We start from the raw sequence: 41,925 nt of genomic DNA, 5'->3' as shown, positions 1-41,925 counted from the left end.
TGTAGCTCTGAAATGGTAATGGTTGATCATCACTACCATTCTTAACCTACGAAATGAAGCAAATACGGGGCTGTTTCACGTTCATTATAACTATATCGAGCACAAAATTCCGAGGTACCTCTCCATAGTCGGTTTTTTCGACTATGACGAGCTCAAACTTCCGAGCCGCCTCCCCATAGTCGGTTTTTTCGACTATGACGAGCTCAAACTTCCGAGCCGCCTCCCCATAGTCGATTTTTTCGACTATGACGAGCTCAAACTTCCGAGACACCCTGCCATAGTCGATCTTTCCGACTATATCGAGCTCAAACTTCGAGACACCTCTCCATAGTCGGTTTTTTCGACTATGACGAGCTCAAACTTCCGAGACACCCTGTCATAGTCGATCTTTTCGACTATGACGAGCTCAAACTTCCGAGACGCCTCCCCATAGTCGTTTTTTTCGACTATGACGAGCTCAAACTTCCGAGACACCCCGCCATAGTCGATCTTTCCGACTATATCGAGCTCAAACTTCGAGACACCTCTCCATAGTCGGTTTTTTCGACTATGACGAGCTCAAACTTCCGAGACACCCTGCCATAGTCGATCTTTTCGACTATGACGAGCTCAAACTTCCGAGACGCCTCCCCATAGTCGGTTTTTTCGACTATGACGAGCTCAAACTTCCGAGGCACCTCTCCATAGTCGGTTTTTTCGACTATGACGAGCTCAAACTTCCGAGGCACCTCTCCATAATCGATTTCTCCGACTATAACCATTTCAAACTTCCGAGATGACTCTCCATAGTCGGTTTTTTCGATTTAACCAGTCGAGATGCCTTATCTGGTGTTGGTGTTGGTGTTGGTGTTGGTGTTGGTGTCGGTGTTGGTGTTGGCGTGGAATTACCTGATCATATAGACGAAGAAGCGATTCAGCCGGAGATGACTCCTCCATGCCCGATCGCTTTTTTGATTATTTTCGCATTAGTAAGCTATAATTGCACTTAGCTATACTTTATATATTTTCTTTACCAATCGTACTTAGGAGGAATATCGATCATGACTTCACCTTCAGCGACATCATACACGATCCCGAAAGTTCCCGATATTATAGAATGCTCCATCGAGAAAACGTTGGATGTCATCGGAGGCAAATGGGCATTTCTCGTTCTCAGGGAATTATTCTGCGGAACTCGCAGGTTCGGCGAATTGCAACGCAGTATCGCTTCCGTAAGCCCGCGAGCTTTAACGAGCACCCTCAGGCATATGGAAGAGAAAGGCGTATTGATCCGAACCGTATTTCCAACCGTGCCCGTGACCGTTGAATACTCCTTGACGCCCAAGGGCGAGGACTTGCACCAAATCGTTAAAGAGATGAAGCTTTGGGCGGCTAGATGGACCTGATCTAATTGCCAGACAGAATTCTCTCCCCATTCGGAGCGATATATTCGAATACGATACTTGCCGAATTCCGACGAGGGGATCTTCGGGTTAGCGGTAGGCTTTGGCGGTGAAGCTCACTTGAGCCAAGCTTTTGGCCGCGATAATGCCGCACTACCGGGGAGCCCCCCGTGCAGGGTGGCTCCCCGGTAGTGCGGCTCCCTTGACCGATGATGCGATCTCGGAACGGGGACAGCCCCTCCGGCGATAGTCATTGAAAGGCAGCTACAATGGGATAAAGCAGTCTAAGAACTTGCTTCTTTCGACAACTCGTCCATGATCGTCAAATATTTCGATTCCACGTCGCTTGACGAAAGGGGCTTGCTGAAATAGTACCCTTGAATATCGTCGCAGCCGTTATTCATAAGAAAATCAAGCTGCTCTTTCGTTTCCACGCCTTCGGCGATTACATCCATCTTGAGATTATGCGCCATGGCAATAATCGTAGCCACGATAGCCCGGTCGTCCTCGTTGCGGGTAATGTCCTTAATGAAGGAGCGGTCGATTTTGAGCTTCTGAATCGGGAACATTTTCAAATAGCTTAACGAGCTATAACCCGTGCCGAAGTCATCCATGCTGATCCTTATGCCAAGCTCCGTCAATTCACGCAAAATCTGACTGGATCTTATCGCATCCATCATCATGCTCTCCGTAATTTCGATCTCCAAGTACTCTGGCTTAAGGCCGGTTTCTTCCAATATCCCTTTAATCGAGCCCACTAGATTCTCCTGATGGAATTGCTGCGTCGATAAATTCACCGAAACCGGGACGTTCCATCCGTACCTGGATTGCCATTGCTGCATTTGACGGCAAGCTTCCCGCAATACCCAAGCACCGATTTCCCCAATCATTCCCGTTTCTTCCGCGATGGGAATAAACGTGCCCGGCGGTATTAAGCCCTTCTCCGGATGTATCCACCTTAACAAAGCTTCCACTCCGATGACTTGTTCGTTTTGAATGCTGATCTGAGGCTGATAATGAACAAGCAGCTCGTTCCTTTCGACGGCTTTGCGGAGCGCCCCTTCCAATTCTATTTTCTCCATAACGTGTTCATCGAATTGGCTCGAATAAAATTGAAAGCCGTTTTTGCCGTTTCTTTTCACCTCGTACATCGCCGTATCGGCGTTCTTCAGCAGGTATTCCGCATTCTCGGCATGGTGAGGATAGATCGCGATCCCGATACTTGCCGTGACATAGAAGTCGTTGTCTTTCAACCGATAAGGGATTTGAATGTAATCTATCAATCGTTGCGCCAATATGACGGACGTATCCCGAATCGGGTCTCCGTGGCAAATGAGGGTGAATTCGTCTCCGCCCATTCGCGCCGTCATCACGTTCATCCCGGCTGCGGCTTGCGTGATCCGTTCGGTTACCATTCTTAGGAATTGATCCCCGACGGCATGACCGAGAGAGTCGTTGATCATCTTGAAGCGATCGATATCCATAACGAGCACACCGAATCCGGAGCTTCCTGCTTCTTCATTGCGGATCGCTTCCTCTAAGGTTCTCATCAATAGGCGCCGATTAGGCAATCCCGTTAACTCGTCATGGTAAGCCATTTGCTGAATCGTTTCTTTTGCGCGCTTCTCTTCGGTAATATCCCTAATGATCAGATAGGTGCCCTTAACGTCCTCCTCGATATTGACGGGAACGCTTAACGTGCTTAGATGAACAAGATGTCCTTCTCGGTGGATAACGACCGATTCCGTCGTCTGCGGTTGTCCCTTCCTTAGCGACGCGACGAACGTCTGCTTGGCCTGCTCCCGGTATTGCTCGACATGGAGTTCTAATAGCGCGGACGCAGGCTGGTTGATGTAATCCATGGAGCGAATTCCCAAAATTAGGGATACGGCCGGATTCATGTCCACGATTTGGTTATCGATGTCTATGGTGATGATTCCGTCCAAATGATTCTCGTAAAGCGACTTATACCATTTTCCGCGTTCCACGATTTCTTGATCCTTGCTCGATAGTCGTTTATCGAAGAAAATAACGAACAAAACGAACGAAAGAAGGATGACCGTGCCCAAAGCGACTACGTAAGCGAGAACCTCTTGATTCATTTTCATTCCTGGCAGCAATTCCGTTTGGTTACCCTTATGGAATCGAGCCGCCGCCATTCCGGTATAATGCATGCCGGCAATAGCCGCCCCCATAACCAATCCGCTGCCGAGCTTATACATTACGCCTTTCCAGGAGTGATCCCTGCGAAAATAATGAGAAAGCCACAAAGCCGCGACGGAAGCCGCAAGAGCGATGGCTACCGACAAGGAGAATAAAATCGGATCGTAGGTGATGCCTACTCTCATCGCCGTCATCCCGGTATAGTGCATCGCCGTTATGCCGATAGCCATTAAAGTTCCGCCTAGCAGTAGACGTCTTATTCCCAGATCGTCCCTGCCGACGACATGCAGCGCGATGAGCGAAGCGAGTACGGCAACGACAATCGATAGAACGACCCACGCGAAATCATAAGAGACGGGAATGGATAGCTTGTACGCAAGCATTCCGACAAAGTGCATTCCCCATATTCCGAATCCCATGAAGATAGCCCCGCCAAACAACCACATCGCCCTGTTTTTGCCGTTTCTCGCCGCGCTTACCCGCCCAGCCAAATCCAATGCCGCGTAAGAAGCAACGACGGCAACCAAATAAGATAATATAACGATCGATATATTGTAGCTTCCATGGATATGATTCATAAGTTTTCCTCGCTTAAAGTCTAATATTTAGAAGGTTCCGTTAGCATTCATATCGGATAGTTACAGCTTGAAGTGTAGTCGTCCCAACTCTTCGAGCGCTAACGCACTTTCCGTCATCACGAATGACAGGGTTTTTGCTTTCTTCCTGGGTATATGCGGATTGTTGATTGCTCTGTGCGAATAGCACTGACCATATGTTTGTCTCTACATACACTAACGAGGTGATGAACCATCACAATAATCGCTGGTGGTGATATACATGGGTTACCCTGGAGCAGTTGGCGGCGTTGGTTGTGGTGGCGGATATGGCGGTGGAATGGGCGCAGCTGCATTTGCACTCGTACTCTTTATCCTTCTGGTGATTATTCTTAAAGCCGGATACTAATGGTGCTACCCGCTATTCCCCGAGAATAGCGGGTCTTTTTCTACTTGTTACTACCAATAGGCGGTGAATAAGTGCGCATTTCAATTGTAGGTTTATTGGTACTCGTTATTTTCATTTTGATGGTTTTTTTACTTATTAGTAAAGTCTTCGTAGACAGATACCCCAGGATTAACAACTGGCAAGCAGAAAGAGTTTACACCCCTTATTAAAACTTAAGCCCGGGATCCGTTCCCAGGGCTTTATTATTTAGATTTGTAACCTTGAACCCTTAGCGAGACGGCCAGAGAACGCCAGAAATCAAGGGTGCCGGACGGGTCGCTCATTTTCTCGACGACTCCTTCGCCGAACTCCTTTACGAACCATCTAGGAGCCGGAATCCTTGATTCCAAGTCTTTCACCTTCAGCATGAGCACATCTAGCGACTGCGACTGCTCCTCGACCTTCTTCCGCAAAACCTCGAATTCTTGCTTCTCTTCTTTGGTCATCGGTTGATCCTCCTCGGTTATTGGAATTGGCGGTTTGGCACCTGCTCTCAGCTGCGCCGTTGTCAAACCGAATGTCATCTGTAAATGCGGCATGTCCATAATGGTCTTGAAGTCGCCGCCCCATTCGAACCCTAACGACTTGCCGATCATTACGACTTCCATCCAATCGCGTCGGCCGTCGTTATCCCCGTTCCTGTAAGTGTCCCACGATATACCTTTCCCGTTAGGCATAAGCAAAGCGAAGTCGATGGCTAAACCGAAGTTATGAAAGCTATAACCCCCTTTCGCGTTAGTTACGATCGCCCCGGGCGCCGTTCGGCCTTGCGCATACAATTCGTTTTGATATTCAATCGAACGAAGCCCTTGGACGATGACGATCGGGACGCCGGCAGCGAACGATCGGGAAATTAGCTCCTCCGTCGCTCTTCTCACGATGGGATGGAGTCCTTCTAAGCGTTTCGCCGATGCTGCGCGAATCTGTGCTAACGTTAACATTGAACCCTCTCCTTTCTTTCCAGGTGGATTCAATAGTTTATGTTATATTTATCCGTCCGCGGCGGCGATTAGGAAGCTTTAGCAAAGCTTAGCGCATAGATACGCCAATCTCAGGGGTAGATGGCATATGAAAAACGGAGCCTCCGAAGAGACCCCGCTTTCTTTGTTGTAAGGTTTGGGACTTGCCATTGCATTAACGGCTAATCCCTAAGACCTTGATGTATCGCCTCCAGCAACCGGTGCGTCTGATCGCAGCTGTATTCCCAGAACATCACCCCGGCCAGCCCGTTGTCTTTCACATAACCGCATTTATGCTGCAGCGATTGCTCGTCGTCGTAGGAAATAAAGCTGTCTCCATTGAAAAGGTACGGCGCCTTCGCTTCATCGTCCCAGTACCGGACATATCCATTCTTATCGATGTAATCCGCAGTAAGATTAGCGAAATCCGGGCCGTAGCCGCCCGTCGTTCCCGCCATCTGATAAAGGCCGTTGTTGCGGTTAGGAACCTGGCTCCACAACCGGGAATAGAAAGCAGCGCCGATCACGATTTTGTCCTTCGGAACGCCTGCTCGCATAAATAGGTTAACCGAAGCGTCGGTACTGATTCGGAACAAATCGCCGGACGGCGTATACAGATTGGTATGATGCCCCGTCAATACTTGAAAACCTCCGCGCATGTCATAGGTCATCAACTGCACATAATCCAGGTACCGCTGCGCCTGCCCCATCTCCGTACCGTCTACGTAATATTGGTCCGCACCTGCCGCGATCGTAAGCAGGTAATGCCTACTATCCAGCGCGCCCTTCCGATCTAACGCTTCGCGCATCCCCTTAAGAAGTAGCGTAAAGTTGGTTTTATCATCCGAACTCGAGCCGATTCCGGCCTCCCCGTAGCTGGGGTATTCCCAGTCGAGATCGATCCCGTCGAACGGCAAGTCGCTCAGGACGCGGACGGCAGATTCGGCCATCCGGCTCCTTCCTTCTCCTGTAGACGCCGCCTCGGAGAACCCGCCCGCGCTCCAGCCTCCGACGGACAAGAGAACCGTAAGCTCCGGATGCTCGAGCTTAATCCCCTTTAGCAAATCCATGTTCTTCAGATGAGCTGTCGTAATTTCGTCGTTGCTCACGTGGCCGAAGGCCACATTCAGATGGGTTATTTTCATCAGATCGGCGCGCGTAAGCTCCGATAGTTTATCGTCTACCACGTAACCTACTACCTTCATTCCTGACTCCTCCATTCGTTGCGTTGCTGCAAGGCAGTTACGATTTGCAGCACTTCCTTACCTGTTCCGATCCTGTATCCCGACGCGACAAACCGAATTTGATCTAGGCCGTCCAGCACGAAGAGATGCGGGAAGCCCGCTTCCCCTGCCGCCTGATTCGACGATAGATAGGTTGATAGGCCGTCGTATGTCGAGTCCCTGACAAAATGGACATTTGACGGCAGTCCCGGATATCCGTTCGGATCGAAGGAAGCCGACCACTCGGAATCGCCGACGGCAAGAAAGAGTGGAGCGCCCACCTCCGTGAACGGTTCGGCAAGCTCCCTAAGCTCACGAAGCAAATGCTTCGTCGGCTCCCGTTCCGGCTCGATCCAAGCGATGATCGCGCCGCTTGCTCCGGTTATATCGCCGATCGTACGGTCGGGACCATCCTGTACTCGGAAATTTTCATTCCTCTCCAATACGCCAAGCACGGGAACCTCGACGTCGGATTCGCGATAGGTCAGCGTTACTGCCGTCTGTTCCCCGGCGCGCACGGTGAAATAAGCCAATCGTGCCCGTACCGTGCCATCCTTTAGACGAATGCCCGTCGTTAACCGGTATGAACCGGGCTCGAGCTCGAACGGTTCATCGTAAACATCCGATTTTCCGTGGGGGTAAGCCAGCGTGTTGTAGACACCGTTCTCTAGCCTGGCGATCGTGAAGTTCCCGGAGTAGGAAGCCGCGGGAGTCCCTGCCGCCGTCTTGGCGTCCATAAGGAGAAGAAGGTTACCGTTCTCCTGGTTCTCTGGCTGTATTGCGCCGGAGTTGTCCGCTAATATAGCATTCCGCCATTGTCCGTTCTCCATATATTGCGGCTTCTGCTCGCTCGGGTGCAGCCGTGCCGGAATGCCCAAGCTGCGACAGACTGCCACAAACAATATATATAGCGACATCAGGTCAGCCTTCCTCAGCTTAAAGGTACCGACCGGGTTACCCCTGCCCTTCAAGTTAGGCATATTCTCCATTTGGCTAATTTCCGTCTTCAGCCTCCGCGCAAGCACGGCAGGTTCTGCTCTAAATAAGGCTGCCTCTTCGCTTGTGAACACCGATTGGAAAAATCGTTTATACGGAACGATCATTTCAAATGACACTCTTGGGCAGAGAACATAACGGACGAATGTATCTTCCGCAAGGTCGCCGAACAACGTCATAGAGCCAATCAGATGATCGTCCAAGGCGGGACGGAACGTATCCAGCAGATCCTTCCCGTTCAAGCTTTCCAGCAAGCGCAGCGGCCACTCTCCGAATTCGCCGCAGCGCTCCTGCAGGAAGGCCGCAATCTCGCGGTCATTCCCGCGCGCCTTACGCAGTACCTCCCATACGCGATTCGACGGAAGTCCGACAGCGCGTGCAAGCTCGGTTGCTCGTTGTTCATCGATGAACGTCATTTCGAAATCGGTACGGATCTTAGTACCTTCTTCAATCCGGGTGTTATGCCGCTGAATACGCTCCTCGTCAATCGGCTCGACTATGTCTCCGCCGCGTTCCGGAGGCGGCACTAAGTCCACATCCGCCGTTCCTTCCGGCTGCTTCGTCTGATCAAGAACGATCTCAATGCGCTCGATGTCCTCCGCTGTCGATATCGTCTCTCCCCATCGCCCAGCCTTCACTGCCCGGATAACCAAATCGCCGAAGCCCGTCTTAAACGAGGCTTCGCCCTGATCATTCGTAGTTATCTCCGCTAAAGGAAATAATTCAGCGTAATTATACAGCTCGAAATAAACGTCGGCCCCGATAACCGGCCGGTTCTGTTCGTCCTTTACAATAACGGAAACGGTCCGCGTCGGCGCATAACGATCTAAAAGATTGATTTCCGTGAACGAATCTTCTTCGTGCGTAATGGCCTCAGGCCCCGAATAATTCGCCATTATTCGCGTATGGATCAACATAGCCCGCCGAGCCGGCGGAGTGAACCAACCTTGATCGAGACGAGGCTCCGGCTCGCAAGCGCCGATGTAATGCCAGTCGCCGTCAGCCCACGCCTCCACCCATGCATGGTTATCGTCGCTGTGCGCCCAGCGCGGCGTATATACCTGACGAGCAGGAATGCCGATGCTGCGGAGCGCGGCAACGGCCAGCGTCGATTCCTCCCCGCAGCGTCCCCGCGCGCTCCGGAGCATCGTCAACGGCGAGATCGTCCGCATGTCGCTTCCTGTGTAAGTTGCTTTCTCATGGCACCAATAATTCGTCTCCATAATCGCCTCGGCCATTGACAAATGCGCTGTGCGGTCCGCCAATTCGTTGTACAATAGTCCGCGTGAATCCTCGATGTTCTCCGTGTTGACCCGATACGGCAGGACGAAATGAAGGAAGAGATGATCCGGCACCCGATGCCCCCAAGGAACCTTTCCCCGAATGTCCAGCGTTCTCCTCACATGGCTTAAAAATAACGCGCCGTCATAATCAGCCAAATCATTTAACGGCATATACGCAAACAAAAATTTGAGCGCCCAAGACTCCTCTTCGGTCAGTTCCTCCTGAAAAACGTCAAACAGCTCCCGAGCTCTTGCTTCTGCGATCTGCTGCTTCTCGCGGAACTTCCGCTCGATTCTCTCTAACTCGGCGATATCCAGCGAAAATACGGAGGTTTGAAGGTTCATGATGCTGGCTCCTTCCATAGCTTGCCGTCCTCGCGAATGCAGAAGACGGACTTCCCGTCCACGGACGGGGCTGAAATTTGAAATAAGGAGCGGGTCGTCTCTGCCACGGGAGTAATGCTCCACTGCTCGCCGGACCGCATTAACGATTTCAAATCGTTCGTGAAGCTTCCATGCTCGGCGAAGTAGTTGCGTTCGCGGTAATAGAGCTTGCGCAGCTCCCACTTCACCCGTTCATCGAGCGGCAATTCGAACGAAGAAGGACCGCTCTCGCCCGCGAACATGACATAACCCCACAGCTCGGGGTAATGCATATTTATAAGCCCCATCGGCGACCATACCCAGTTGTCCTCGGGGTAAGATTTTCCCGTATCGGGATTGATCACTTTGCGATATGCGCCGTCCTCCGTTTCCGCTCGCCACTCGACTCGGGAAAAATTGACGCGCCAGAACTCTCCCGATTCCGGAGGGCGTCCTTCCGTCGCGCATTCCCGCAAGCTGCTCCAAGGCATCGCGATCTCCACGCTCCACATCCGGTTTGCCGCGCCCGGCCGATTCAGCTCGCCGTCTATATATACGGCCGTACGAAGACCGTTAATGTCCCAGCCGTTCACCGGCGGACCGCCGTCCCGATAAGGCTTGACCAACAGCAAATCCCAAACCGTGTTCAAAGCATTGATTTCGAACTCGTAATACTGATGCGAATCTCCGTCCGGGTCGATAAAAATTTCAAAATCGTTGTCATAGAAGATGACCGATTCCCGCTCCGTTAATGTCGCCCATATTTGATCCTCTATCATTTCCGCAGCAAAATAAAAATAGTCGTCGTCCCACAACATTTTGACTCTAGTTCGCTTCGCGGGCAGCGGCCGACGATCGCCTTCGATATCGACGAATTCGTCGGTCCAATCCGCTTCGGCCCAGAACGGCTTATCGAACCGACCGTCGAGTACGAGCGGTTCTTTCGCGCGTCTGCATACATACGATTTCGGAGCATATTCGATATCCGGCTCCGGCACTCCGCTTCGATTCATACGATTGCCTCCGTATCAGATCTATTCTTTCCTGCTTTTATTCAGTGTCCAAACAATAGATTTGTTGGTATGATAGGAAACATCCCATCAGGTCGGTAGTATATAGGAGGCAAAGAAAATGAAGAGGAACTACTTCAAATCCAAACTATTCTTAAAATATATTTGGTCTTACCTATTCATTCTGCTTATTCCGTTAGTCCTGATGACTCTATTCATCTACCGGAATGCCATTACCAATCTCCGTTCGGAAATCGAGCAGTCCGGCCTTAATCAGTTAACGCAAGCCAAAATCATTATCGACGGCCGGATGAAGGAGCTAAGCGAAATCGCATCCCGCGTCTCCTACGACATGAGACTGACCCCTTATCGTGTTCATGACGCGTTTTACAGCGGAGAGGCTATTCAGGCGCTCGACCAATATAAAGCGACAAGCTCGATCATCGGCGAAATGTTCCTTTATTTTCATAAGGATAGCAAGATATACTCTGCCAACGGACTTTCGAGTCTAGAAGTGTTTTCAGGCAGCTTTAAATTCAACAATTGGGACAAAGAAACCATGTTCAGCGATTTAAATACCGTTAAATTTCCGACCATGCGCCCGGCCGACACCGTCATTCGCAACTCCCGTCTGGAGGTTAAAATGCTGGCCTTTCTGGTTCCGATTACGCCCTTTAATCCTAATCCGCATGGGACGGTCCTCTACTTTATTAAGGAATCCGAGCTTACCAGCCTGATTGATTCGATTCTTGGAAACTATCAAGGTTTCACTTATATTTTGGATGACCAGGGTCAGATTCTCGTAGACAACCGGCAAGGAGAAGCATTGACTCCAACCGAAGCGGAGTCTTTGTTCGGTCTCGCGAGCGGCGTTCACGAAAGAACGTTAAACGGGAAACCGCATTCTATCGTCTCCGTAACGTCGGAGAATAACGGTTGGTCTTACGTGTCCGTCATGCCAAGCTCTCAGTTTGCCAGCAGCGTTGTGCATGTCCGAAGCTTCATCATTATGTTATTCAGCATACTCGTGCTTGTCGGAGCCTCGATCGCCCTCTTGCTGGCCAGAATGCAATACCGGCCGATCTCGACGCTGGCCGAATTCGCCAACTCCCAGGCAAAGCCTAAGCATAAAGCCGACGGTGCGCGTTTAGCCGGCAACGAGCTTGACCGCATCCGCGGCGCCCTGCAGGAATACAGTTTGCGCGTGGATCTTCAAGAGCCTTATGCCCGCAATCATTTTCTGTCCATGCTACTCAAATACGGGAATGCCCAGAGCATTACGCCCGAGCTGCAAGAAGCCTTCGATCTTCGCTTTGACCGATCGTTTCACTTTGTCATGGTGATCGGATGGAACGAATCGAAAGAGTCTGCCGAAGAACGGCAGGAGCGACAAGAACGCCTTGAACAGTTGGCGCAAATTCAATTTCCCGAGCTAGATGCGCACTGTTACGGCGTCGAGCTTCCCCAGTTGGACCAGCTTGCGCTCATTATCAGCTTTGACGGGAATCACACCCTGCAGGAATTTACCCATATCCGTTCCATCGTCGAAGCGATTAGCGGCCATTTGCTCAAGACTTTCGACGTCGCTCCGACCATCGGCGTCGGCACCTGCTATTCGAGTCCGGATCAGTTGAACCAGTCCTATATCGAAGCGTACTCGGCATTCGAATGGCGGACTTCCGCCGGCTACGGGACCGTCACTTATTTCGAGAAGCTGTCCTATTCGCCGGATCCTGCTACTCTTTGGATTCCGAACAGCTCGCTGTTGAAGCTCTCTCAGAGCTTGAAGAAAGGCAGCTTTGACGTTGCCGCGCAGATGATCCGGCCGGCTATACGGGGACTGCAGGCGACCGAGCTATCCGCGCTAATCAGGCGCTGCGTTTGTTTCGACATCCTCAATGCGATGATGAAGACCGCAGCCGAAGTCGGCATTCCTAATCTCGTCCAGGAAGTTTCTCCGAATATGATTAACAGCTATTCCTTGGACGAGCTGGAGCGCGGATTCCTCGGTCTCGCCTCCCGGATCTGCGAGCAGGTCGAGCGCAACGACCAGAGGGAAGAACAGTCTCAAATGGATCTAATCGTGTCGTATATCGACGCGCATTATATGGACTATACGATCAGCCTCGAGACGATTGCCGTTGAATTCGACATTTCTCCGTCTCATGTCAGCCGTACTTTCAAGGAGAAGGTAGGCCTCAACTTTATTCAGTATATTTGGCAGAAAAGGCTGGATGAGGTTATGCGGCAATTAAGAGAAACCAACGATCCTCTGAAAGATATCATCAACCGGGTCGGCTACCAAGACACGCCGAACTTTATCCGGAAGTTCAAGAAAGAGACCGGACATACGCCCGGACAATACCGCAAGCTGCACGCGGAGCTCGAGACGGGTTAACTCAGACCGACGCCCGGACACGCTTTCGCATGACCGGGCCGGGTTGACGATAGGTTCGACTCTTAAGCTGTTACTTTCCTGAATTCCAGCGATCGTATGCGTTTTGGTAAAGCTCCGCGATCCGGTCGCCGCCCATCTTTTTAATTTGAGCCACGTATTTGTCCCAATTGCTTAACGATTCGTTGCCGGTAACGAATTTCGCTTCCATTTGCTTTACATAAGTGTTCAAGTCCGATAACAATGCCGATGCCTCGGTTTGCTCTTCATTCGTTAAATAGACGTTAGGGTACGGCGCTTTCGCGATCGGCGTCAGCTTCGCCGCGTTTTCCTTATCGATCCATTCGTCGAACTCGCTGCGAAGTCCCACCGCAAGGTCGCTTGTATTAATACCCGGTGCCAGAATACCGTAGTTCGGCGTCATGGTTCCTCTATATTCCTCACGGTCGCCGCCTCCGGGAACTGGAAGCCACTCCTTCTCTTTCGTTTCCTTGTTCTTGTACTTCCACAGCAGATTCTCGGGACCTTGATTAAATAAGGTCGATCCTTCATAACTGTAGAGATAATCGATCCAACGCATCGACGCTTCCGGATTCGGATTACTGCTCGTAATACCGAACGTGCCGTTCGATGAGATGCCGGGATGTTTGCCGTATACGGGCGAATCTGCGATTTCGCTCTTCACCGGCGTCATCAGCGGATTGTCGCCGCTTGGCTCGCCGCCTAACGTGAAGTAGGGGAACCAGTCGCTGAACAAGGCGATTTGGTTGTTTTGGCCTTTCGCCTTCTTCTGTTCGTCCGTCTGTGAGAACGTCTCATGGTCGAGCAGTTCTTCTTGCCACAAGCGGTTCATGAAAGTCAGATAGCCTTTATAGCCTTCTTCCTGAGGCGTGTAGTGCACTTTATCGTTTTTATCCGAATAAATGACCTCATCGTAGATCCCCCAGAAGCCGAGGAAGTACATGCGCATATCGTCCAGCTTAATGGAAACGAGCGGAATTTCATCCTTCTGGCCGTTGCCGTTCGGATCCTCTTCCTTCACGCGCTTCAAGTAGGTATACAGCTCATCCGTTGTTTTAGGTTCGGTTGCGCCAAGCGCTTTCAGGAATTTGCCGTTGTACCACAACGGACCGCGCCACCAAACCGCCGCAAGATCGATATAAGGCAGAGCGTACATATGACCGTCCGGCGTCGTAAACGATTTGCGGATATCCGGATACTCGTCGAAAATTTTCTTGAGGTTAGGCGCATAGCCTTCGTCGATGTATTTTTCAAGAGGGATAAGTACGCCTTGGGAACCGTAGTTGACTTGCTCCGCGGGCTTCAGATCCGCCGCGTAGAAAATATCAGGCAAATCGCCGCTGGCGAAGACGAGATTTTTCTTGGTTGCAAAGCTGTCGATCGGCGCGTTCTCGTATTCTAGCTTAATGCCGGTCAGCTTCTCCATCTCTTGCAGAACGGGCATTTTGTTCCAATCCGCAAGACCCACGTCCTGCGACATCATCTTCAGCGTTAGCGGCTCGCTTACGATCGGAAAGCCTTCCTTGCTGACTCCCTCCTCCTCGGCTGGTGCCGTAGACGACGTCTCCGCGGCGTTATTGCCGCCTTCGGATGCGCCTTCATTTTTCGACGAGTTGCAGGCTGCGAGCATTGAGACGAGCAATGCGAAACTAAGCAGCAGCGAGGATGCTTTACGAAGCTTTTTCATCCAAAATCCCTCTCCCTTACTGATTTTTTTATGAGCAAGATCATCCCTTAACGGAACCGATCATGACACCTTGGACAAAATAACGTTGAAGAAAGGGATAGATCGCGATAATAGGCGCAGTCGCTATGATAATGACGGCATATTTGACCAACGCGGCGATTTCCGCTTTATTGTTAAGCGCCGATGCCGTCGAGGCATCGATTGTGCCTCCTGCCATCGCGGACATCTCTTGCAGAACAAGAATCTGGCGCAGTACAAGCTGCAGCGGATATTTCTCGGCATCGTTCAAATAGATCATGGCCGAGAAATAGCTATTCCAATTCCCTACTCCGTAGAATAACGCCATTACTGCGATAATGGGCATCGATAACGGTAGGATGATGCTTACGAACAGCCTCAGATTACTGCTACCGTCGATTTGCGCGGCCTCCTGCAACTCTTTCGGAATCGATGTCTGAAAGAAGGTACGGCATACGATGATGTTCCAGATCGAAGCGGCCGAAGGGATAACGATCGCCCACATCGTATTCACCATCCCAAGCTCCTTGACTAGCAAATAGCTTGGCACGAGCCCGCCGCCGAAAAACATGGTCACAATAAACATGCCCATAAAGAAGTGGCGACCGGACAAATCTTTGCGGCTCAGCGCGTAAGCTGCCGGCAGCGTGACGAATAAATTGATTGCCGTCCCTACCACCGTGTAGAGGAGGGTATTGCCATAGCCTGTCCAGATGCTCTTGTTCTGGAACACGCGCTCGTATCCCTCGAACGTAATGCCCTTGGGCAATAGCCACATCTCGCCGGATCCGACGAGTTTCGGATCGCTGATCGACGCGCTAAGCATATAGATGACCGGATAGGCCACCAGGACAAAAGCAAGGATCACGAACGAATAGTTGAAAGCAAGGAATATCTTATCCCTACCGGAAACTTTCATGGTGGACATCATCGGCATCGCTCCCTTCTACCATAAGCTGTTTTCATTCGTGCGCCGTACCGCTTGATTCACGACCACTAACACGATCGCATTGATAACCGAATTAAACAATCCGATCGCGGTCGAGAAGCTGTACTGGGCATCCACGAGTCCCGATCGATAAACGAAGGTCGAGATTACGTCCGACGCTTCCATGTTAAGCGAATTTTGCAACAGCAATATTTTCTCGAACCCGACTCCAAGCAGGCTCCCCATATTCAGTATTAATAGGATCGTCATCGTAGGAACGATGGCGGGAATGTTAATGTGGCGAACTCGCTGGAACCTCGATGCTCCGTCAATAATCGCCGCTTCATGCTGACCCGGGTCCACGCCCGAGAGCGCCGCCAAATAAATAATGGTACCCCAGCCCGCGCTCTGCCAAACGCCGGAAAATACGTACATCGTTTTGAACCATCGGGGATCCGTCAGGAAATCCGGAGCATCGAAGCCGAGCCACCCGATCAGATGAGCGACGATCCCCGACGATGGCGACAGGAAGGTGATGATCATCCCCGCCATGACGACTACGGAAATAAAATGCGGCGCATACGTAATCGTCTGGGCCGTCCGCTTGAAGTAACCGTCTTTGATTTCATTGAAGGCAAGCGCCAGTATAATCGGAATAGGAAACCCGACAGCAAGCTCATAGAGGCTAATACTGAAAGTGTTCCATAATAAATCCCAAAAGTAGTAAGAATCGAAGAAACGGATAAAATGATCGAACCCCGTCCACGGGCTACCGTAGATTCCTTTCGTAGGAACGAAGTTCCTGAAAGCAATTTGAATGCCGTACATCGGACCGTAAGAAAAGATGAGGAAGTAGAAAAAGGCCGGCGCAATAAAAAGGTATAGCTCCCAGTTTAGAACGATCCGCCTCCACGTTTTGTTTCTTCCCTTCTCGCGCTCCGGAAGCACCGTGCCTTTAATGACACCGCCAGCCTCACGCATGGAACCGCTCCCTTCTTGTTGTTATAGTTGTGTGCCGCTCAATACATCCAACCTTACCCGACGGGCTAAAAACTCGTAAATATGTTATTTTAGCGCTGGTCTGGAACCAAGACAGTCAAGGAAAACGCTAACATATCTTAACGTTCTGACAATTCAGGCATTTCATCCTATGTGTCAATTTTGTTGACGCATTTAAAATATGTTAACGCTTTCGCAATTTTTACCTATTGCAATTATTGAATTATCAATTGATTATTGCCGATCTCTTTGACGGAGTTGTCTATTTGCGCATATTCATGTCAATAAACATGACACAAAATTTAATCGAATAGTTTCAATAGCAAACAAACCATTAGCGAATACCAATGGGTAGATGCGGATTGTTGATGGGCCTGTGCGAATGTACTGACCGTAGCTTCGTCTAAACATAAACTAACAGGGTGATGCACAGTCACAATAAACATTCGGTGGTGACTTCTTTGAGCGGATATTGTGGTGGTGGTGGAATGCAAGCTGCTGCATTCGTACTCGTCCTTTTCATTCTCTTGGTAATTATCCTTCGCGCTGGATACTAAGCTTCTAGCAAACAGTCCAACTACCCCATCATGCCGCCGCATGATGGGGTAGTGCTTTTTTATGTCTTCGGTTATCCACGTCTAGCCAAGCTCATTCCTTCCGTAGACAAGCCTCCGAATCCTCTCCATTTCAATAACATAGAAGAGGATTCGGAGGCTTGTTCATGTCTATTATTGCCTAGCCGACCAGAGAATCGCTAAATCATTGGCATGCCGCTTCTATCCCGATTGCAGAAAGGAGATGTCTGCTTGTATTCACCGCATGCAGCATAGCAGAATCCAATAAATCCGTTGGAATGGGTCGGAAGAATCTATGAATCTCGTAAGTCAAATCTCCCGTATAACCTACATCGTTCAGCCCGCCCATTACTTCCTTCCAATTTATATTACCTAAAAACGGAAGCAAATGGTCGTCCGACAACCCCGAATTGTCTTGGATATGAGTCGCTTTCAACAGGGAGCCTAGCGCGCGTATGGATTCGCCTTGATTTAAGCCTTGCACGTTTCCATGTCCGGTATCCCAGCAGGCGCCGAACAGCGGATGGTTCAAGCCTCCGACTAACTCCGCCAATTCCTCTGGCATCGCGCAATAGCTTCGTAGCTTACCGCCCCCTCTTGGACGATCGAACATGTTTTCCAACGCTATGCCCACGCCTGTTTCCTCCATCGCAGGTAGCAGCTTCGCGTATACTTCGCGGTTAAATTCACGTTGCTTCGCATAAGTCTCCCCGCTTTGAAGCGAAATTTGGTTAGGGTGAAAGACAACCCAAGGTACGCCTAAGATCGAAGCCGTACGCAAGGACCGCTCCGCAAGCGCCAGAAAGGCCTCGATATGACGGCTTGAATACATCGTATCAAAGGCAGGACCGTTAAATGGTCCGTGCATTTGCGTAAACGCGATATGATGTCGGTCCGCTGCTTCGCGGATTTCCCGCGCCCAGCGTTCTTCTTCCACCCAAGATTGACTTAACAATCGCGGCACGTAATCGGTATAGTTGAAGTCCAGGGCTTCGAAGCCGGCGGACTTGCATCTTTGAATCGCTTGTGCAATCGGATAATCCATTTCGAACATATGAATAGATGTGGAGATCTTCATCTCTGCAGCGCCTCCTTGTCTCCTAAAATATAACGGCGAATAACCCAGGCTACCCCGTCCTCCGCATTGGTAGGCCCAATCAGCTTGGCCAGCCGCTTCAACTCCTCCTCCGCGTTGCCCATGGCAATCCCAAGGCCAGCAGCCTGTATCATGGACGCATCGTTCATCCCATCTCCGACCGCGATAACCTTCTCCATGGAAATGCCCCGAAGTCGCGCCAGCTCGTTGATTCCCGATGCCTTGCTGACGCCCCTGGCGTTAATCTCGCATTGATGCGGGTTAGCACGGCTGATCTCGACCTGACCTAACCATTCATAGACGGTTTCGCGAATGCGAGCCATGACGCCGTAATCGCTGGACTCCACCACGAACGAAAGCCAAGATGCGTCCTCCGGCTCCGGGAATGGAAGTCCGTCGTTGCTGTAATGACTCCCCTCGCGGGCATGCCCCCAGTAGAGAACGCCGTTCTCCTCCGCCAATTGACGCAACCGGCGAACCCAGGCCGCCTCCAGAAGGTGCTCGCTGAGGAGTTCTCCCGAGGCAAGCCAATTCTGGGCGCCGTTAGCGCATACCATCGGCAAGTTTAAGCCAATCTCGTTCGCCACGGTAGCAAGTTGGTTTACCGGCCTGCCGGAAGCCAAGATAATAAGGCATCCGAGCTCGGACGCTTGGCGCAGCGCCTCTCCGGTCGCATGGCTCAACGCTCCTTGGGCGTTGAGCAGCGTACCGTCAATATCAAGCGCGATACAATGATAATCATAATTCATGGAAACACCCCTCGTTGCTGGTTGTCGTACGCGCGCTCCAAGCCCTGTAGCTATTCTGAAACGGGGTTACTTTTTGCCTGAGGTGAATTCTTGGTACTGCGAAGTCCAAACTTCCGTCAGGATGTTTCCTTCGATCTCCATGTACTCTTGTACGGCCTTATCCCAACCGGCCTCGTCGATGGCTCCGATAATATATTGAACTTGCGCTTCGGCGATTTTGGTCGTGCCGTCGCCGGTAAGATTCTCCGCGGGCGTTCCCGTTAACGTGTACGGGATAGCGGCATCGAAAGGCTCGACGAATTTATAGTTTTTATAGGTTTCCCTCAGCTTCAAGTCGATCTTTCCCGATATATCATAATCCGCGGGCACATAGGTCGGCCATATCGCCGGGTCATTGAATTCCGCCAAATTGTAATAGCCCGAGTAGCGTTCCGTGGCGTTCTCCAGAAGCGTGAAGGTATTCTGGCCTTTGTCTACCCACTCCCAATTTTCTCCTTCGATCCCGTTCATAGTTAACATTACGTTCTCCGGAGAGGCCAAAACCCAATCCAAATACTTGATCATAAAGGCCGCATTCTTGCTTGTACTTGGAATAAGCAGCGTAGAAGAGTATTTGGCGTTGCTTCCCCAAGCCGCGGTACCTGTAGACGGCGCATCCTCGAGGGGAGGCAACGGCTCGTAAGACACGTTGGGATTGGTTTCGTTCATCGTGATCTGGTTGCCGACCATCGAATTGTACCAGCCCGAGTAGGCGCCGGCTCGATCCGCCAGCACAAGATCCTTAATCTGATTGGCATTGATCGTGGCGAAATCCTTCAGGATATACCCTTGGGCATACCAGTTCCTGAACGTGGCGAGCATCTCTTTGTAACCCGGCGCACTAACCGCTGGAATAACTTGGTTATCCTTCAGATACCGCGTGGATTCGACTCCCATGAAGTAGGGCTGGAATATTTGCAAAAGTCCGTTCAGATTCCAGGAGTGCAGCAGCGGGATTTCATCGTTTTTCCCGTTTTTGTTCAAATCCGTCTTTTTGACAGCCGCCATATAGGCTTCGAATTCCTTCATCGTGTGCGGAATCTGCATTCCGAGCGCATCAAGCCAATCCTTCCGGATCGTCGGGGCATAACCGGTCGGGAAAGATTCTCTTCTTGGAATTCCCCAGATAACGCCATCCTTGTCCTTCATGACCTCAAGCGCATCCGCCATGTAAGTCTTGATATTCGGCCCATATTGATCGATCAGTTCGTTCAACGGCATAATGGAGCCCTTGTCCTTCAACGTCGTCCAGTTGACGAGCTGTCCTTCGATAAAGTCGAACTGATCCCCCGAGGCCAGCAACAGATTAATCTTGTCGGGATAAGCATCCCTTGGAATAACTTCCGCTTCCATTTGGATGCCGGATTGTTGTTGGATGATTTCTAGTACCTTCTGATTGTCGGTTCCGTTCTCGCGGGTGGCCAAGCTTCTTCTGACTAGCTTCAGCGGCGCGGTTTGCTTCAATTCCTTGACCTCCGAGCTTGCGTTCGCATCGGAACTTGCCTTGCCTTCGTCTTGTGCGCCATCTCCGCAACCACCCAATACCGTAAATGCCAACGCGCCAGTTAATAACGTAATCATTGTCTTTTTTTTCGTATGCCTGTTCATATGCTTTCTCCCACTCCATCTCTTATAATTTCGCGTTATCAATCAACCTTTAATTGAACCTACGGTCATTCCTTTGACAAAAAAACGCTGCAAGAAAGGGTATACGCATAAAATAGGTAACGTCGTTACAACAATCGTCGCCATGACGACCGACTGCGCCGGAGGGCTCACCTCGACCACGGCATCCGATTGGATCAAATTGTTCAGATTGGTATTGTTGATTATCTCCCTTAGGAACACCTGAACGGGCCACAAATCCTTGTCATTAATGTAGATCATGGCGTCAAACCAGGAATTCCAATGGCCAACCGCATAGAACAAGGAGATGGTAGCCAATGCGGCGGAAGACAGCGGCAGCACGATCCGCAGAAATATGACCAGATCGTTGGCCCCATCTATTCTAGCCGATTCTATGATCCCTCTTGGCAACTGCATGAAGAAGTTCCGAAGAATCAACACATTCCACACGCTTATAAGCCCCGGCAAGATCAGCACGGCAAAATGATTGTACAAGCCCAAGGTTTTGATGAGCAGGAACACCGGAATCAGACCGCCGCCGAACCACATCGTGAACGAAATGATCATGGTAAGCGCGTTACGCAGCGGGTATTCCTTGTTGGACAGCACGAAGGCAAATGCCGCCGTAAACAGCAAGTTGCACAGCGTCCCGACCAGCGTCCGCACAATCGTAATCATATAGGCGTTCACGATGTAAGAGCCCGACGAGAAGACGTACCGGTATCCGGAAGTATCCAAATGCATAGGGAAGATGGAGAAGGGATGAGCCGCCCTGTCCAGATCCGTCATCAACGAACGTCCAAATACGAACGAAATCGGGTAAAGCATGGCCATGCACAATACAATGAGCAGAATCGTATTGCCTACGTCGAACGCTTTCTCACCTAAAGTAAGCTTCAAGGCTATCCTCCTGTTATCGCTACTACCATAAGCCTTCGGAACCAAGCCGCTTGGCTACACGATTGGCCAATACGACCAACACCAGCGCCACAACCGACTTGAATAAGCCCACCGCAGCCGAATAAGCAAACTTAGCCTCCACGAGTCCTTGTCTGTAGACGTATGTATCGAAGTTGTCCGCAACCTCGTAGACCGCCGGACTGTAAAGATTGAATACTTGCTCGAAATGGCCATCAAGAATATTACCCATGCTGAGAATCAGCATGATCGCTACGATTTCCTTAATCCCCGGCAACGTGATGAACCACATCTTGTGCCACTTTCGGGCTCCGTCCATCGTAGCCGCTTCGTAAAGCTCCGGATCGATGTTTGTTATGGCGGCCAAATAAATAATCGTTCCCCATCCGACTTCCTTCCAGATGTTCGTAAGTACCAGAATGGTTCGGAAGTAATGAGGATCGCTGACGAATGCCACCGGATCTCTTCCCATCAATTCCATCAACGCATTGACCGGCCCGCCGGTAGGCGACAGAATTTGCAACACCAGTCCTGCGCACACGACCCATGACAGGAAGTGCGGCATATAACTGATGCTTTGCACCACTCTCTTGAACCAGGCTTTCCCCGCTTCATTGATCAGTAACGCCAGAATAATCGGGGCTGGAAAAGCAAAGATCAACAGATATACACTCAACACCACCGTATTTCGCACCAGTCTCCAGAAATAGATGGAGTTGAAGAACAAGTTGAAATTCTTCAGTCCTACCCAGTCGCTATGGACGATGCCCGAGAAGCCGTTCATACCCTTATAATCCTTAAAGGCAATAATGATACCGTACATGGGCACATACTTGAAGACGAGAAAATAAAGAATGCAGGGCAGTGCCAACAAGTGAAGATACCGGTATTTCCATACCTCCGCCAAGACTCCCTTTTGTACTGTTCGAACCGAACGTTTCCTATTTGGCGCGGCGATCGTGTTCAGGATCACATCCTCCTTTCTTTATCATTTGTCCAACCGCCTTAAGTGTAGCTATCTCGCCTCTAAAGCGTAAATCGGAATATCTGACAAACGATGCCGTTTTCTAGTAATCCTGACTCCACAATCTCAAAACGGATACCACTAAACAAAAGAATCCTTGATCTATCAAGGATTCTCGTTCCATTCGATATGATAGCCCTTCACGTATTTGCCGGGCGTAACGCCCTTGATCTCCTTGAAGATCTTGATGAAATACTTGGAACTGCTGAAGCCCACGCACTCCGCTATGTCCTTGATCTTGTGATCCTCCTCTTGCATCATGGAGCAAGCCTTCTCAATTCTGGTCGTGTTGAGAATCTGCACGAACGTATTGCCAGTGCGAGCTTTCAGAATTTGATTAATATAGGTAGGGCTTAAATTCACCTGCTCGCTCACGGATTCCAGTGTGATTTCCTTCATAAAGCTATCTTTAATATAACTGGCGATTCGGTGATAATATTTGCTCATTCGAGTGGCTTTATTGGCTTCAATCACATCGACGATCCTTCGGATCAAATCGGTAAAGAAGATTTCCACCCGCTCCATGCTATTCAGATTACTAAGTCTCTCGATGCTGTATTCCTCGCCGTAAATCTCATTAATGGAGAAGCCGAGTTCGTTGATTAACGCCATGAACGTACTGTTCAAGTGGAAGACGAACTGGTACATATTCCGGTAGCTCTGGTCCTTGCTTATGCCTCCCAGCATTTCCATGAACAACGCCAGTGCCTCCGCTTTCGAGCAAGCGCGAATGTGGTTTTTGAGAAGCTCCTCTTTATCGTAGGGGTAATTGTATTCCGTCCTATTGTCGTGTCGGATCTCGCTGGTCAGCATTATGCTTCTTCGGCCGTACAATATTTTGTGTTTCAGCAATCTCTGGGCTTCCCGGTGGTTTTTCGAGATGTTAAGAAGGTCCGTGGGCTCGTCGCTCACGATCGCGGTTATCGAAACATGCAGGCTATTCAGCAGGATCTGCTGCAACTCCTTAATCTTCGTCCGAAGCTCTCCGGCCCCCGCCGGTCCGATCTCCAGCGCCACGACGATTTGATTGGCATTATTCACCAGCCCGAAGCTTCTGACGTGCTTTAAGCTGAAGTATTCCGTTATCGCTTCCATGACGGAATAGAGCAATATACTGTCATTCTTTGCCTGAATGCCGCCGTTCTCCTCATCTACGTCCAGTTCGAACAGCATCAGCGTCAAGTCCGTACGCGGAAGCTCCAACGAAAACAGCTTAAGATTATAAATGATCTCCTCCCAGCTTGCATAGACGCCCCGCATAAGATTATTGAGAATTTTCTCCCGGAATACGGGAACCGTTAGCTCCAGCTTCTCCTCCAGCCGCTCGTGATTATCCAGTAAATCCAACACCGCATCCCGAATGCCGCCAAGTTCATTGCCCTCTCCGATGCTTCGGCGAGTCCTCGCGTGAATGTGCCTGCGCATCTCATTAACCGGCTTTACGGCACGCATCGTAAACAACATGGATACGATTAGGCTGAAGGCCAGCAGGACAATACTCATCAACAGAATAATGTTTCGGATCAATTGAATGCTTTTAGCGATTCCGCCGAATGGATACATGGCCACGTAGGTCCATCCCCGGTTATTGGCGGTATTGTAAACCACGATGTGGGATTTGCCCTCTTTCTTCGTAATAAAGCTGCCGCTGGCATCGGAAAATTCGTTCTGCATGTGAGGCCAACTACGAATATCCTGATACAAATCTTCCTTGGATCCCGAAATCATAACTTCCTTCTTGCCGTTGAGCACAAGGAACGGAGCCTCGGTTCCATCCGGCACATGATCGAGAAGCTCTCGGTATACCAATGATTGATCGATATTGATAATGAGAGCTCCATTGTAATTGTTCGCCCGATCCAGAGGGAGATGGGCATATACCGAGAACACATCTAAACTCTGAGGGCTATTGTTCCATAATTTAACGGGATGAGTATCGGAGACGATTAACGTTCGGTTGTCGTTGTTGTACCACTGCATAAAATGTTGGTCGGGAAATTGAGCCACGTCGGTAATCCCATATTCGGTAGAGATAATCTTGCCGCTGTTCTTTAAATATAAATAAACGGAATGAACATAACGATTGGAAGCCTTAATTTGATTGATCTTCTGATTGATATAGTCCCAATCGGCAAATTGATCGTCGGAAGCCGCGCTTGCCATAATCCCGTTCAAACGACTATCCTTATACGACTGCTTGGAGGTATCGATGATATTATCGACGACCAACTCCACGGATGCGGAAAATTGATTCAACGCTTGTTGATTGGATTCTCCGAAATTCTTGTATACCATTCCTTTAGCCTCTTGATAATAGACAGTACCTAGAATCGCGATTGGGACAAGTATTAACAAGGTAATGAAAAGCTGTATTTTGAACATTAACATCCGACCTTGAATCAGCCGGTTAACGACTTTGAATCTTGCCACGCTAGGTCACCGCCACAAACAGATTATAAGGAATATTCATATTGTACCGATCAACCGTTTGCCTTGCGTTAACAAAGTATCAAATAAACATTAAGTGGTTGCTCCTGCGAGGACTACTCGAGGCTTTTTAAGAAAAAGAAACAGCGTCATCCTGGACATGCTGCTACCGTCCAGTCTGCGCTGTTTTGTTAAGCCTTCTGTTCGTGATTTCAATTATTCCTTAATTGCCGTCTCGATGAACCGATGCAGAATAGCCGCAACCTCGGCTCGGGTAATGACGCCTTTCGGATCGAATTTTCCGCCCGGCTTCCCGGTGAAGATTCCCGCCATAAAGAACGTCTTAACCGCATCTTTCGCATAAGTCGAGATGTCTGCGTCATCTTTGAATCCCGTATTCTCTTTGACTACGGGGAGGTTTAATCCGGCAACCCCCGCGTATCTCATGAGAATAACGGCCAAGTCCTGCCGTATAATCGGCGCATTCGGATCAAACTTGTTGTTCCCGATCCCCCCGGCGATTCCGACATCGCGTACCCACTCGACATAAGGGGCGTAATACTTGTTGCTGTCCACGTCATCGAATGAATTCTCGCCGTACTTGCTTACGTCCAAGCCGTAATGCTGTCCGAGAATGGTAGCGATCATTCCCCGGGTCAATTCCGCGTTCGGACTGAACGTATGATCGCCGGTGCCTTTCATTAACCCGTGCGCAACGACAAAATCCACGTCATCGTTATACCACGCGCCTGCTTTGACATCGTCGAGGTTTGGCTTATCCGTCGGCTTATCCGTCGATTCGTCAGGAGGAGTTATGACGATCTCCTCTTTAACGAACGATGCGCTAATGCTGTGACTAGCGGTCACGTTACTGAAGCTATAGGTTGAAACGTTGCCGATATTTTGTCCGTCCGCGGTAACGCCGGCAATCTTATAGCCGTCGTTCGCTTTAATCGTGAAGCTTTGACTTCCGCCTCTTACCACATTGACCGTACCGGAAGGCGAGATACTGCCGTTCTCGCCCGCCGAAGCGGTAATCGTATAGTACGTCGGAGCCGATCCATCGGAGCTGCGGGCTTTAACCGACACGCTGACGGTGACCGTAAGCGGAACGTCGTCCGGGTTGGTCACTCCGTCCGGCAACGTCACCGCTCCGTTTACCGTGAAGGTCTGAGCGGAAGCAAGAGACGGGTTGTAGGAACTGGAAGCCACGTTCCAATGAACAGCCGCCGGCATGGTTGTGGTGCCGCCGCCGTACGTCGCTAAGGTGACTGACGCGGGCAGCCCGAGTGCTTCCGCCGTTTTAGGAGTGCCGTTAGCTAGCTCCGCGATATTACCCGGCTGCACGATTCTTTGCAGAATGATCGGCTGAACCGGCTCATCCGTAACGGTCACGGTGCCCGTGCCGACCTTCGTGCCGTCGAAGGCGGATGTCGCGGTCACGGTCAGGGTTGTCGCAGTCTCGTCTGCGGCAATCGTCAGCGTGCCGTCATTCGTAATGGCCGTATTTGCTGCTTGGTTACCGTAAACCGCCCAAGTGACGCTCTCCGGCGCGCCACCTTGCGCGGTAACGATCGCGCGGAATTTCTGCGTTTCACCCTTCTGGACCTCGATCGTCGCAGGGGATACGGTCACCTTCGTGACGGATGGGGCAACGCCTGCCGCCGTTTGATAGGTATAATACCAGACCCGCGCCTTGTAGAACGTCTCTCGGATTTGAGTCCGCTCTTCTTTGGTGTATCCGCCCTGGCCGTCCGGTCGGTAGATTTCTACCTTTTCGGTGTTCCAGTTGGGATTCAGCGTTTCGTTAGGCACCGCGCGAATGATCGTACCGGAGAATGGCTGGTTGCCGATGGATTTCATGTTCTTGCTGTAAATATCGTTGTATCCTTCATAGTCCGTGCTGACGGTTAGGGTCGCGGCATTGAACTGGAACACGTTATCTCCCGTGACGACCCAGAACAGATCATTGTTCCCGTAAACCGGATATAGATCGTGACCCCAGGCTCCGATATCTCCTTGGACGAAAGGAAGATCGGTAGCTAAATCCTCTTGAAGCGTTAGAACAGGCTGCTCCGCCGTACCGGTAATCTTATAAGCGACTACCTGATAATCGCCGATTGCCCAGAGCACGTCACGCTTCGGATCCCAGGTCACGCCGTGAGCTCCCGGCAAGGAAACTCGCGAATAATAACCGTTGCTATCCCCTTGCGAGGACGCGTATAGGGTAATCGCATTGCCGGTGCTGCTCGCGACCGCGATATTGCCATCCGGCAGCAGTTCGATGGAATGGGGATTGTTCTCTACGACATTATTGCGAGAGAACAGACTCTCTCCCGTCTCGTAGTCTATCACTCCTACGAAGCCGCCGGAGGCCGTCGTAAGCGCCACGTATCCGCCGTAAAAATCGCTGTAGCGCAATTTCGCGTCGCTTACGTTCGTATATTTTCCGATATTTCTAAATCCCTCTGCGGTAGTCGGCTTCCAGCTCCACACAACGGAACCGCTGTCGTTCCAATCGGGGCTGTTCTGATTGTATACGACAATCTTGTTGTCCTTCTGGTCGGCGCCTACCACCATCTCCGTGTCCGCGGACGATGGAACGGTAGAGAGCGGATATGGGCCGTCCGAGTTCAGAGCGGCTTTGTTCACCAACACGCGCAGGGAATCGCCTTCGGCGCCGTTCACGATGCGCTTGACCGTCATATCCGACCGAACATAACGGCCTTTATCGGTAATCTCGGTACCCGCAAGATCATAAACCTTAATTTCGTTCGCTTGATCGAATCCTTGGATGAAATCGCCGATCGTGGTCTTGTGGGCAATATCGGTAACCGTGCTTCGGCCTCTGTCGATCGTGTACTCGGACGAAGTAATCAGCTTTTTGAACGGGATCTTGAAGGACCGCGGGGTCGCCACGGCTCCGGTCTGTTCGCCGTAGTTCTTCATTTGCAGCTCGTAATGGTCGGCATAGACGTAGATCATCAACGACTGCACGACCAGCGGCTGCGCGGCCGAGAGCGCTCCTGCATTAAAGCGATTGTTGTAATAACTGAGCGAACCGGCGAAGCTGGAGACGAAACCGCTGGAACGGGCGTTGCGGACAGGCTCGATGCTGCCGTCGGCATTGTAGGGAGTCACGCGTTCATACGTATCCCTTTCGATAAATTGCTCCGGGCCGCCGTGATCATGTCCGTAAATGTAAAGCAGATTCGGATGATCCAGCAGAATTCTTTTCAATTCGGCTTCCATGCCGTTGCTGTTATGAAGCCCATAGTCGGGGGTTAACCCGCGGGAATCCAACAGGCCGTAATGCCCCATCACGATCACTTGTTCCTCTTGACCGATTCCGGCTAGAATGTTCTTCACCCATTCGATCGATTCCGGAGTATATATGGAGTCGGTAATGGCTCCATCGCCATTATAAGGGGTGTTGATACCGATAAAATGAATGCCGTCGATCTCATAATGGTAAGCGATAAGATTGGTCTTCCGGACGGCATCCTCGTAAAGAACATCCTCATAGGCTCCAACGTCGGCCTGCATCATCGCGTCGATGTAGGCTCCCGAATTGTATTCGGTAAGGCCGACCTCGTAATCATGGTTGCCGTTGGTATAGAGTACTTTGCCGTCTTTGGTCGTTTGTTTGAACGCATCCGTCATTTGGGAGGTAACCTTGTCGAAGGTCGCATCATCCCAGATCGGCGATCCGTGGGTACTAATGGAATCGCCCGAAATGATCACGACGTCGGGATCCTCTTCATCTTTGATCTTGGCCATCGCCTTGCGGGTTTGCTGCCGGACGGTGTCGGCGTTATCTTGCAAACCATAGTCGATATGCATATCGCTGAAGGCCGCGATCGTATAGAGCGGTTCTTCGTGTTCCGCGGAGTCGCTGATAAACTTCAAGACCGGATAACCGTTTACGGCATCCATTTTCCAACGGGTGTCGAAATCCCAGTTGATGGCCTCATAGGCCGCTTTCTGCGCAAGCTCCGCCGGCGTCTTCAACGAAATATACTCGTTCACGACATTGTCGTATCTGGACTTGGACGTAATCCGGTACGGATTCTGATCGGAGCCCTCGTCTCTCTGCATCATGATATCTTCGCTAGCCAGGTTATTGCTGCCCTTAACAGGCGCGGGCGTATTGGCATAGAGACTGCCGATGTCTTTGTTCGTGGAGCCTTCCGTTAGAACATCCCATTTGTAGTGGATCGTCCCCTTGTAGGCAACGTTGTTGTCAAAGGTAGAGTTGTTCGTCAGGACGCCCGCGATCAGCGAAGCGTTGAAATAAGTAGCGGTAGCGGTGGGCGTGGCGTAGTTATAGATGTCGCCCATCGCGATGTTGCGGCGCACGATGCTATTGGTCGTCGTACCGACGATTCCGCCTGCCTCCGCGACTTTGAATGCCGTGTCGCCGTCGATCTTAACGGTTCCGTTGAAGAAGCTGTCTTCAATGGTGGTTCCATCGACCGTGGTCGTATAAGCCGAGCCTACGATTCCGCCGACGACGTGATCGTGATCACCAGCAGCCCCGGATACCGTTACGGTAATTGAGCCGGTGACCTGAACGCCGGAGATATGGCTTGTCTGGCTCAAATAGCCCACAAGGATCCCGTCTTGCGACCGCGCCACCGACGTGAAACGACGATTAAACGACGCGCCCTCGATAATCAGGTCCTTGATTAAGGCGCTGCCGACGGCGTTTCGGATAAAACCGGCATTCCCCCCCGTATCGCCGGCTACGATCGTCAATCCGGTAATTTTGTGCCCATGACCGTCGAACACGCCGCTGAAGTTATCTATCATAGGGAAGTTCCCAGTCAGCGCGATATCCGAGGTCAAGATATAGGCTTTCGCGCTACTGTAGATCGAATCGCTGTCATTTATTTTTTCGACGGCGAACAGCAAATCTTCTTCATTCCCGATTTGAAACGGATCGGCCGCGGTGCCATCGCCGAAGAGCTGATACGCATTCTCGTCTTTCTTGAACGACAATACGGGATATCCGTTTACGGCATCCATCTGCCAACGGGTGTCGAAATTCCATTTCATCGCTTCATAGGTAGCTTGTTCTCGGAGATCCGACGGCGTCTTCGGCGTGATAGCCGCGTTGACCACATTGTCGGTGTTGGGCTTCGTCGTGATCCGGTACGGATTCTGATCGGAGCCCTCGTCCCGCTGCATCATAATATCTTCGCTAGACAGGTTATTGCTGCCCGTTACGGGCGAGGGCGTATTGCCATATAGACTTCCGATATCTTTATTAGCGACGCGTCCCGTTAAGACATCCCACTTATAGTGAACCGTGCCCTCGTAGGCAACGTTGCTATTAAGAGGCGAGTTGTTCGTCAGAAGACCCGCAATCAGCGACGCGTTGAAGTAAGTGGCGTTCGAGTTCGGGGTCACATAGTTATAGATATCGCCCATCGCGATGTTCCGACGCACGATTGTATTCGTCGTGAAGCCGACAATGCCGCCAACCTGAGCGACTTTAAAGCCTACGGTACCGTCTAACTTAACGGTTCCTTTGAAGAATGAGTCTTCTATGACCGTACCGTTGGCCGTGCCCGTGTAACTCGAGCCTACGATGCCGCCGACGGCGTGATCGTGGTCCCCCGCGGCTCCGGTAACCGACTCGGTAATCGAACCTGTGACCTGAACGCCAGATATATGTCCCGTACCGGTCATATAGCCAACGAGAATTCCGTCTTGCGTTCTCATCACCGACGTGAAGTTACGGATAACCGATGCATTCTCGATAATCAAGTCTTTAATCAATGCGGAGCCGGTGGCGTTCTTGATAAAACCAACGTTACCCGTGGTGTTATTAGCCGCGATGACAAGTCCGGTAATCTTGTGCCCCTGACCGTCCAATGTGCCGGCGAACGAGTTGATCATGGGGAAGTTGCTCGTCAGAGCGATGTCCGCCGTCAAGGCATACGTCTTCGAAACGCTATAGGTCGCGTCGCCGGTATTCATCTTTCCGACGGCGAATAACAATTCCGCCTCGTTGCCGATTTCATAAGGGTCATTCATCGTGCCGTTGCCGGCAAGACTCGATACAGGCTCGGCTGCCGATGCCGCCATCGGCGGTATAATAGTTAATATCATGGAAAATAACAGGAGAATGCTTAGCAATTTAGAGTATTTCTTTGATGTGATTTGCATGATATAACTCCCTATCTTTGGATGATATTTACATGAATATACGACAGGTTCCAGAGTTCAGGCTACACCACCTTTATCTTCTGCTTGAAAGTCATAACCTCGAGTGTAACGGTCTATTGTTAACTAAATTCTATTTTTGTGTAAACCCAACTTCCGCAGAAGAAAAAAATGGGTTTGGGCTTGAAACAACCTTAACAGCCCTCGACCACCGATAATATCGGTCGAGGGCTACTCCATTTTATAGTTAAGACGGCGCACCAATAAATAAAGGCCTCTCAGTTGTCCTGAGAGGCCTCGAATCTTATTCAAATCAAATTTACAGGTCTTTTTTTACCTCTATTACATCATGCCGCCCATGCCGCCCATATCAGGCATTCCGCCGCCAGCGCCGCCTTTGTCCTTCTCTGGCTTATCGGCGATAACCGCTTCGGTCGTCAAGAAGATGGCCGCTACGGACGCAGCGTTCTGCAACGCGGAACGAGTAACTTTAACCGGATCGATGATTCCGGCTTCGAACATGTTAACCCACTCGCCGGTAGCCGCGTTATAACCCGTGCCTACGGCTTCCTTCTTCAGACGCTCGACGATAACGGAGCCTTCTTGGCCTGCGTTAGCCGCGATCGTGCGAATAGGCTCTTCCAGTGCGCGAAGGATGATGTTCACGCCCGTTTTCTCGTCGCCTTCAGCGCTAACCGCTGCAACAGCGCCGTATACGTTCACGAGTGCCGTACCGCCACCGGAAACGATTCCTTCTTCTACTGCCGCGCGAGTCGCGTTAAGAGCATCTTCGATGCGAAGTTTGCGCTCTTTCAACTCGGTTTCAGTAGCTGCGCCGACTTTGATAACCGCAACGCCGCCAGCCAATTTAGCCAGACGCTCTTGCAATTTCTCGCGGTCGAAGTCGGAAGTCGTATCTTCGATTTGCGCTTTGATTTGGTTTACGCGGGCAGTGATGTCCGCTTTGTCGCCGGAACCGTCTACGATGATCGTGTTTTCTTTGTTTACGCGCACTTGACGTGCCGTACCCAATTGTTGTACCGTCGTCGATTTCAGTTCAAGACCCAGTTCTTCGGTGATCACTTGACCGCCGGTAAGAGCCGCGATATCTTGCAGCATCGCTTTGCGGCGATCGCCGAAGCCCGGAGCTTTAACGCCGACGCATGTGAACGTTCCGCGAAGACGGTTAACGACGAGCGTGGACAACGCTTCGCCTTCGATGTCTTCCGCGATGATCAGCAATTGCTTGCCGGATTGAACGACTTTCTCCAGTACCGGCAAGATCTCTTGAATGTTCGAGATTTTCTTGTCGGTGATCAGGATCAACGGGTTGTCAAGGTTAGCTTCCATTTTATCCGTATCGGTAATCATGTACGGAGTAATGTAGCCGCGGTCGAATTGCATACCTTCTACGACTTCAAGATCCGTGTTAAAGCCTTTGGATTCTTCGACCGTGATAACGCCGTCTTTGCCGACTTTATCCATGGCGTCCGCGATCAATTGGCCGACTTCGTCATCCGCTGCCGAGATAGCGGCAACTTGAGCGATATCGTTACGGCCTTCGACCGGTTTGGAGATCTTTTGCAATTCCTCTACAGCCGCTCTAACCGCTTTGTCGATTCCTTTACGGATGACCATCGGGTTAGCGCCCGCCGTTACGTTTTTCAAGCCTTCGCGAATCATCGCTTGCGCAAGAACGGTTGCCGTAGTCGTACCGTCGCCGGCAATATCGTTCGTTTTCGTTGCGACTTCTTTAACAAGCTGCGCGCCCATGTTCTCGAATGCGTCTTCCAGCTCGATTTCTTTAGCGATCGTCACGCCATCGTTCGTGATAAGCGGGGAACCGAATTTTTTCTCGAGAACGACGTTACGGCCTTTCGGTCCGAGCGTTACTTTTACTACGTTCGCCAATGCATCTACACCGCGAAGCATTGCGCGACGCGCGTCTTCGCTGAATTTAATTTCTTTAGCCATCGTTAATTACCCTCCTTAAGATCTGTTCCTATAGGCTGCCGTTTACGGTCGCCCTATGATTACCGATTCCTGCCGCAAGCTTAAGTAAGTCTTAACCGACGATTGCGTGGATATCGCTTTCTTTCATGATCAAATACTCTTTGCCTTCGTACTTGATTTCAGTGCCCGCATATTTAGAGAACAACACACGGTCGCCTTCTTTTACCTCAAGCGCGATCCGTTCACCGTCTTTAGTCAAAGCTCCGCTACCCACCGCGATAATCGTTCCTTCTTGCGGCTTTTCTTTCGCGGTATCCGGCAATACGATACCGCTGATCGTTTTTTCTTCTTTTGCGTTCGCTTCCACAAGAACGCGGTCACCCAAAGGTTTAATCATTGTAAATAGCCTCCTTCTTAAGTAGGTGTATGTTTTTTTCTTGAAGCCATCATTCCTGTTAGCACTCGATTGTGTTAAGTGCTAATAACCATTTTCTATGATACGGTTTTTGCCGATAGTTTTCAAGTCCTTTTACATTAAACCTGCACAAAAAAAATACGGATCCGCTTTTATCGCGGATCCGTGACGATATGAAGGTTATTCCATCGTTATCTTCTGAGAGATCTTGCTGCTAAGTCTTGAAATTACCGACCAAGCCTTTCAGTCGTGTGGCCATCGAGCTCAAATTCTCGGCCGTACGCGCCATCTCTTCCGTGGAGGACTGTTGCTGCTCCGTCATCGCGGATACTTGCTCGGTGAACGACGCGGTCTCTTCCGTTATGCGCGAGATATCTTGGATCGACTGGACCACCGACGTGCTTCCCGCCGACATCTGTTCGACAGATGCGGCCACGTCGACGATATTCGCGCTTAGGCTACCGACCTTGTCCACGATATCCCGGAAAGTCTCTTCGGCGTTCTGCATTCCGGACACGGCCGAGAATACCTGACCGGCGCTTTGCTCGAACATCGCGGCCACTTGTCCGATATCGCTCGACATCGTTCCGATCGTATCTCCGATCTGAACGGCGGATTGCTGCGTTTGATCCGCCAGCTTGCGGATTTCTCCGGCTACGACCGCGAAGCCTCGGCCATGCTCGCCTGCGCGAGCGGCCTCGATCGCCGCGTTAAGGGCAAGCAGGTTGGTCTGATTCGCGACTTCGGATATATAACCGATGACTTCGCGAACCTGCTCCGATTTGTCGTTCAAGCCTCTTACGACTTCCTGCAAAGAACGGAAAGCTTTCTCTACCTGCGCGATTTCCCCGGACGTCGATTGCAGCAATTCGGAGCCTGCCGCCGCACGGCTCACGGTTGACTGAGCGGCATCGGAAACGCCCGTCGTCGTGGCCGCGACTTGATTAAGGCCATCCAACGTCTCTTGCATCGTAGCCGATATTTCTTGGGACTGCGCGACTTGGGTTTCCGATCCCGCTGCTACCTTCTCCACGGCCTTGGAAACTTCGCTGCTCACGCGGGCGTTCTCGTCCGCGCCTTGCTTTAACAGGATCGCGGACGCCGCAAGCTCCGCCGTGCTATCGCGAAGCTCCCTCATCATCTTCTGCAAGCCGTCGAGCATATGATTCGCCGCTCCGGCCAGATCGCCCATTTCGTCCGTAGATCTAATATGTATGCGTCTCGTAAGGTCTCCGCCGGAGGAAGCGATATTCCGCAGCGTCGACGTCACTCCGCCGATCGACTCGCTCAAATTGCGCGCTAGCCAAGTCAGCCCGAAGCCTGCGGCTCCCGCCAAAACCAAGAAAATGATAATCACTTCGATGAACAAGGTTTTATGCTCCGCAAGGTCCATTTCCATGAGCAAGAGCACGAATGCCAAGCCCAACAGCACGATCAAACCAATGAAACCCAACGTCATTTTACGACCTAAAGTCAAATTCCGCATCCCCAAGTCCCTCCCGAATATAACAACCGATGTAAGCCCTTTCTTGAAACAAGTGTATCATAATTTTCCCGAATGGAATATCGAAATTTGGTGCTTTTTGCTTCTTTTTGAGGAGTAAAGCTCTCGTGCTTTAGTCCCGTATCGGTTGTTTGCCTATGGGTCGGTTAGTCCGTTTCATCCAAGTCTTTTTCCTCACGCGCCTTCATCCGTTTGCCATAAGCCATCCGGGACAACAGAACGCTGACCTCATATAACAAGACGAGCGGTACGGCAACCAATATATCCGAAATGAAATCCGGAGGGGTAACCATGACTCCGATGAGAATGAGGATGAACCAAGCGACTTTCCGCATTTTCCGCAACATCTGCGGATTTAAGATTCCGATGCGGCTCAGGAATAAAATAACGAGCGGGAGCTCGAACAGCAATGAAATGGGAAGCAAAATATTAAACAAGAACGAGAAGTACTGGGTCACTCCATAGGTTTGCTCCAGTCCCAGGTTAAACGTAATCTTCTCGGTAAATAGAAACGCCATCGGAAACACGACGAAGTAAGAGAACGCGAGTCCGATTAAGAACATGATCAACGCCCAAGGAACGAATTGCAGCGTCGCCCTCTGTTCTTTCTTCCCTAAGCCCGGTCTTACGAAAGCCCATAATTGAAACATCGCGAACGGAATCGCTACGATGAAAGAAATGAGAATCGCGAACTTCATGTAGAGACCGATTGCATCCCACGGCGAGAAGGCGTGAAGATCCAGATTGTCCACGGGAGCGGCATCCACCAAATAGTCGAAAACGGGCTGCGCTCCGAATAGCCCTCCCACTAGTCCGAGGACGAATACGATCAAACAATAGATTATCCGTTTGCGAAGCTCTCCCAAATGCTCCGTTAACGGCATCCAATCCTCATCCCGCAAGGGGGTTGGTTTTTCCTTCATCACAGTTCGCCTCCATGCAACAATAGGGCTGTCCCTTTCGCAAATAATTCATCTGCGCAGAGGGACAGCCCCTTAGTGTGTTCCTTGCCGATTGCCGATCCGTTATTCAGGAAGTCGCCGTTCAACTTTTGGCAGTTGTTGCGTCTCCTCCGCGGAGACGTCTACTCTGTTCGCCTGGCGATCCTTGTCTTTGGAATCGTCCATCAGATCGTTGGCGCCCTTCTTGAATTCCCGAAGCGTGCGGCCGAACGCTCTTCCCAATTCGGGGAGTTTGTTAGGCCCGAACAGCAATAAAGCGATGAGCACGAGCAAAATAATACCCGAAGCACCTATTCCGGACATTTATAAAACCTCCGTTCTTCTGCGGGCTGCAATCAACCCGATGGTTTCTCTTATCAACGATGTAATCCGCCGTAACCCATTGCGACGATATCGTCTGTCACGACCGTATCTCCAGCCAGTATTCTAGGCAATAAAACGTCAAATGAAGTATAAGGGTCATGCATGACGCATCCCGGCAAGCCGAAAATCGGCACGCCACGCAAATATCCGAACAGTAGCATCGAGCCCGGCAACATCGGCGTTCCGTAGCTTACGACGTCCGTTCCGGCTTCCGCGATGGCTCCGGGAGTACGGTCGTCCGGATCAACCGACATTCCGCCCGTCACGAGTATCATATCATACCCTTGTTGCAGGAAATAGTGAATTTCCTTGACAATTGTATGGCGTTCGTCCGGCACGAACCGTTGCTCGGCGACCTCGGAACCTAGCGCCTCCAGCTTGGCTCTCACGGCCGGACCGAACTTATCTTGGATTCTTCCCGTGAATACTTCGTTGCCCGTGGTCAGCAGCCCCGCCCTCAACTTACGGAAAGGACGAACGCTGATCGGAGCTCTGCCGTGCTTATCCCGGTAATCCATCGCAATGCGCTCGACCGCTTGAACTTTAAGCTCCGGAACGATAAGCGGAATCGCCCGGGTCGCAGCCAGAGTTTCTCCCGGATGGATGACCCGATTATTGATAATCGTGGCCAGCGCGATCTCGCCCAAGCTATTGATCTCGTCCACCACCTCGCGCTCGATGCATGCTAGACCGGTAATTCCCGACTTCACCGATACTTTGCCTTCATGAGGGGCGCCGAACGTCGTATTTAATCCGCTTAAAGCGACGGCCATTCGATGAGCCGCGTCGTCCTCGTGAAGATCCGTATCCGCGAGCTCGATTACGTAGAGGTTCTCTTTGCCGATATCCTTCAGCTTCGGAATGTCGTCGCTAACGACGACATGGCCTTTGGAAAATAGTCTGCCTTTGAATTCGCCGGGAAGGATTTGCGTTAGATCATGGGCTAACACCATGCCAATGGCATCCTCAACCTTCACTTCCCTTAAGGAAGAAGAACTGATTACGGTAGTCTTCTCCCCTTTCGGATTATCGGAAGCCGTCATCCGCCCAGCTCCCCTCGCAACCCCTTCACTTGATCCAACGCCTCAGGAAGCACGTCCATAACGGCCATTAGATGTTCGTGGACTCCTTTGGGATCTCCCGGTAAATTCAGGATCAGCGTGCGGCCCCTTATCGCGCAAATCCCTCTATATAACATGCCTTGACGCGAACGTTGCGTAACGGCCGCCCGCATCGCCTCGGGAATCCCCGGCACGATCCGTTCCGCGATCATCAGCGTCGCTTCAGGCGTAACATCGCGATAAGCGAGACCTATACCTCCCGTAGTCAGGACGAGATCGGCTTGAAAATAATCGACCATTTCGATAAGGGCGGCGCGTATTTCGTCTTGATCGTCCGGAACGATACGGTAATCGACGATATCTCCCATCAATTCCTCTTCTATTAATTCTCTTATGACCTGCGCGCTCGTATCTTCCCGTTCCCCGCGAGAGCCTTTATCGCTAGCCGTCAACAAGGCGACTTTCCATCGCATCTTTCATCCCTCCGCTCCCAATATACGAGCCTGATCGTCGTTCCAATAAATTATTCCGTTATCAGGGCATAGTCGCCGCTTTTGCCGCCCGTCTTGGTCAACAGCTTGATAGGGCCGATAACCATATCTTTCTGCAAGGCTTTGCACATATCGTAAACGGTAAGCGCGGCAGCGGAAACAGCGGTCAAAGCTTCCATTTCGACTCCCGTTTTACCCGTTGTCTTTACCTCGGCGGTAATCGTAAGCATGTCCTGCCCGTTATCCGCGAAATGAATGTTCACCCCGGTTAACGGAAGCGGGTGGCACATCGGAATCCAATCGGACGTTTTCTTGGCCGCTTGAATGCCCGCGATCTGCGCGACGGCAAGCACGTCGCCCTTCGCTATCGAGCGCTCCAGAATTCTCCGCAGCGTCTCCGGCGCCATCGTAACTTGGCCTTCGGCAACGGCTACTCTCGCCGTAACCGCTTTGTCCGAAACATCGACCATCCGCGCCCTGCCTTGATCGTTAAAATGAGTCAGTCTATCCGTCGTTCCGTCCATCATGCTTCCCCCTCGTCAAACCAAATGAAGCGTTCTTCGGTCGCCACGCCGTTCAGCCGAAGATCGTGCCGTTCAAGCGGCAACGGCTCCGTTATGACCTGATCCGAGAAAGCGAACCCGATCCATAACGTCGCGGTTGCGTCGCTCGTCCGTCCGACTCCTGCATAAAGACGATCATAATACCCGCCGCCGTATCCTAATCTCGCGCCATTCGTGTTATACGCGATTCCCGGAACCAATACTACATCTAAAGTTAACGAAACATCCATTAAATCGGTTCGCGTCGGATCGGGCTCCGGAACTCCCCATTTGCCGGGAATCCAATCAGACATGTCTTCGACCTTGCGCAGCTCCATTCCTTCTCCGCCGGGAATGATTCGCGGGGCGTAAATCCGATCTCCCTTTTCCCAGCATCTCTCCATTAGAGGAATTGGAGAGGCTTCCGAGCGGAAAGGCGCATATGCGCAAAGATTCATCGGTCGATCCAATCGACTTCTAATCGGGCTAAGTACTTCATTCTCCACCAAGAGGCACAGTTGCACGGAGCGATTTTCTCTCTCTGCCGGCGTCATGCCGTCTCTGATTGCCACCAGTCGTTTGCGCCACTTTGATTTGTCCGATTTCCCATGTATCTCGACCATTATCCACGAGCCTGCCTTCGGTATCCCATGAAAGTGATATTCTGTTTTCATTTTATCATTTTATGGCTTTATTCGCCAAAACATAACGGTTTGGACTTTTCGAGCGTATTTACGGTACACTTGGAGCGTAGGGTCGATATGAACTTTTCGGAGGGATTCCTCTTGCTTTTACAAGCATCCAGCATTACTAAACATTATGGCGTCACTCCCGTCCTGGACGGGGTTTCGCTGCAGATCAACGAGCGCGACCGCATCGGACTGGTCGGGGTTAACGGAGCGGGCAAATCCACGTTCCTTCGCATTCTTGCGGGAGAATTAACCGCCGATACAGGCTCGGTCTCTAAGCCAAGAGAGCTTAAGATCGGCTACTTGGCACAAAACGGCGGACTGCAAGGGCATCGAACGATTATGGAAGAAATGACTTCCGCGTTCGGTCTTCTACTGGAGCAAGAACGTATTCTGCAAGGTATGGAGGCTCGGATCGCCGATCCGCTCGAGTTGGCAAACTCGGAAAGATACGAGACTTTGCTGGCGCAATATGCCGATCTGAGCGAGAAGTTCCGCGAAAGCGGCGGTTACGAGATGAACAATCGCATCCGGAGCATTCTGCACGGCATGGGCTTCGGCAGCTTCGCTCCCGACACCGAGGTTTCCTCCCTAAGCGGCGGGCAACGAACTCGGCTAGCGCTCGCCAGACTGTTGCTTGTTCAGCCAGAGCTCTTGCTGCTCGATGAGCCTACCAACCATCTGGACATCGATACGCTTACCTGGCTGGAGCAATATTTGCGATCTTACGCCGGCGCGATGGTCATCGTTTCGCATGACCGGTACTTCCTAGACGCTACCGTCACCGCCGTCGTCGAGATAGAGCGGAATGCGGCCGTTCGCTACACGGGCAATTATAGCCGCTTCATGGATCTCAAAGCAGCGGCTTTCGCCCAACAGCTCAAGCTCTACGAACAGCAGCGCAAAGAAATATCCCGAATGGAGGATTTCGTGCAACGCAACATCGTGCGCGCATCCACCACTCGCCGAGCCCAGAGCAGGCGCAATGCATTGGAACGGATCGAACGCTTGGAGAAGCCCGGCTCGTTGCGTCAAGCAAGCTTCTCGTTCTCGACGGAGCGCCGAAGCGGCAAAGAAGTACTTAGGGCCATTAATTGTTCCGCAGCTCCCAAGGAAGAGATGGCTCCGCTGTTTAAGAACGTTACGATCGAGGTAAAAAGAGGAGAAAGACTTGCTCTTCTCGGGCCAAACGGAGTAGGCAAGACGACATTGCTCCGAGCTTTAATCGACAAATTACCGCTTCGCACGGGCGTAATCGAATGGGGTGCAGGCGTGTCGCTCGGTTATTACGACCAAGAGCAGCGCGAGCTTAATCCGGCCAATACGGTTCTGGAAGAAGTATGGAGCGCCTATGCCATGCATCCCGAAGCGGAAATCCGCACCGTGCTCGGCAACTTCCTGTTCAGCGGCGACGACGTTCGCAAGAAGGTCAGCGCCCTAAGCGGCGGGGAGAAAGCGCGCGTCGCTCTATCCAAGCTGATGCTGCGCAAAGCTAACGTTCTTCTGCTCGACGAGCCGACCAACCATCTGGATCTTATGAGCCGCGAGGTGCTTGAGGCTGCTCTGGACGAATATGACGGAACGTTGATCTTCGTTTCCCATGACCGCTATTTCCTGAACCGGATCGCCGACAGGATTGTCGAATTGGCGCCGGACGGCACGGAAAATTTCCTGGGCAATTATGACGAGATGGTTGCCAAAAAACAAGAAATGAAAGAGTGGGAGGCTACCCGCAGCCAAGCATCCGCACAGAATGCTCCTTCCGCGATTAGCAATTACGAGGCGGATAAGCAGGCTAAGCGCGAGGATCGCGCGCGTACCCGTAAACGCGAACAAGCGGAAGCCGACATTGCGCGGCTGGAGGAAGAGATCGCAAAACTCGAAATCGAAATGGCTTCTCCGGAAATGGCGACGGATTACATGAAGCTTCGGGAGAAGCAAGAGCTAACGGAGAAGAAACGGAACGAGTTGGACGAAGCCTTTCAGGCTTGGGAAGCTTTAATGGACGAGTAGGTACACGGAATTACTGGAAATTCGGTTATTCACATCTTTATCCACAGCTTGCGTACAGAAACGGGAATTCGGACATCGTTAAGAAAGTCCCTAATCCCTTGGTACGCAGGCTTTTTTTTGTCGATTTTTGCGATCAGGCATAGTTTTCCACCATTTTGTCCACACAGTCCACACTGTCCACACCTCCTCCATGAAAAACTAGTTCTTTTTTCAGGGGCTTTCAATCGCTGATCTACCAGCGTTTTTTGACCTTGTCCACATTGTGCACAGGGGGTGTGGATAAGTTTGTCCACATTGTTTTCGGAGCGTTAATTGGATATTATTCGTCTGTAATCGTTTGGTTAGCTGCTGCAGTTTTTGTCGAGCAGGAACAGCGATACAAGTAAAAACGACTTCGTCGTTCATCTCTTCGAGATTAAAGCATGCTTCGCTGTATGACTTGATCAAAAGTAGAATGGTAATCATCTCTATTGGAGTTATCAAGCGCTTTTGCTATCAAAGTAGGATGAAGAATATCACTATAGACCGAACTTATGAAAGGAATAGGTCAAACGGAGACCAATAGGAATAAAAAACATCTTTATCCAGCTTTATTATTGAACGAGCTTCAAAAATACATTGAAAAGAATCGTATTTGATAGGGATGACTTACACCCCATCTTACTTCCTACCTTAATAACAGAGGGAGTATTAACTTCTGATCACAGCAGTTACATGGTCTCGCCGGCTTTGGGACGGTAAGCGTCATGTAAGTCTGAGTAGAGTAGAGAACTGAAATTTCATTGGAGGGCGTATGCCCTCCTTTTACTTTTCCAGCTCCCCCTGCATCAAACCGGACGTGAAGTTTTCCCTCATCCGGCTTTCCGATGTTCTTCTTC

30 protein-coding genes are annotated in these 41,925 nt (G+C 51.0%); 4 read left to right on the top strand and 26 right to left on the bottom strand.

What is annotated here, in order from left to right:
* Positions 1–497 precede the first annotated feature (497 nt).
* Positions 498–761, bottom strand: a complete 264-nt coding sequence (locus DFP95_RS26480) for a hypothetical protein (RefSeq protein WP_115995686.1) — start codon at positions 759–761, stop codon at positions 498–500.
* A gap of 279 nt (positions 762–1,040) precedes the next feature.
* Here DFP95_RS26480 and DFP95_RS26475 point away from each other — a divergent pair, with 279 nt between their 5' ends.
* Positions 1,041–1,385, top strand: a complete 345-nt coding sequence (locus tag DFP95_RS26475; protein WP_115995685.1) for a winged helix-turn-helix transcriptional regulator — start codon at positions 1,041–1,043, stop codon at positions 1,383–1,385.
* 281 nt (positions 1,386–1,666) lie between these two features.
* Here the strand turns inward: DFP95_RS26475 and DFP95_RS26470 are convergent, their stop codons facing one another.
* Positions 1,667–4,123 (bottom strand): EAL domain-containing protein, encoded by a 2,457-nt coding sequence (locus DFP95_RS26470; protein ID WP_115995684.1) that lies wholly within the window; start codon positions 4,121–4,123, stop codon positions 1,667–1,669.
* A 259-nt stretch (positions 4,124–4,382) separates the two neighbouring features.
* Here DFP95_RS26470 and DFP95_RS29555 point away from each other — a divergent pair, with 259 nt between their 5' ends.
* The gene (locus DFP95_RS29555) at positions 4,383–4,508 is read left to right on the top strand and encodes a sporulation protein YjcZ (protein ID WP_115995683.1); all 126 of its coding nucleotides are present in this window, start codon (positions 4,383–4,385) and stop codon (positions 4,506–4,508) included.
* 242 nt (positions 4,509–4,750) lie between these two features.
* Here the strand turns inward: DFP95_RS29555 and DFP95_RS26460 are convergent, their stop codons facing one another.
* The 4 genes from DFP95_RS26460 to DFP95_RS26445 form a co-directional block, all read right to left on the bottom strand.
* Positions 4,751–5,488 carry a M15 family metallopeptidase gene (locus DFP95_RS26460; protein WP_115995682.1) on the bottom strand — a complete coding sequence of 246 codons (738 nt, stop codon included), beginning with the start codon at positions 5,486–5,488 and terminating at the stop codon, positions 4,751–4,753.
* Positions 5,489–5,688: 200 nt separating this feature from the next.
* A complete protein-coding gene (locus DFP95_RS26455) occupies positions 5,689–6,711 on the bottom strand; it encodes a glycoside hydrolase family 18 protein (protein WP_115995681.1) in 1,023 nt (340 codons plus the stop codon).
* A complete protein-coding gene (locus DFP95_RS26450; RefSeq protein ID WP_115995690.1) occupies positions 6,708–9,353 on the bottom strand; it encodes a transglutaminase domain-containing protein in 2,646 nt (881 codons plus the stop codon). Before DFP95_RS26450 ends, DFP95_RS26455 begins: the two co-directional genes overlap by 4 nt.
* The gene (locus DFP95_RS26445; RefSeq protein ID WP_115995680.1) at positions 9,350–10,384 is read right to left on the bottom strand and encodes a carbohydrate-binding family 9-like protein; all 1,035 of its coding nucleotides are present in this window, start codon (positions 10,382–10,384) and stop codon (positions 9,350–9,352) included. Before DFP95_RS26445 ends, DFP95_RS26450 begins: the two co-directional genes overlap by 4 nt.
* A 118-nt stretch (positions 10,385–10,502) precedes the next feature.
* Here DFP95_RS26445 and DFP95_RS26440 point away from each other — a divergent pair, with 118 nt between their 5' ends.
* Complete coding sequence (locus tag DFP95_RS26440) at positions 10,503–12,779, top strand: helix-turn-helix domain-containing protein (RefSeq protein WP_115995679.1); 2,277 nt, start codon at positions 10,503–10,505, stop codon at positions 12,777–12,779.
* 70 nt (positions 12,780–12,849) lie between these two features.
* Here DFP95_RS26440 and DFP95_RS26435 read toward each other — a convergent pair whose 3' ends face one another.
* The 19 genes from DFP95_RS26435 to DFP95_RS26340 form a co-directional block, all read right to left on the bottom strand.
* Positions 12,850–14,484 (bottom strand): extracellular solute-binding protein, encoded by a 1,635-nt coding sequence (locus tag DFP95_RS26435; RefSeq protein ID WP_115995678.1) that lies wholly within the window; start codon positions 14,482–14,484, stop codon positions 12,850–12,852.
* A gap of 40 nt (positions 14,485–14,524) precedes the next feature.
* On the bottom strand, positions 14,525–15,433 hold the full coding sequence (locus DFP95_RS26430) for a carbohydrate ABC transporter permease (protein WP_115995689.1): 909 nt from the start codon (positions 15,431–15,433) through the stop codon (positions 14,525–14,527).
* 15 nt (positions 15,434–15,448) lie between these two features.
* Positions 15,449–16,411 carry an ABC transporter permease gene (locus DFP95_RS26425; RefSeq protein WP_115995677.1) on the bottom strand — a complete coding sequence of 321 codons (963 nt, stop codon included), beginning with the start codon at positions 16,409–16,411 and terminating at the stop codon, positions 15,449–15,451.
* 777 nt (positions 16,412–17,188) lie between these two features.
* Positions 17,189–18,082 carry a sugar phosphate isomerase/epimerase family protein gene (locus tag DFP95_RS26415; protein ID WP_115995675.1) on the bottom strand — a complete coding sequence of 298 codons (894 nt, stop codon included), beginning with the start codon at positions 18,080–18,082 and terminating at the stop codon, positions 17,189–17,191.
* Entirely contained in the window at positions 18,079–18,849 is a 771-nt protein-coding gene (locus tag DFP95_RS26410; protein ID WP_115995674.1) for a Cof-type HAD-IIB family hydrolase, read from the bottom strand. Before DFP95_RS26410 ends, DFP95_RS26415 begins: the two co-directional genes overlap by 4 nt.
* Positions 18,850–18,915: 66 nt before the next feature.
* The gene (locus tag DFP95_RS26405; protein ID WP_115995673.1) at positions 18,916–20,496 is read right to left on the bottom strand and encodes a type 2 periplasmic-binding domain-containing protein; all 1,581 of its coding nucleotides are present in this window, start codon (positions 20,494–20,496) and stop codon (positions 18,916–18,918) included.
* 42 nt (positions 20,497–20,538) lie between these two features.
* Positions 20,539–21,414, bottom strand: a complete 876-nt coding sequence (locus tag DFP95_RS26400) for a carbohydrate ABC transporter permease (protein WP_115995672.1) — start codon at positions 21,412–21,414, stop codon at positions 20,539–20,541.
* A 22-nt stretch (positions 21,415–21,436) separates the two neighbouring features.
* The gene (locus DFP95_RS26395) at positions 21,437–22,339 is read right to left on the bottom strand and encodes an ABC transporter permease (protein WP_245987988.1); all 903 of its coding nucleotides are present in this window, start codon (positions 22,337–22,339) and stop codon (positions 21,437–21,439) included.
* 222 nt (positions 22,340–22,561) lie between these two features.
* On the bottom strand, positions 22,562–24,886 hold the full coding sequence (locus DFP95_RS26390; RefSeq protein WP_115995671.1) for an AraC family transcriptional regulator: 2,325 nt from the start codon (positions 24,884–24,886) through the stop codon (positions 22,562–22,564).
* A 213-nt stretch (positions 24,887–25,099) separates the two neighbouring features.
* Positions 25,100–31,057 (bottom strand): DUF6528 family protein, encoded by a 5,958-nt coding sequence (locus DFP95_RS26385; RefSeq protein WP_115995670.1) that lies wholly within the window; start codon positions 31,055–31,057, stop codon positions 25,100–25,102.
* 339 nt (positions 31,058–31,396) lie between these two features.
* The gene (gene groL, locus DFP95_RS26380; RefSeq protein ID WP_115995669.1) at positions 31,397–33,028 is read right to left on the bottom strand and encodes a chaperonin GroEL; all 1,632 of its coding nucleotides are present in this window, start codon (positions 33,026–33,028) and stop codon (positions 31,397–31,399) included.
* A gap of 91 nt (positions 33,029–33,119) precedes the next feature.
* Complete coding sequence (groES, locus tag DFP95_RS26375) at positions 33,120–33,404, bottom strand: co-chaperone GroES (RefSeq protein ID WP_115995668.1); 285 nt, start codon at positions 33,402–33,404, stop codon at positions 33,120–33,122.
* Positions 33,405–33,636: 232 nt separating this feature from the next.
* Positions 33,637–34,908, bottom strand: coding sequence for a methyl-accepting chemotaxis protein (locus DFP95_RS26370; protein WP_115995667.1), 1,272 nt, complete (start codon positions 34,906–34,908; stop codon positions 33,637–33,639).
* A 164-nt stretch (positions 34,909–35,072) separates the two neighbouring features.
* Entirely contained in the window at positions 35,073–35,849 is a 777-nt protein-coding gene (tatC, locus tag DFP95_RS26365) for a twin-arginine translocase subunit TatC (protein WP_115995666.1), read from the bottom strand.
* Between the two features lie 102 nt (positions 35,850–35,951).
* On the bottom strand, positions 35,952–36,191 hold the full coding sequence (locus tag DFP95_RS26360) for a twin-arginine translocase TatA/TatE family subunit (protein ID WP_115995665.1): 240 nt from the start codon (positions 36,189–36,191) through the stop codon (positions 35,952–35,954).
* 53 nt (positions 36,192–36,244) lie between these two features.
* Entirely contained in the window at positions 36,245–37,294 is a 1,050-nt protein-coding gene (locus tag DFP95_RS26355) for a molybdopterin-binding protein (RefSeq protein WP_115995664.1), read from the bottom strand.
* Complete coding sequence (locus DFP95_RS26350) at positions 37,291–37,785, bottom strand: MogA/MoaB family molybdenum cofactor biosynthesis protein (protein WP_115995663.1); 495 nt, start codon at positions 37,783–37,785, stop codon at positions 37,291–37,293. The genes DFP95_RS26355 and DFP95_RS26350 overlap by 4 nt, the downstream gene beginning before the upstream one ends.
* 50 nt (positions 37,786–37,835) lie before the next feature.
* On the bottom strand, positions 37,836–38,327 hold the full coding sequence (gene moaC / locus DFP95_RS26345) for a cyclic pyranopterin monophosphate synthase MoaC (RefSeq protein WP_425453329.1): 492 nt from the start codon (positions 38,325–38,327) through the stop codon (positions 37,836–37,838).
* On the bottom strand, positions 38,327–38,968 hold the full coding sequence (locus tag DFP95_RS26340) for a 5-formyltetrahydrofolate cyclo-ligase (protein WP_181907622.1): 642 nt from the start codon (positions 38,966–38,968) through the stop codon (positions 38,327–38,329). The genes moaC and DFP95_RS26340 overlap by 1 nt, the downstream gene beginning before the upstream one ends.
* A 162-nt stretch (positions 38,969–39,130) precedes the next feature.
* Between DFP95_RS26340 and DFP95_RS26335 the strand changes: the two genes are divergently transcribed.
* Positions 39,131–41,047, top strand: coding sequence for an ABC-F family ATP-binding cassette domain-containing protein (locus DFP95_RS26335; protein WP_181907621.1), 1,917 nt, complete (start codon positions 39,131–39,133; stop codon positions 41,045–41,047).
* Positions 41,048–41,714: 667 nt separating this feature from the next.
* Here the strand turns inward: DFP95_RS26335 and DFP95_RS29190 are convergent.
* Positions 41,715–41,925: hypothetical protein (locus DFP95_RS29190; protein ID WP_220376476.1), on the bottom strand; the 211-nt coding region annotated here is incomplete at its 5' end.

Origin of the sequence: Cohnella lupini, assembly GCF_003386205.1 — a bacterium.
In the GTDB taxonomy this organism is placed as follows: domain Bacteria; phylum Bacillota; class Bacilli; order Paenibacillales; family Paenibacillaceae; genus Cohnella; species Cohnella lupini.
The sequence above is the reverse complement of the archived record's forward strand: the minus strand, read 5'-3'. Positions and strand labels throughout refer to the sequence as shown.

What these genes read in the sequence shown, in the direction of transcription:
- DFP95_RS26480 (WP_115995686.1), bottom strand. Translation starts at nt 761, where the DNA reads ATGGTTATAGTCGGAGAAATCGATTATGGAGAGGTGCCTCGGAAGTTT.
- DFP95_RS26475 (WP_115995685.1), top strand. Translation starts at nt 1,041, where the DNA reads ATGACTTCACCTTCAGCGACATCATACACGATCCCGAAAGTTCCCGAT.
- DFP95_RS26470 (WP_115995684.1), bottom strand. Translation starts at nt 4,123, where the DNA reads ATGAATCATATCCATGGAAGCTACAATATATCGATCGTTATATTATCT.
- DFP95_RS29555 (WP_115995683.1), top strand. Translation starts at nt 4,383, where the DNA reads ATGGGTTACCCTGGAGCAGTTGGCGGCGTTGGTTGTGGTGGCGGATAT.
- DFP95_RS26460 (WP_115995682.1), bottom strand. Translation starts at nt 5,488, where the DNA reads ATGTTAACGTTAGCACAGATTCGCGCAGCATCGGCGAAACGCTTAGAA.
- DFP95_RS26455 (WP_115995681.1), bottom strand. Translation starts at nt 6,711, where the DNA reads ATGAAGGTAGTAGGTTACGTGGTAGACGATAAACTATCGGAGCTTACG.
- DFP95_RS26450 (WP_115995690.1), bottom strand. Translation starts at nt 9,353, where the DNA reads ATGAACCTTCAAACCTCCGTATTTTCGCTGGATATCGCCGAGTTAGAG.
- DFP95_RS26445 (WP_115995680.1), bottom strand. Translation starts at nt 10,384, where the DNA reads ATGAATCGAAGCGGAGTGCCGGAGCCGGATATCGAATATGCTCCGAAA.
- DFP95_RS26440 (WP_115995679.1), top strand. Translation starts at nt 10,503, where the DNA reads ATGAAGAGGAACTACTTCAAATCCAAACTATTCTTAAAATATATTTGG.
- DFP95_RS26435 (WP_115995678.1), bottom strand. Translation starts at nt 14,484, where the DNA reads ATGAAAAAGCTTCGTAAAGCATCCTCGCTGCTGCTTAGTTTCGCATTG.
- DFP95_RS26430 (WP_115995689.1), bottom strand. Translation starts at nt 15,433, where the DNA reads ATGATGTCCACCATGAAAGTTTCCGGTAGGGATAAGATATTCCTTGCT.
- DFP95_RS26425 (WP_115995677.1), bottom strand. Translation starts at nt 16,411, where the DNA reads ATGCGTGAGGCTGGCGGTGTCATTAAAGGCACGGTGCTTCCGGAGCGC.
- DFP95_RS26415 (WP_115995675.1), bottom strand. Translation starts at nt 18,082, where the DNA reads ATGAAGATCTCCACATCTATTCATATGTTCGAAATGGATTATCCGATT.
- DFP95_RS26410 (WP_115995674.1), bottom strand. Translation starts at nt 18,849, where the DNA reads ATGAATTATGATTATCATTGTATCGCGCTTGATATTGACGGTACGCTG.
- DFP95_RS26405 (WP_115995673.1), bottom strand. Translation starts at nt 20,496, where the DNA reads ATGAACAGGCATACGAAAAAAAAGACAATGATTACGTTATTAACTGGC.
- DFP95_RS26385 (WP_115995670.1), bottom strand. Translation starts at nt 31,057, where the DNA reads ATGCAAATCACATCAAAGAAATACTCTAAATTGCTAAGCATTCTCCTG.
- groL (WP_115995669.1), bottom strand. Translation starts at nt 33,028, where the DNA reads ATGGCTAAAGAAATTAAATTCAGCGAAGACGCGCGTCGCGCAATGCTT.
- groES (WP_115995668.1), bottom strand. Translation starts at nt 33,404, where the DNA reads ATGATTAAACCTTTGGGTGACCGCGTTCTTGTGGAAGCGAACGCAAAA.
- DFP95_RS26370 (WP_115995667.1), bottom strand. Translation starts at nt 34,908, where the DNA reads ATGCGGAATTTGACTTTAGGTCGTAAAATGACGTTGGGTTTCATTGGT.
- tatC (WP_115995666.1), bottom strand. Translation starts at nt 35,849, where the DNA reads ATGAAGGAAAAACCAACCCCCTTGCGGGATGAGGATTGGATGCCGTTA.
- DFP95_RS26360 (WP_115995665.1), bottom strand. Translation starts at nt 36,191, where the DNA reads ATGTCCGGAATAGGTGCTTCGGGTATTATTTTGCTCGTGCTCATCGCT.
- DFP95_RS26355 (WP_115995664.1), bottom strand. Translation starts at nt 37,294, where the DNA reads ATGACGGCTTCCGATAATCCGAAAGGGGAGAAGACTACCGTAATCAGT.
- DFP95_RS26350 (WP_115995663.1), bottom strand. Translation starts at nt 37,785, where the DNA reads ATGCGATGGAAAGTCGCCTTGTTGACGGCTAGCGATAAAGGCTCTCGC.
- moaC (WP_425453329.1), bottom strand. Translation starts at nt 38,327, where the DNA reads ATGGACGGAACGACGGATAGACTGACTCATTTTAACGATCAAGGCAGG.
- DFP95_RS26340 (WP_181907622.1), bottom strand. Translation starts at nt 38,968, where the DNA reads ATGGTCGAGATACATGGGAAATCGGACAAATCAAAGTGGCGCAAACGA.